The sequence below is a fragment of the Enterococcus sp. DIV0174 genome (assembly GCF_050529065.1).
In the GTDB taxonomy this organism is placed as follows: domain Bacteria; phylum Bacillota; class Bacilli; order Lactobacillales; family Enterococcaceae; genus Enterococcus_B; species Enterococcus_B thailandicus.
Genome location: NZ_CP172881.1, coordinates 864,218 through 921,888, shown reverse-complemented (window position 1 = coordinate 921,888; position 57,671 = coordinate 864,218). Strand labels below are relative to the sequence as shown.

At 36.9% G+C, this 57,671-nt stretch carries 47 protein-coding genes, 15 tRNA genes, 2 rRNA genes and 1 riboswitch (2 of these 65 running past the window's edge); of the genes, 15 read left to right on the top strand and 49 right to left on the bottom strand.

The annotated features are described in order from the left end of the window. Together IGJ93_RS04565 and IGJ93_RS04560 are read left to right on the top strand one after the other, a co-directional pair. A protein-coding gene (locus IGJ93_RS04565; protein WP_067484895.1) for an ImmA/IrrE family metallo-endopeptidase crosses the window boundary here: on the top strand, positions 1-255 show its 3' portion. The gene continues 90 nt to the left of window position 1, outside the view; 255 of the gene's 345 nt are visible here — the last part of the coding sequence; its start codon lies beyond the left edge, outside the window; it ends in the stop codon at positions 253-255. An 86-nt stretch (positions 256-341) separates the two neighbouring features. Continuing rightward, complete coding sequence (locus IGJ93_RS04560) at positions 342-947, top strand: DUF5067 domain-containing protein (protein ID WP_071869063.1); 606 nt, start codon at positions 342-344, stop codon at positions 945-947. A gap of 379 nt (positions 948-1,326) precedes the next feature. Here IGJ93_RS04560 and IGJ93_RS04555 read toward each other — a convergent pair whose 3' ends face one another. The 7 genes from IGJ93_RS04555 to IGJ93_RS04525 form a co-directional block, all read right to left on the bottom strand. Further along, complete coding sequence (locus IGJ93_RS04555) at positions 1,327-1,602, bottom strand: HU family DNA-binding protein (RefSeq protein WP_002290178.1); 276 nt, start codon at positions 1,600-1,602, stop codon at positions 1,327-1,329. Between the two features lie 243 nt (positions 1,603-1,845). Continuing rightward, positions 1,846-3,156 (bottom strand): ribosome biogenesis GTPase Der, encoded by a 1,311-nt coding sequence (gene der / locus IGJ93_RS04550; protein WP_067484889.1) that lies wholly within the window; start codon positions 3,154-3,156, stop codon positions 1,846-1,848. A gap of 188 nt (positions 3,157-3,344) precedes the next feature. Continuing rightward, positions 3,345-4,577, bottom strand: a complete 1,233-nt coding sequence (rpsA, locus tag IGJ93_RS04545; RefSeq protein ID WP_071869062.1) for a 30S ribosomal protein S1 — start codon at positions 4,575-4,577, stop codon at positions 3,345-3,347. A gap of 149 nt (positions 4,578-4,726) precedes the next feature. Further along, complete coding sequence (gene cmk / locus IGJ93_RS04540; RefSeq protein WP_071869061.1) at positions 4,727-5,404, bottom strand: (d)CMP kinase; 678 nt, start codon at positions 5,402-5,404, stop codon at positions 4,727-4,729. A 41-nt stretch (positions 5,405-5,445) separates the two neighbouring features. Then, the gene (locus IGJ93_RS04535; RefSeq protein ID WP_071869060.1) at positions 5,446-6,063 is read right to left on the bottom strand and encodes an SAG1386/EF1546 family surface-associated protein; all 618 of its coding nucleotides are present in this window, start codon (positions 6,061-6,063) and stop codon (positions 5,446-5,448) included. A 66-nt stretch (positions 6,064-6,129) separates the two neighbouring features. Beyond that, on the bottom strand, positions 6,130-7,539 hold the full coding sequence (locus IGJ93_RS04530) for a RecQ family ATP-dependent DNA helicase (protein WP_071869059.1): 1,410 nt from the start codon (positions 7,537-7,539) through the stop codon (positions 6,130-6,132). Next, entirely contained in the window at positions 7,523-8,557 is a 1,035-nt protein-coding gene (locus IGJ93_RS04525) for a helix-turn-helix domain-containing protein (protein ID WP_075491238.1), read from the bottom strand. The genes IGJ93_RS04530 and IGJ93_RS04525 overlap by 17 nt, the downstream gene beginning before the upstream one ends. 31 nt (positions 8,558-8,588) lie before the next feature. On the opposite strand from IGJ93_RS04525, the gene IGJ93_RS04520 reads away from it, so the two are divergent. Then, positions 8,589-8,810 carry a ferredoxin gene (locus IGJ93_RS04520; RefSeq protein ID WP_067484872.1) on the top strand — a complete coding sequence of 74 codons (222 nt, stop codon included), beginning with the start codon at positions 8,589-8,591 and terminating at the stop codon, positions 8,808-8,810. A 192-nt stretch (positions 8,811-9,002) separates the two neighbouring features. On the opposite strand, the gene IGJ93_RS04515 is transcribed toward IGJ93_RS04520, so the two are convergent. The 16 genes from IGJ93_RS04515 to IGJ93_RS04440 form a co-directional block, all read right to left on the bottom strand. Then, positions 9,003-9,743, bottom strand: coding sequence for an alpha/beta hydrolase (locus tag IGJ93_RS04515; RefSeq protein ID WP_075491237.1), 741 nt, complete (start codon positions 9,741-9,743; stop codon positions 9,003-9,005). A gap of 188 nt (positions 9,744-9,931) precedes the next feature. Then, positions 9,932-11,272, bottom strand: coding sequence for a M20 family metallopeptidase (locus IGJ93_RS04510; protein WP_075491236.1), 1,341 nt, complete (start codon positions 11,270-11,272; stop codon positions 9,932-9,934). Positions 11,273-11,402: 130 nt separating this feature from the next. Beyond that, complete coding sequence (locus tag IGJ93_RS04505) at positions 11,403-12,923, bottom strand: YfcC family protein (RefSeq protein WP_071869055.1); 1,521 nt, start codon at positions 12,921-12,923, stop codon at positions 11,403-11,405. A 390-nt stretch (positions 12,924-13,313) separates the two neighbouring features. Next, a complete protein-coding gene (locus IGJ93_RS04500; protein WP_067484859.1) occupies positions 13,314-13,919 on the bottom strand; it encodes an ECF transporter S component in 606 nt (201 codons plus the stop codon). Between the two features lie 123 nt (positions 13,920-14,042). Beyond that, positions 14,043-14,168: riboswitch (FMN riboswitch) on the bottom strand. A gap of 82 nt (positions 14,169-14,250) precedes the next feature. After that, the gene (locus IGJ93_RS04495; protein ID WP_067484857.1) at positions 14,251-14,967 is read right to left on the bottom strand and encodes a pseudouridine synthase; all 717 of its coding nucleotides are present in this window, start codon (positions 14,965-14,967) and stop codon (positions 14,251-14,253) included. Beyond that, positions 14,967-15,542, bottom strand: a complete 576-nt coding sequence (gene scpB / locus IGJ93_RS04490) for an SMC-Scp complex subunit ScpB (RefSeq protein WP_067484853.1) — start codon at positions 15,540-15,542, stop codon at positions 14,967-14,969. The genes IGJ93_RS04495 and scpB overlap by 1 nt, the downstream gene beginning before the upstream one ends. Then, entirely contained in the window at positions 15,526-16,296 is a 771-nt protein-coding gene (locus IGJ93_RS04485) for a segregation/condensation protein A (RefSeq protein WP_284590884.1), read from the bottom strand. Before IGJ93_RS04485 ends, scpB begins: the two co-directional genes overlap by 17 nt. Before the next feature lie 17 nt (positions 16,297-16,313). Continuing rightward, complete coding sequence (locus tag IGJ93_RS04480; protein WP_067484850.1) at positions 16,314-16,664, bottom strand: GNAT family N-acetyltransferase; 351 nt, start codon at positions 16,662-16,664, stop codon at positions 16,314-16,316. Between the two features lie 18 nt (positions 16,665-16,682). Beyond that, positions 16,683-17,570, bottom strand: a complete 888-nt coding sequence (xerD, locus tag IGJ93_RS04475) for a site-specific tyrosine recombinase XerD (RefSeq protein WP_067484847.1) — start codon at positions 17,568-17,570, stop codon at positions 16,683-16,685. Between the two features lie 105 nt (positions 17,571-17,675). Continuing rightward, the gene (locus IGJ93_RS04470; protein WP_067484844.1) at positions 17,676-18,134 is read right to left on the bottom strand and encodes a Fur family transcriptional regulator; all 459 of its coding nucleotides are present in this window, start codon (positions 18,132-18,134) and stop codon (positions 17,676-17,678) included. 108 nt (positions 18,135-18,242) lie between these two features. After that, positions 18,243-19,106, bottom strand: coding sequence for a CvfB family protein (locus IGJ93_RS04465; protein WP_067484841.1), 864 nt, complete (start codon positions 19,104-19,106; stop codon positions 18,243-18,245). 171 nt (positions 19,107-19,277) lie between these two features. Then, complete coding sequence (locus IGJ93_RS04460; RefSeq protein ID WP_376715577.1) at positions 19,278-21,371, bottom strand: cell division site-positioning protein MapZ family protein; 2,094 nt, start codon at positions 21,369-21,371, stop codon at positions 19,278-19,280. A 401-nt stretch (positions 21,372-21,772) separates the two neighbouring features. Further along, a complete protein-coding gene (gene rpoD / locus IGJ93_RS04455) occupies positions 21,773-22,882 on the bottom strand; it encodes an RNA polymerase sigma factor RpoD (RefSeq protein WP_067484835.1) in 1,110 nt (369 codons plus the stop codon). Between the two features lie 23 nt (positions 22,883-22,905). Then, positions 22,906-24,744, bottom strand: coding sequence for a DNA primase (gene dnaG / locus IGJ93_RS04450; protein ID WP_067484832.1), 1,839 nt, complete (start codon positions 24,742-24,744; stop codon positions 22,906-22,908). A gap of 181 nt (positions 24,745-24,925) precedes the next feature. Then, positions 24,926-27,238 (bottom strand): cation-translocating P-type ATPase, encoded by a 2,313-nt coding sequence (locus IGJ93_RS04445; protein ID WP_176694874.1) that lies wholly within the window; start codon positions 27,236-27,238, stop codon positions 24,926-24,928. Between the two features lie 179 nt (positions 27,239-27,417). Then, positions 27,418-28,050 carry a lysozyme family protein gene (locus IGJ93_RS04440; RefSeq protein WP_067484826.1) on the bottom strand — a complete coding sequence of 211 codons (633 nt, stop codon included), beginning with the start codon at positions 28,048-28,050 and terminating at the stop codon, positions 27,418-27,420. Between the two features lie 211 nt (positions 28,051-28,261). Here IGJ93_RS04440 and IGJ93_RS04435 point away from each other — a divergent pair, with 211 nt between their 5' ends. Next, positions 28,262-28,978, top strand: coding sequence for an alpha/beta fold hydrolase (locus IGJ93_RS04435; RefSeq protein WP_067484823.1), 717 nt, complete (start codon positions 28,262-28,264; stop codon positions 28,976-28,978). A 12-nt stretch (positions 28,979-28,990) separates the two neighbouring features. Further along, entirely contained in the window at positions 28,991-31,585 is a 2,595-nt protein-coding gene (gene mprF / locus IGJ93_RS04430; RefSeq protein ID WP_075491240.1) for a bifunctional lysylphosphatidylglycerol flippase/synthetase MprF, read from the top strand. Positions 31,586-31,655: 70 nt separating this feature from the next. Here the strand turns inward: mprF and tuf are convergent, their stop codons facing one another. Further along, positions 31,656-32,843, bottom strand: coding sequence for an elongation factor Tu (gene tuf, locus IGJ93_RS04425; RefSeq protein WP_067484820.1), 1,188 nt, complete (start codon positions 32,841-32,843; stop codon positions 31,656-31,658). 292 nt (positions 32,844-33,135) lie between these two features. On the opposite strand from tuf, the gene IGJ93_RS04420 reads away from it, so the two are divergent. After that, positions 33,136-33,489 (top strand): YxeA family protein, encoded by a 354-nt coding sequence (locus tag IGJ93_RS04420; protein ID WP_067484818.1) that lies wholly within the window; start codon positions 33,136-33,138, stop codon positions 33,487-33,489. A gap of 104 nt (positions 33,490-33,593) precedes the next feature. Here the strand turns inward: IGJ93_RS04420 and IGJ93_RS04415 are convergent, their stop codons facing one another. Then, complete coding sequence (locus IGJ93_RS04415; RefSeq protein WP_067484815.1) at positions 33,594-34,598, bottom strand: nucleoid-associated protein; 1,005 nt, start codon at positions 34,596-34,598, stop codon at positions 33,594-33,596. A gap of 181 nt (positions 34,599-34,779) precedes the next feature. Here IGJ93_RS04415 and IGJ93_RS04410 point away from each other — a divergent pair, with 181 nt between their 5' ends. The 3 genes from IGJ93_RS04410 to IGJ93_RS04400 all read left to right on the top strand — a co-directional run bounded on the left by IGJ93_RS04410 (position 34,780) and on the right by IGJ93_RS04400 (position 36,862). Further along, complete coding sequence (locus tag IGJ93_RS04410) at positions 34,780-35,631, top strand: aldo/keto reductase (RefSeq protein ID WP_218658149.1); 852 nt, start codon at positions 34,780-34,782, stop codon at positions 35,629-35,631. 16 nt (positions 35,632-35,647) lie between these two features. Next, entirely contained in the window at positions 35,648-35,893 is a 246-nt protein-coding gene (locus tag IGJ93_RS04405) for a hypothetical protein (RefSeq protein WP_067484809.1), read from the top strand. A 252-nt stretch (positions 35,894-36,145) separates the two neighbouring features. After that, a complete protein-coding gene (locus tag IGJ93_RS04400; RefSeq protein WP_071869050.1) occupies positions 36,146-36,862 on the top strand; it encodes a hypothetical protein in 717 nt (238 codons plus the stop codon). A gap of 85 nt (positions 36,863-36,947) precedes the next feature. Here the strand turns inward: IGJ93_RS04400 and IGJ93_RS04395 are convergent, their stop codons facing one another. Further along, entirely contained in the window at positions 36,948-38,327 is a 1,380-nt protein-coding gene (locus IGJ93_RS04395; protein WP_285701292.1) for a phosphatidylinositol-specific phospholipase C domain-containing protein, read from the bottom strand. 220 nt (positions 38,328-38,547) lie between these two features. Beyond that, complete coding sequence (locus IGJ93_RS04390) at positions 38,548-40,995, bottom strand: hydroxymethylglutaryl-CoA reductase, degradative (RefSeq protein WP_430597015.1); 2,448 nt, start codon at positions 40,993-40,995, stop codon at positions 38,548-38,550. Between the two features lie 184 nt (positions 40,996-41,179). Between IGJ93_RS04390 and IGJ93_RS04385 the strand changes: the two genes are divergently transcribed. Continuing rightward, positions 41,180-42,340 carry a hydroxymethylglutaryl-CoA synthase gene (locus IGJ93_RS04385; protein ID WP_067484797.1) on the top strand — a complete coding sequence of 387 codons (1,161 nt, stop codon included), beginning with the start codon at positions 41,180-41,182 and terminating at the stop codon, positions 42,338-42,340. 140 nt (positions 42,341-42,480) lie between these two features. Here the strand turns inward: IGJ93_RS04385 and IGJ93_RS04380 are convergent, their stop codons facing one another. Then, positions 42,481-43,212, bottom strand: coding sequence for a class I SAM-dependent methyltransferase (locus IGJ93_RS04380; protein WP_067484794.1), 732 nt, complete (start codon positions 43,210-43,212; stop codon positions 42,481-42,483). Positions 43,213-43,307: 95 nt separating this feature from the next. Continuing rightward, positions 43,308-45,983: a cation-translocating P-type ATPase gene (locus IGJ93_RS04375; protein ID WP_430597014.1), complete on the bottom strand. Its 2,676-nt coding sequence runs from the start codon at positions 45,981-45,983 to the stop codon at positions 43,308-43,310. 349 nt (positions 45,984-46,332) lie between these two features. Between IGJ93_RS04375 and cls the strand changes: the two genes are divergently transcribed. Continuing rightward, positions 46,333-47,784 (top strand): cardiolipin synthase, encoded by a 1,452-nt coding sequence (cls, locus tag IGJ93_RS04370; protein ID WP_086271065.1) that lies wholly within the window; start codon positions 46,333-46,335, stop codon positions 47,782-47,784. Between the two features lie 107 nt (positions 47,785-47,891). Here cls and IGJ93_RS04365 read toward each other — a convergent pair whose 3' ends face one another. The 3 genes from IGJ93_RS04365 to IGJ93_RS04355 form a co-directional block, all read right to left on the bottom strand. Beyond that, positions 47,892-48,332, bottom strand: a complete 441-nt coding sequence (locus tag IGJ93_RS04365) for a universal stress protein (RefSeq protein ID WP_067484785.1) — start codon at positions 48,330-48,332, stop codon at positions 47,892-47,894. Positions 48,333-48,398: 66 nt separating this feature from the next. Continuing rightward, on the bottom strand, positions 48,399-49,805 hold the full coding sequence (locus IGJ93_RS04360; RefSeq protein ID WP_067484782.1) for a C69 family dipeptidase: 1,407 nt from the start codon (positions 49,803-49,805) through the stop codon (positions 48,399-48,401). Between the two features lie 152 nt (positions 49,806-49,957). Then, on the bottom strand, positions 49,958-51,352 hold the full coding sequence (locus tag IGJ93_RS04355) for a glycoside hydrolase family 1 protein (RefSeq protein WP_086271066.1): 1,395 nt from the start codon (positions 51,350-51,352) through the stop codon (positions 49,958-49,960). A 150-nt stretch (positions 51,353-51,502) separates the two neighbouring features. Here IGJ93_RS04355 and celB point away from each other — a divergent pair, with 150 nt between their 5' ends. The 4 genes from celB to IGJ93_RS04335 all read left to right on the top strand — a co-directional run bounded on the left by celB (position 51,503) and on the right by IGJ93_RS04335 (position 55,350). Continuing rightward, positions 51,503-52,771, top strand: coding sequence for a PTS cellobiose transporter subunit IIC (celB, locus tag IGJ93_RS04350; RefSeq protein WP_067484776.1), 1,269 nt, complete (start codon positions 51,503-51,505; stop codon positions 52,769-52,771). Between the two features lie 126 nt (positions 52,772-52,897). Continuing rightward, the gene (locus IGJ93_RS04345) at positions 52,898-53,617 is read left to right on the top strand and encodes a GntR family transcriptional regulator (RefSeq protein ID WP_067484773.1); all 720 of its coding nucleotides are present in this window, start codon (positions 52,898-52,900) and stop codon (positions 53,615-53,617) included. Positions 53,618-53,748: 131 nt separating this feature from the next. Beyond that, positions 53,749-54,720, top strand: coding sequence for a ring-cleaving dioxygenase (locus tag IGJ93_RS04340; RefSeq protein ID WP_095803508.1), 972 nt, complete (start codon positions 53,749-53,751; stop codon positions 54,718-54,720). A gap of 30 nt (positions 54,721-54,750) precedes the next feature. Beyond that, complete coding sequence (locus tag IGJ93_RS04335) at positions 54,751-55,350, top strand: alpha/beta hydrolase (protein WP_067484767.1); 600 nt, start codon at positions 54,751-54,753, stop codon at positions 55,348-55,350. Between the two features lie 208 nt (positions 55,351-55,558). Here IGJ93_RS04335 and IGJ93_RS04330 read toward each other — a convergent pair. The 17 genes from IGJ93_RS04330 to IGJ93_RS04250 all read right to left on the bottom strand — a co-directional run. Then, positions 55,559-55,642: transfer RNA gene (locus IGJ93_RS04330), tRNA-Leu, on the bottom strand. 25 nt (positions 55,643-55,667) lie between these two features. Then, positions 55,668-55,739: transfer RNA gene (locus IGJ93_RS04325), tRNA-Gln, on the bottom strand. Between the two features lie 9 nt (positions 55,740-55,748). Beyond that, positions 55,749-55,821 (bottom strand) — tRNA-His (locus tag IGJ93_RS04320). Positions 55,822-55,880: 59 nt separating this feature from the next. Further along, positions 55,881-55,965, bottom strand: a tRNA-Leu gene (locus IGJ93_RS04315). 19 nt (positions 55,966-55,984) lie between these two features. After that, positions 55,985-56,055 (bottom strand) — tRNA-Cys (locus IGJ93_RS04310). Between the two features lie 34 nt (positions 56,056-56,089). Continuing rightward, positions 56,090-56,161, bottom strand: a tRNA-Gln gene (locus tag IGJ93_RS04305). Positions 56,162-56,170: 9 nt separating this feature from the next. Then, a tRNA-His gene (locus IGJ93_RS04300) sits at positions 56,171-56,243 on the bottom strand. A gap of 2 nt (positions 56,244-56,245) precedes the next feature. Continuing rightward, a tRNA-Trp gene (locus IGJ93_RS04295) sits at positions 56,246-56,319 on the bottom strand. A gap of 10 nt (positions 56,320-56,329) precedes the next feature. Beyond that, positions 56,330-56,410: transfer RNA gene (locus IGJ93_RS04290), tRNA-Tyr, on the bottom strand. Between the two features lies 1 nt (position 56,411). Further along, positions 56,412-56,487 (bottom strand) — tRNA-Phe (locus tag IGJ93_RS04285). Positions 56,488-56,519: 32 nt separating this feature from the next. Further along, positions 56,520-56,592 (bottom strand) — tRNA-Asp (locus IGJ93_RS04280). A 9-nt stretch (positions 56,593-56,601) separates the two neighbouring features. Further along, positions 56,602-56,674 (bottom strand) — tRNA-Val (locus IGJ93_RS04275). A gap of 13 nt (positions 56,675-56,687) precedes the next feature. Continuing rightward, a tRNA-Glu gene (locus IGJ93_RS04270) sits at positions 56,688-56,759 on the bottom strand. A gap of 14 nt (positions 56,760-56,773) precedes the next feature. Then, positions 56,774-56,862: transfer RNA gene (locus IGJ93_RS04265), tRNA-Ser, on the bottom strand. Between the two features lie 40 nt (positions 56,863-56,902). Continuing rightward, positions 56,903-56,976, bottom strand: a tRNA-Asn gene (locus IGJ93_RS04260). 9 nt (positions 56,977-56,985) lie between these two features. Next, a 5S ribosomal RNA gene (rrf, locus tag IGJ93_RS04255) occupies positions 56,986-57,101 on the bottom strand. Between the two features lie 92 nt (positions 57,102-57,193). Then, positions 57,194-57,671: ribosomal RNA gene (locus IGJ93_RS04250) — 23S ribosomal RNA — on the bottom strand; it runs 2,436 nt beyond the window's last position.

Below are 57,671 nucleotides of genomic sequence, written 5' to 3'. Positions count from 1 at the left end.
AAACTGATGGTCGTTAATCAAAATCAATCGGAAGAAAAACAAAAACAAGTGATTCTTCATGAACTCTATCACGCTCTTAATCATTCAGATTTTAACGCGTTATACACTAATCCTGTCTTCCATTCAAAAATGGAAAACGAAGCAAATACTTCGATGATTAATTATTTGATTCAAGAAAATGATGGTCAATTCAACTACACAAGTGTGCTAGAAGAATTTAATTTGGGGTTAGGTTGGGAATGTCACCTGAAATAAAAAAAGTCCGTGCTGTGAACACGGACTTCCACCTCATTTTTGAGATACTTACAACATAATTATATCAAAGAAATGGGGAGTTAAGAATGAGAAAAGTTATTTTGGGGTTATTATTTACATCATTATTTTTAGGAGCATGCGGAAATAAGCCTAACAGTGAGTCTAGTGCATCAAGCAGCACACAACAAGAGATTACAGAAAAGAGTAGTGAAACAAAGGCCACTTCTTCAAAAGTAGAAACTACAAGTGATTTTGTTGCAACTGCGTCAGAAGCAACTTTCGATGGCACTATGTTAAAAGGGAACTCTTATTCTATTAAGATTACCGATTATAAAGTTATCCAACCTGGTGAAGCTGGCAATGACTACGGGGAAAAACCAGTGATTGCTTTTTGGTTTGATACTTTAGTAAATCCTGATTATGATAATTCAGCACCGATTTCGCCCAACACTGCATGGATTCTAAATTTTAAAGCGATACAAGATAACGATCCAAATAAAGTAAATAAACTAACTATTGCAAGTTTGCCTGATGATAAATATTTACAAGATCAATCAGCTGAAATTAAACCCGGTGGCTCCATTTCAAGTGCAGTTGCCTATGAATTGACAGATACAGAAACGCCTGTAACTCTTACTGCTGAAAGTATGATGGGGGATAATTTTGGTAGTGCTGATTTTCCTGTAAAATAGCACAAAAAACACACCTTTCAAAGTAAAGGTATGTCTAAGATAAATAAACCTAGCATTATGCTTATTATAACATCAACAGGAGACGTTAAAAATTGTGTATGAAATTATTGATTGGCGCTTGAACTATTTTTAAGTATGTAGAAAGATATAAAAATCCTTATTCTGAAAAGGAAAAAAAGATTAGACTAAAAAATTTATGTGCAACTTAATGAGAAGAAAAAAGAGAAAATTCTGTTTCATGAAAAAATAAATCAGTAAGCTGTTTAGAAAGAAATGGTCTTTAATTATTTTGTATCTTTTTCGCCTCTTTCTCTTTATAGTATATAAAAAAGATAAAACCCATTAGAGCCCTAAAGCTCCAATGGGTTTTATTGCACAATTATTTAACTGCGTCTTTCAATGCTTTACCTGGTTTGAATGCAGGTACTTTGCTAGCTGGGATTTCGATTTCTTCACCAGTTTGTGGGTTACGACCTTTGCGAGCTGCGCGTTCGCGAACTTCGAAGTTACCAAAACCGATTAATTGAACTTTTTCGCCGTTAGCTAAAGCATCTTGAATAGTTGAAAATACAGCGTCTACAGCTGCAGTTGCGTCTTTTTTAGTTAAATCAGTAGCTGAAGCAACTTTTTCGATTAATTCTGCTTTGTTTGCCATGGATTAGATTCACCTCCTCAACAAGAGATATGATGTAAAACATCAACCAATTAAACAATCTGAGTGGTCCAGAATGTTTAATAGAAATATTGACTTACTTCAATATTCTGTTATCACGATATCATATAAACCGCTTAATGGCAAGGTTTTTACTGATTTTAACGTGCTTTTTTTGGTCATTAAAACGTAATAAAAGAAAGTACCTTTATCCTTTGAAAAAAAAGAATGACTATGGTAAAATGCCTATTTTCTTCTTCTTGGAATGATTCGAATCGAAGTTCCTTCAAAAGTAAATGCCTTACGAATTTGATTTTCTAAAAATCGTTCGTAAGAAAAATGCATTAATTCTTCTTCATTAACAAATACCACAAAGGTTGGCGGCTTAACAGCCACTTGTGTTGCATAAAAAATCTTCAAACGTTTGCCTTTATCTGTTGGTGTTGGATTGATTGCCACAGCATCCATGATGATGTCGTTCAACACCGCAGATGAAACACGTAGATTTTGATTCATGCTGACATCTTCAATCATTTCTGGCAGACGATTCAAACGTTGTTTCGTCACTGCAGAAACAAAAACAATCGGTGCGTAGTCAAGATAACGGAACTCATCGCGGATTTCTTGTTCAAAATCACGCATTGTGTTCGTTTCTTTCTTCACTAAGTCCCATTTATTCACCACAATGATGACTCCGCGACCTGCTTCGTGTGCATATCCCGCAACACGTTTATCTTGTTCACGAATTCCTTCTTCAGCATTTAAGACCATCAAAACGATATCTGAACGATCAATAGCGCGCATAGCACGCATAACACTGTATTTTTCAGTATTTTCATACACTTTCCCGCGTTTTCTCATACCTGCTGTATCAATCATCAAGAATTTTTGACCATTTTCTGATACAAAATGAGTATCGATTGCATCACGAGTTGTTCCTTCAATGTCCGAAACGATTACACGATCTTCGCCTAAAATTGCATTGATTAAAGAAGATTTACCGACGTTTGGACGACCAATTAAACTAAATTTAATTGTATCATCGTCTTCTTCTTCCGTATCAGTGGCAAAATATTTGACTGCTTCATCTAAAATATCACCAATTCCCAGACCATGACTCCCAGAAACAGGGTATGGATCGCCTAATCCTAATGCATAAAATTCATAAATATCATTACGCATTTCAGGATTATCTACTTTGTTAACTGCTAAGATAACAGGTTTATTACTGCGATATAAAATCTTTGCAACCATTTCATCCGCATCAGTGATACCTTCTCGTCCACTGACTACACAAATAATCACATCTGCTTCATCAATCGCGATTTCTGCTTGATGCTTGATTTGTTCCATAAATGGTTCGTCACCTAAATCAATCCCGCCTGTATCGATCACGCTGAATTCACGACCTAACCATTCGCCTTTTGCGTAAATACGATCGCGAGTCACTCCTGGAGTATCTTCGACAATCGAGATACGCTCGCCAGCGATGCGGTTAAAAATCGTAGACTTACCGACGTTCGGACGGCCAACGATTGCAATTGTTGGATTTGCCATATTTTTTCCTCCTCACAAGTTTCCAATCCTACTTAGTTTAACGAATGAACCCCAAACTTTCAAGCTTAGTTATTCAATTCATCCAACTATTTTACATTTTTCTTGATTATCTGTAATCAATAACGAAAAAAATAAGACCAAGACAAAAGCTTTCACTTTCGTCCCAGTCATAAACTGACGTTACTTAATTATTTATCTGATTCGTCGTCTGCTGTTTCTTCAACTTCTTCTTTTAAAGCATCACCTAAAATATCACCCATTGTGAATCCAGTATTTTCTTCTGGTAATTCATATGATTCAATATTTTTTGGTTCTTCTTCAGAAGCTGGTTTTTCTTCCAGTGCTTTGATACTTAAAGCAATACGATGTTCTTCTGGATTAACTTCTAACACTTTCACATCAATTATTTGACCTTCTTGAAGTACTTCATGAGGTGTCGCAATATGTTTATGTGAAATTTGAGAGATATGAACAAGCCCTTCTACCCCAGGAAAAACTTCCACGAAAGCGCCAAAACTTGTTAGTCGTTTAACTGTGCCTTCTAAAACAGCTCCAACTGGTGCTTTGGCTTCAATGTCTGTCCAAGGTCCAGGCAATGTATCTTTGATTGATAGTGATACACGTTCTTGTTCAGGATTGATTGATAAAACTTTTACGTTTACTTCATCCCCAACAGCCAATGCATCACTTGGTTTTGCTACGTGACTGTGTGAAATTTCTGAAACGTGAACAAGTCCGTCGATTCCGCCTAAGTCAACAAAGGCACCAAAGTCAGTCAAGCGTGCAACACGCCCTTCAATGACATCACCTTCATGAATAGCAGTTAACACTTCTTTTTTCTTTTCTTCTTTTTCAGATTCAACTACTGCTTTATGAGAAAGGATCAAGCGATTTTCTGATGGTTCGATTTCAATAATCTTGAAGCTCAACGTTTGACCTTTATAATCTGAAAAATCAGCTACAAAGTGATCTTCAACCATTGATGCAGGTACAAATCCACGTACGCCAACATCAACAACTAAGCCACCTTTAACTACGTTTGTTACTGGTGCTTCGATAATTTTACCAGCTTGGAAGTCTTTTTCGATGTCTTCCCAAACTTTTTTTGCATCTAAACGGCGTTTTGATAATAAATAACTTCCGTTTTCTTTATCTTTACCAATTGTACTAATAACAACTAAGTCTAAAAGATCGCCTACATGAACAAGTTCATCAATGTCATCTACAGGTAATGTCGATAATTCTTTTGCTGGAACGACACCTTCAACGCCAGCACCTTCGATTCCAACAATTACTTGTTTGTCTTCAATAGCTAAAACTTCACCTTTAACTACATCGCCAACACTAACTTCTTGAACGCTCTTCATTGCATCTTCCATTGACTGATTGCTATCTGCTTGATTTTGATCAAATTCTGTCATAACACTTGTCCTCCTAACCAACATTATGCCGTAAATACGGTACTAATTTAAGTTTAATTGATTCTTAAAAAAAAATAAAGCGATTTCGCCCGGTTTATTTGAAAATTATTGACTTTCCGCCAATTTCATCGTTTTTTGTCAATTAATACTTACAGTTGGTAGCCTTTTTCAGAAACAACGTTTTTAATCATTGCTACCACTTCTAAAATAGATTTTCCAGTTGTATCAATTCGGACGGCATCTTCTGCTTGTTTCAACGGAGAAATTTCACGCGTTGAATCATAATGATCACGCTCTTGGATTTCTTTTGTTAGTGTTTCTAAGTCAGTTGGGATTCCTTTTTCTTGGTTTTCTTTATAACGGCGTTGTGCTCGTTCAGAAACACTCGCTACTAAAAAGATTTTGACCTCTGCATGTGGTAGTACGGCTGTCCCAATATCACGTCCGTCCATTACTACGCCACCGTTCTCACCAATTTGTTGTTGAATAGCAACCAGCTCTTCTCGAACTTTTCCATGTGCAGAAACCTCCGAAACAGCTTTCGTTACATCTGGTTGTCGAATTTCAGCTGTTACATCTTGTCCTGAAATAAACACATGTTGACCATCTGCTTGTTGTTGGAAAGAAATCGGATTTTCTTTAATCAAAGTAACTAATCCTGCTTCGTCAGCAAACGAAATTTGATGCTTGATTGCCAAATAAGTCACTGCTCGGTACATGGCTCCTGTATCTGTGTAAATATATTGAAAATCTTTTGCTAAAATTTTTGCTACAGTACTTTTGCCCGAAGAAGCCGGCCCATCAATTGCAATACTAATCTTTGTCATAAAAACGCTCCTCAAAAAAAAGCCGCAAAATGCGGCTCACATTATTTCACTCGTAATTCTTGTCCAGGATATAACATATATTTATTTGGATCCATTCCATTTAATTGGAATAGTTGATCAATGGTGATTCCAGCACGCTCAGCTACTTGTTTTGGTCCTTCACCTGCTTGAACAACTGTCGTTGAACCAGCTGCCACTTCTGTTGATGAAGAAGGCGTTGTTTCTGCTTCTTGTGCTACTGTTTCACTTGAAGCTGGTGGTGTAACTGGTGCAACTGAACTTGAAGTTTCAGGCTCAGTGATACTTGATTCTACTGTTTCAGAGCTTTGAACTGTTTCAGTAGTTGAAGAAACAGTTGTTGACTCTTCTTTTGAACTCATAGTTGAACTTTCAACGATTGATGAAGTTGTCGATGTTGAAGACGAACTTGCTGCATTATTACTTGAACCATTTCTAATCCAGAAGTAAGCACCTGCTGGGATTGCGATACAAAGTACTAATAAAAACAAAAAGAGTGACAAGAAAACAGTGTTTCCTTTCTTTTGCTGTCTTTGAGAGCTTCTTGAAGAATTTTCATCTTCTGTGTCATAAATTGGTTGCTCCCATGGTTCTTGTGTTTCGTTATTTTCTGATGATTGATGTCTATCTTTTCTGCTCACCTTTGCTACCTCCTAATTTCTTTCGTGAGTATTATACCATAGGAAAATGGGCCATGCCTAAAAAAATTACCCCTCTACGTTTTTTTTAAATAAATTTAGTAAAATCTCTTCCCAGTTATTCTCAAAATTACTTGTTCCTACTTTTGTTTCTGCTAAAAGGAGCCATGATGCTTCATCAATGTCACAACAATTTTGTGGTTTTTCTGTCAATTTTTCGCCAAAATAGTTCAAAATAAATTCTCTGCGACAAGTCGTTGCATGAATATAACGTAACATTTGATATAAACGAAACTGCTTCTCTTTTTCTTGAATCTTTAATTTTTCCATCCATTGATCTGGCTGATTTGTTTTTTTGACAATTTCTAGCCATTTTTGCTGAAGTTCGTCAAAGGGTTGTTCGATCTCTTGCTCATGTGCTAAATAAATTTCAAAACCTTGACGCTGCTCTTTCGCTAATTGATTAAAAAAATGATGAATCACTTCATCTCCTGTTTGATACAATAAAATTGCTGTACTTGGCTTCTGATCGCGGCCAGCACGTCCAATTTCTTGTACATAATTTTCCAGACTATCTGGTAAATCATAATGGATAATATAACGAATATCCGCTTTGTCTATCCCCATACCAAATGCGTTTGTTGCAATTAAAAATTGCAATTGATTTTGGGAAAATTGTTGCTGTAACTGGCGTCTTTGGCTTGCATCTAGACCACCGTGATAGTAGCCAATTGAAAAGCGACCACGCAATTCTGCATACAAACGCTCCACTTCTTTTTTAGTTGCACAGTAAATAATGGTTGCGCCATTGATTTCTTTCATAATGGCTTCTAGCTCAGCTGTCTTTTGAGTTGTTTTCCTTACAAATAGAGCGATATTTTCTCTGTTCACAGAATGCTTAACGATTTTGGGTTTGTTAGTAAATAACACAGTTTCAATATCTTGTTGAACTGCGCTTGTTGCTGTAGCTGTAAGTGCCAAAGTCACTGGAATCGCTAATTGTGTTCTTATTTCGCCCAAACGTTGATATTCTGGGCGAAAATCAACCCCCCATTGTGAAACACAATGTGCTTCATCAACCACAAAAAGACCGATTTTTTGTCTTTTTAATTGTGTTAATATTTCTGATTGCACTAACATTTCCGGGCTTAAAAATAAAAATTTGTATTGAGATAAATGCTCCATAACGTATTTCCGTTCTGAAAAAGTCAGCAAACTATTAAATGCTACAACTCTTTTTTCTCCCATTTTTTGCAACTGCATAACCTGATCTTCCATTAGCGATAGCAAGGGTGAAACCACAATGACCAAACCTTCCGATAGATAGCCAGTTAACTGGTAACATAAACTTTTCCCATTTCCAGTTGGCAAGACAGCTAGTACGTCGTCTTTATCCAGCAATGTTTGAATAATTTCTTCTTGGCCTGGACGAAAAGTTGAAAAGCCAAAATAACGTTTTAACTCAGCTGATAAGTTCATCTTTTTGGCCTCCTTTTAATGCTCGTATTTGATAAAAACGAAATTCACCATAATCAAGTGTACCTGTTTCATTTAACTCTTGGTAACGCCAAGTTTGAACAGGAGCTGTTTGACTAGCTAATAATTGGTTCGTCTCTTTTGAAATCAACTGATCAAACGGAAAGTCGTCTAAGAACAAGGCCCATTCAACTAGATGATCCGTGATTGTCCCCTTTTTCAAATGACGACGTGCCATAATTTCAGTAAGTGAATATCCTTCAAGAAAAAGTTGCCGTGTAACCAGCATACTTTGATTGTAATTTTGTGCCACAACAGGTAAAAGCAACTGAGCCAATAAGAAATCCGGAAACTGTTTCAATTGGCTCAAAAAAGCGTGAACAGCTTGCGCCTGTTGTAAATAAATTGTCGTTTCATCCTCGTTCGTCTCAATTAGCTGATAAGGCAGTAAACCGATTTGTTCAAAACCAGAAAACTGATTGGCTAATAAATTGGCCTGCTCTGTCGTTAGTTTGCTTAAACAAGCCGATAGCTCGTGATAAAAAGTATCAGCTAGCTGTTCTTTTGAACAATCGCTATGGGCTAGCCAAGATTTGATTCTAGTTGTATAAAATGGGCTAGTCTCTGCAGGTAAGTAATCTGATTGACTTACAGCTAAATATGAAACAACTTGAATTGCGAATTTTGTCAGTCGCCACACCTCTTCCCAGTTTCTACCGTAGAGGTCAAAATGTAATTCAGGATATAAGACATTCAATTTCTCTTGGCGTTCTCTCCCTCTTGTTGTCAAGAAAACTTCATTTTCTTCAATTTGAATCAAGCCTGATGTTTCTAACTCAGTTAATCGTTGCTGGTAGGTTTCCTGAGTTAGTTCTGGTAAACTACTGTGAGCTGGCAACAATTCATTCAAGAAACCAAAAATCAATACTGAAGTTGTTTTTTTACCTGTCAGTAATTGATAAAAAGAACTGACTCGCAACTTGTTTCTTGTAGGAAATAAAGATAGAATAAATGAAAGCATAGCAATTCTCCTTAAGTTAGGATGGTTAAAAATGTCACTATTATGTAAACTTGTACCCGAACGTTGTATTGCTTGCGGTCTTTGTCAAATTGAGGCCCCTGATATTTTTGATTACGATGAAGAAGGAATCGTGCTTTTTGCACAAGAACCAGAAGCACATCAACAATTTGTCACTGAAGCAGAAACTGAGTATGTAAAGAAAGCCTATCAGAAGTGTCCCGTTCGAGCAATACTATTGGAGGAACAAAACTAATTTGTCATTACTTCGGCAATTCAATTATGAGTTTCATAAGAAGAGTTGTCTATAAAATAGGATGAGCAACGCTTCTGCTCAAAAAAAAAACGTGAGTCCAATCAGAAACCGTCTGAAAAATTAGCTCAATCGCTACTTTTTCAAGCTGTTTCGCTAGACTCACGTTTTTTTACTTACTAGTGGTGAAAGGGATTACCAACCATTTTGCTTCAACCAATTTTCAATCGTATTTACAAGAGCGATTTGCTGATCTTCGTTCGTAATTTCTGCTTCTCCATCTTTTTTCTGTTCACCATATGCACCAAATCCACTGTGGTTTCCACCATTAATCACCACATACTTTGTTTGTGCAGGTAAGTATTGTTTGGCCTCTTCATATGCTTCGTGATTTAATACTTGATCTTTTGATGCCGTAATTGAAAGTACCGGAATTTTCGACTGAGATAGTTCTCCTTTTTTGTCAGGATAACTTGCTAAGAAAAAAATGCCTTTATTCTTATCTGTTACATTTTGAGAAACATACCGACTACTCATTACCCCGCCAAGTGAATGTCCGCCAAAAACAAAGGTGCGATCAGGAAAATCCTCAATCACTTTTTCTGCACGATTTTTATCTAGTATCGCTAGATTGAGTGGCATTTTAACAATTGCCACATCGTAGCCAGTTTCAGAAAGTTTATTTGCCCAAACACTGTAACTTTCTGGCTCAACTAAAGCACCTGGATAAAAAATAATGATTGGATGTTGTTGTGCCAGTTTCTTTTTTGGACTTTTAAAAAAAAGATACTCCTTATTATCAATCGCTTTTTTACTGGTTGTTAATGCGGTTTGGCTTGGTTCATAAGTATTTTCTTTTAAATAATAATAGCTTCCAACACTAATTAAACCTAAAATAACCAATAAGCCTAAAAATATTTTTCCTAATTTTTTCAAGCAACCACCCTCCTTCAATCATCTTTTAATTTATTATACGTGTATTTCAAAAAAATGACGAAAGAAATTTCTTAATTGCTTCAAAAAAAGAGATGTGACAGCATCGTCACACCTCTTTGATTAAACATTGTACAAAAAATTTTCTCTCATAGAATTAAGATGTTTCTATAAGATTACTCACAAGCTACTTATTTTGCACACAAGCGATAAACAGCTTCAGCATAAATTTCCATTGCTTTATACATGCTGCTTAATTCCCAACGTTCGTTGGCTTGGTGCATGAAATCTGGTGTATCAGGGAACATTGCTCCAAATGCCACACATTGATTCATTGTACGAGCAAAAGTTGCGCCACCTGAAACAAATGGTTCAGTCATGTCGCCAGTGATATCACGATAAGTTTGCAAAAGATTTTTTACTAGTTCACTATCTAGTGGCACGTATAATGAATCTAAGAAATCAAAATCTTCATAAGTTAGTTCATATTTTTTAGCTGTTTCTGTTAGTTTTGCTACTAAATCATCTTTTTTAAATGTTACTGGAATACGCATGTCTACACCAATTTTTGTTTGTTCTGGTGTAATTTCTAAACTAGCAAAATTCATTGTTAATTCGCCAGATTGTTCATCTTTCGTCTTTCCAACAACATTTTCACCCGTTGCGTTTTCTTTCACTAATTTACCTAAGAAATCAATTGGTGCAAAATCAAAGACTTCAGCTAAAGCCATAGACAAACGTGAAATAGCATTTACGCCTTCTGGTGCATCCTTCGCATGAATGCTTTTTCCAAGAACAATAATTGAGTCACCATGATCTTCAAAATCAAAACCAAGTTTGTTCAATGCTTCTTTCACTTCTTCTAATTTTTCACCAGCGTATGGTGCAGCATCAGGAACGACGTTTAATGCGCCACCTGCTTTCACAGAAAAATCAGATGTACCAGGACCTGTCAAATAGGCTTGTAGTAATCCTTTTTCAGCATAAATCAATGGGAATTCAGCATCCGGTGCAAAACCTTGTGTGATTCCTTCTTCTTTTTCATTGTATTTATCTAAGCAGCGCCATAAGTTTTCTTCATCTGTCCCAAAAATAAAGCGAATCCGTGTATTAAATTCAATTCCAGCATCCATCAATGATTTAACAGCATACATTGCCGCAATTGATGGTCCTTTATCATCTTGTGATCCACGTCCAATCAACCAGCCATCTTTTACAGTTGGATCAAACGGCTTTGTATCCCAATTTTTTTCATCCCCAGCAGGAACAACGTCCATGTGACACAAAATACCAAATAATTTATCACCAGAACCAACTTCTGAATAACCATAATAGCCTTCTGGGTCTTTAAATGTGCGGAAGCCTAATTCTTCACTGATTGCTAAAACCTTATCTAATGCTTCAACAACTTTTGTTCCGAAAGGATGGCCTTTCCCAGTATCCTCTTCGTCTAATACAGAAGGGATTCTGATTAGTTCATTAAGTGATTGTAACGCTTGTTCATGATGTTCTTTTGTAACAAATTGTTTCATTCCACTTACCTCCTAATAAGATAAAAGACCCGATAGTTTGCCTACCGAGTCTTCTTAAAGCCAACTCAGTTAGCTTTGTTTACTTTATTATTTAATGATAGATGTTTCTAACTGTTTTGTCTAGGCAAAACTAAATCATTGCCGCAACACCGAGAATCACACAGATAGCTACAAATAAAATAGCAATCAGTTTACCTGTGAATTTCCACCAAACAGAGATGTCAAAACGAGCAATCGCAACAGCCCCCATAACAATAGCAGAAGTTGGTGTAATCAAGTTAACCAATCCAGAAGCAGATTGATAAGCAGTGATAACTAAGTCTTTACCTACACCAGCAAATTCACCCATTGGTCCCATAATTCCCATTGTAGCCGCAGCTAAACCTGATGTTGATGGAATCAAGAATGACATTGGGATATAGAAGATGAACGTAATGATGATGAACACGCTTGAAGATAATGTGCTCAATCCTTGTTCTCCCCAGTGTAAAATAGTATCAGTAATCAAACCATTGTTCATAACAACTTGGATACCACGAGCAACAGCAACAACGATTGCTACGCCGATCAAGTCTGATGCACCAGCTAGGAATTCTGAAATAAATTCAGATTCTTTCATGCCGTATGTGAATGCAACAACGATTGCCATAACTAAGAATAACATAGTGATTTCTGGGAAGTACCAGTCACCAAGTGGTAACATGTCAATCCCTAATACTGTACCAATTACAGGAAGTCCTGTTAACCAGTTTGTTAATGATTCAAAAATAGTAAAGTTTTCATTCAATGTTGTCCAAGGAATCAAACTGATGATCATGATACCAAACGTAATAAAGAATAAAATATTAACAGATTTTTGTTTGCTTGTAATTGTTTCTTGACGACCAATCGATTCGATATCGAAATGTTTCATGTCTTCTTGTCGTTGGCTATAAACCAAAGACTTGGTTGGATCTTTTTCGATTTTTGAAGCATAACGATAAACATAAACGATTGAAATACCTAATAAAATCACAAACATCAAGAAACGTAAGCCAATTCCTTCACCCATTGAGATACCAACAGCTTGAGAAGCTACCCCTGTGGCAAACGGATTAACAGTTGATGCCAAACAGCCTACTTGCGAACCAACTAAAACGATTGCAACAGCTACTACAGTATCAAAACCAACCGCCATCATAACTGGAATTAGTAATGCATAAAAAGGAATTGTTTCTTCGGCCATTCCGTAAGTTGAACCACCTAAAGCGAATAAAATCATTAACACAGGAATCAACATTTTTTCTTTGCCTTTAAATTTCTTAACGACAGAAGCGATTCCGGCATCTAATGCACCCGTTTTATTGATAATTCCTAAAAATCCACCCACAATCAAGATAAAGAACGAAATCGGAATAGCAGCTGGTGTCGCACTTGTTAGCTCACCTGCTTCAACCCCCAACATCCCATTGATTGGTGCCATGAAAATATCCCAAAGACCTTGTGGATTTTGTTTTACTCGTTGATAAGATCCAGCAATGATGTTGCCTGCATCATCTACACTATAGTGACCAGCCGGAATAAACCAAGTAAGGACAGCGATAATTGCAATGATAATGAATAAGACCGTATACGCTGACGGCATCTGAAATTTTTTCTTTTTTTGTTCCATTTTCTTCTTCCTTTCCCTTTTTCATTTTTTAGAATCAAGTAACATTGGTTCTATCGTTATTTTATCAAAAAGAGCGGCAGAACAAAAATAATATCTCAAATAAATGATACTTTTTGTTCATAAAACCATTTATAATGACGAATCATTGCCTCCTTTCAGCTAAGATACTTCTTTCAAAGTAATTGTAGCCTGTCTTTTTGTTTTTCAAACAAACCTATTCGTCATTTAAAAAGAGAAGAATTTCACATTCGTTCATTACAAATTCATGTTTATGCATAAAAAAATAAAATACTCAATAACAACTAATAAAACGTTTACATTTGCGGTTTTATTGCATTTTTTTTCAAAAAAAAAGGACCAAAAAATTACTGGTCCTTTTGAATATACATTTTAAATCGTATGTCTTTGTTCTAAGGCATGCTGTTTACGACTTAACCAAGGTAATAACTTAGCGTGTAAAACTAGGAAAGCAGCACTAACGATAAATCCTTTGATTAAGTTAAACGGAACAATTCCAATCAATACATAATTAACCAACGGCATACCTAGCATTTGATTAGCATTCAATCCAAAAAACATAAGATATAATGGTGTAATAACAAAATAGTTTGCGATACTCATGAAAATTGTCATTGCTAAAGTTCCTGTGACAACACCTAAAATTTTGTTTCTATTCGCATGTTTTTTATTTTGTTTGAAGAAGTAGAAAATTGGTAACGTAAAAATTGTCGTTGCCAAAAAACTTGCAACATCACCAACTAAATTGTCTGGTGAAAATCCTGTTGTCACCAAATGTAAAAGTGAGCGTAAGAAAGCTGTTGCGACACCAGCTACCGGCCCGAATAAAAACATACTGATCAAGACAGGTATATCACTAAAATCAATTTTTAAAAAACTAAATGCCGGCATAATTGGAAAAGCAATAAATTGTAAAACCAATCCGATTGCAGCAAACATCGCTACCATGACCATTTTTTGTACCCGTGTGTTCTTCATTTGAAATCCTCCTGTTAGGACTCCTCTTCAGCGAACTATCCAACTAATTTTTCAAACAAAAAAACTCTACTTTCACAGGGAAAATAGAGTTAGAGTTATCTGATAAATGATTAGTCAAATAAGCTCTATCTTCTTTATCCAGACTTTACTGTCGGTATCGGAATTTCACCGATTCAGCTATTTCTTAGAGAAATAGGTCGTGGACTGTAACCACCGGTCGGGAATTGCACCCTGCCCCTGAAGACGAACCTTTTATATTATTTTGTTTACACTTACATTATACATAGCCTTGAAAAAAAAGCAACATTTAGTTCTTACAAAAAGTAAGCTGTCATTTTGAATGATTTAATAATGTACTGATTTCTTTTTTGTTTAACTCACGATACTCTCCTGGACGTAGCCCTTGAAGAGTCAGATCACCATATTTTTCTCGTTTCAGTTTTTGTACGGGTAAGCCAACTGCCTGTAGCATGTTTTTCACTTGGTGATTACGTCCTTCATGAATTGTTAACTCAACAATACTGTGATTCGTTTTAGGATCAACTGACAAGATTTGAACTTTAGCAGGTGCCGTTCTTCGTCCTTCTAGTTTAATTCCTTTCGTTAAAGGAGATAGCACCGATTTTGTAGCGATTCCTTTTACTTTTGCAACATAGACTTTATCTACCTCATGCTTTGGATGCGTCAAACGTTGCGCAAATTCACCATCATTTGTTAATAGTAAAATACCAGATGTATCATAATCAAGGCGTCCTACAGGATAAATTCGTTCTTTTACCATCGGCAACAAGTCAGTAACCACTTTTCGGTTTTTATCATCTGATACTGCAGAAATGACCCCTTTTGGCTTATAAAGTAAATAGTAACCATATTCTTCTTGATAAATTGGCACTTCGTCTACTTCAACAACATCGTGTTTTCCAACTTTTACACCTAATTCTCGCACAACTGTGCCGTTGACTTTTACCCGACCAGCTAAAATAAATTCTTCTGCTTTTCTTCGAGAAGTAATTCCCGCATGCGCGATTACTTTTTGCAATCTTTCCATTACATTTTTTCTCCTTCGCTCACTCCATCAAAAAATAAATCCAATGATTCATCATCTTTTAACGCGTTTTCTAATTCTTGTGTATCTGGCAACTCAGTTAAATCTTTTAATCCAAAATAATCAAGGAAATAGCCAGTTGTTCCATACAAAATGGGACGACCAGGACCTTCCACCCGCCCTTTTTCTTCAATTAGCTTATGAGCAACCAATCGCTGAACGGGACCAGAAGCTTGGACACCTCTGATTTGTTCGATTTCTGTACGTGTAATTGGTTGTTTGTAAGCAATGATTGCTAACGTTTCAACTGCTGCTTGTGATAACGTATTTGATGATCCTTGCGCATATTTTTTTAAGAGTGGCGCTAATTCTTTCTTAGTTGTTAAGACGAAATGGTCTTCTGTTTCAAAAATGTGTAACGCTGAATCAAGAGTTGCTTGGTATTTTTTTTCTAAGGCTAAAATCAATTCAGCTAATTCTTGTTTATCAACATTCAATAAATAGCTTAGTTCTTCACTACCGATTCCTGCTTCGCCGGCCACAAAAAGGATAGCTTCTAGTTCACTTAATTTTGTCATTCGTTGTATCTCCTATTACTGGATAAAGCATGATTGAATCATAATTTTCAGCCTGCTCAGCAAAAATCTGTCCATTTTTCATCAGTTCAAGTAACGCTATGAAGGTCGTCACGACTTCTGCTTTTGTTGGTGCTTCAAAAAATGATTCAAATGTACAGCCCGCTTGACTGTTCACTAGCTTTTCCTTAATAAAACTCATACGATCTTCGATTGTCGTGTCGTCTGGGGCAATCGTCTTTTCCACTTTTTGTGAAAATTGTTTGCGCTCCAAAATGGCTTGCATCGCCCGAAATAAATCGACTTTTTTTACTTGTCCACGTTTGAGAGGCAATTCTTTTTCTGCTAAGTCTTCTACCATCGTTGGCTCTTTTGAGTAATATAAACTACGTTCCTCAGCTTTTTCAACTAGTTTTTCTGCTGCATACTTGTACTTTCGATATTCTAAAAGTTGCGTAACCAATTCGTCTCGTGGATCTTCTTCCCACGTTAAATCATCTTCAATGGCGAGTTCCTGAACAGGCAATAATGTTTTACTTTTGATTGCCATCAATGTAGCTGCCATCACCAGGTATTCTCCCGCTAGCGCTAGCTCCATTGTTTTCATCGTATGAATATAGTTCATGTATTGCTCAGTAATTGTCGCAATTGGAATGTCATAAATATCAATTTCCATTTGCTGAATCAAATGAAGCAATAAATCCAGTGGTCCTTCAAAAATATCTAGTTTAATATTGATTTCAGTCAAATGATTCACTCTTTCTTCATTATGCTTCATTGCCATTTAGACAAGTAAGGTTTCGTAACCTCAGTTGCTAAAAAAGTCACTTCTGGATATTTTTCTTGAAGCTCATTTAGCATCAAGAATCCCATGTTTTCTCCTCGATAAGAAGGGTTCAACGAAATATCATGAATGACTAATTGATTCTTGTCGATCCATTCAATACCGATAATTCCTTGAATATTTGTCGAGTCTTCTGGTGTGAAGAAAAACAGTTCATAATCATTTTCTGCCTCATAAACATCGATTTCTTTTAACAAATCGGTTTGATCCGTCAATTTTTTATGAAAGCTTAATAAGCCCATTGCAATTTTTCGGTTCTCTTTTCGGTAATGTGTTAACATTGTTTCACCTTCCTCTGATTAAGCCCTTGGAAAATGCTGCTTGTAAACATCTGTCATTCTTTTCTTAGTGATATGTGTATAGATTTGTGTTGTTGAGATGTCTGCATGTCCCAATAGTTCTTGCACCGTCCGTAAGTCTGCTCCGTTTTCCAATAAATGTGTAGCGAAACTGTGACGTAAAGTATGTGGCGTAACGTCTTTACGAATACCTGCTTGTTGTACTAATTGTTTTAAATTTTTCCAGATTCCTTGTCGAGAGAGTCCTTTTCCATGATTGTTTACAAATACATGTAGTTCGGAAGTATCCTTTACTAACAGAGGGCGCGCTTCATCCAAATAACGTTCTAACCATTGAATTGCATAGTCTCCTAAAGGAATGATTCGTTCTTTATCTCCCTTACCAATTGTTTGTAATAAGCCGAGAGAAAGATGAAGATCACCTAATTTTAGACTGATTAATTCACTGACCCGCATGCCCGTTGCATACATGACTTCCAAAATTGCTCGGTCGCGAATCCCTAATGTTTTGGATGTATCTGGTGTTTCAATCAATGTTTCGACTTCTTTAAGTGTCAACGTACTTGGTAATTTTTGTGCCTTCTTTGGTGTATCAATATGCTGCATAGGATCATGGTCTGTATAGCGTTCTTGTCGCAAAAACTGATGAAATCTTCTCAAGCTAGAAATCATTCGGGTAATTGTCGCAGTCGCCTTTTGTTCTTCATGTAGTTTTTCTAAATACTGAATAACTAGATAACGATCGACCATTTGCCAAGAAGTAATCTTCTTTTCTTCCATAAAATGCAAATATTGTTCCAAATCACGTTCATAACTTTTACGCGTATTGGCCGAGAGTCCACGTTCAATATTCAAATAATGAAGGTACTCACTTAGTTCTTCTTTCATACTATAACCCACCTCATGCTTTCTCTATCATATCAGATACACCCTTATTTCGATAGTCCATTTACGTTATCTGCACAAAGAAAAAGCCGTCTTTTAACAGACGGGCTACTTTTTCTTTTCGTTTTCTTGACAGTCGTGACAAATTCCATGAAAGGTCAAACGATGATCTTTCACTAAAAAATGATATCTTTTTTCAACAACTTGTTCGACTTCTCCTAAAAGATCTTCTTCAACTTCTTCGATAGCACCACAATTAAGACATAACAAGTGATGATGAAAATGTTTCGCACCCTCTTTTCGTAAATCGTAGCGTGCTAATCCGTCATTGAAGCTCACTTTATCGACAATTTTTAAATCAGTTAGAATTTCTAATGTTCGGTAAACCGTTGCAAGACCAATTTCTGGACTTTTTTTCTTAACTAAAAAGAAAATCTCTTCAGCAGACAGATGCTCTTTTTCATTTTCTAAAAGTACGAGCAGTGTCGCCTCTCGCTGCGGAGTTAACTTAAAACCCGATTCATGTAATTGTTGTTTCGTTTTTTTCATTGCCAATATAGCATTCATCCATTAATTCAACTCCAACAATTTATAATAATTACAAATAAACAAATGATAATACTCAGTTAAATTATAATAATTATAAGCTAGTTAAGAAAAACATGCAAGATATTCTCAATTAGATTTTTCAATTAATTTTGTGACGCCATCTTCTTGTTTGATTAATCCTTGCTTCATCAGATTACCCATTGCACGTTTGAAGGCGCCTTTGCTGATTCCAAAAGTTTTCATGATATCTTCCGGATCTGATTTGTCGGTAAATGGTAATTGTTTTTCTGCTGAGCGTTCTAAAATTGTCAAAATCATTTGTGCATCATCACTGATGGCTTCATGCGCACGTGGTTTCAACGAAATATTCAAAACACCGTCTGGGCGAACGCCTACAACTCGGCCGCTCACGTGTTCGCCTAATCGTGGCTCTTGATAACGTTCGGAAGGATGAATAAACGCCACATAAAAATCATCGGTTAAGACATATGTTCCTGCTAATTTCAAACGGTACGTTGTTCCAGAAATATCTTTATTTTTTAACTCTTCATTCCCATGTTTACTCAATGACTTAAAGATTTTTTCATCTGCGAGTTCACCCCAAATGCGATCTTTTGCATCCACCTTCAAAGCAATCATCAATCGATCCCCTTTTTTAGGCCACAATTCTGTCATCGTGGGTAACTCGTCTAAAGAAACAACAAAGTCTTTATCTGGTAAGCCAATATCAACAAAAGCACCTAGATCTCTTCTAGTTGCTGTTACGGTTCCAAAGGCATAATGACCAATGCGACTTTTAGGAATCAATGTTGTTAAACGATTTTCGTGTTTTTGATTTTGATAACCAAATCCTTCGACCGCTTCACCAATTTGATGCTCTCCTTCTGATTTGCTTAATCCAAAAGTTTGCCCGTTTTTTTGGACAAAATAATTTTTTTCATTTTCATCAATAATAATTCCTGTAAATATGTTTGCTAATAAATTATTCATTTCGATCTCCTTTTAATTGAAAGGCTTTGATTTCCCGTCACTTTTCTCTGCTATCATAACATACAGCTTTCACCAAGAACAATGTTCGAAGCAGTACTCCATAAAAAAAACTTAGGCGAATCATTCATCCTGATTCGCCTAAGCCAGTCATCTGTTAGATTAGTAAGTTTTTTAATTACTTCCATTCCCGCCAAACCAACCTGTTTTACAGTTGATTGTTACGATATAAAATGGTAAGGCACTTTCCCCAATACCACTCATTAGAGATGATTTGGTTGAAGTCGCATAAAGATTATAATAGCCCTCACCATTTTTAATTTGCGCTTTTTCTAACTTATAGCCGCCTTCGACAATATAGCCTCGTTGAATACACGTAGCAATGACACTTTCTCTCACTCCAGATGCCCAGTTCCACGCTGTATTAGAACTATCTGCTACATCACTTGCATTCGTTCCCATGATTGGTTGATTTGCTGTTGAACCTGAACCTACAGTAGTCGTACCAGAAGCTGTACTTGCTTTCGCGGCTTCTTGAGCTGCTTTTTCTGCTTGGGCGGCTGCTTGAGCCGCAGCGGCTTGCTCTTCTTTTGCCTTTTGTTCTGCTTCTTGTTTTGCTTTTTCTTCCGCAGCTTTTTTCTCAGCCGCTTGTTTTTCTTTCTCAACTAATTGCTGATCTACTTTTGTTAATTGTTGTTTGAACGGCTCGGCAAGTTCTTTGTTTACGATTTTATCAACCGCTTCTTTCGCTACTTTGTATTGATCCCGTGTAGCTGAATCAACAACTTTTTCATTTTGATACACAACTTTTATTTTTTCTTTAGCTGTTTCAATTTGCTCAAGTTGTTTTTTTGCCTCTTGTTGTGCTTTTTTAATAAGCGCTCCAAAAGCTGAATCATCTGTTTCAATTGCCTCGATTTTATCAGTATTTTTTAGTACTGGCTGTTCAACTAAATGATCATCTTCAATCACAGGTTCAGTAAACAAATCATTTACTTTTTTAATACTGATTATCTTTTCTTGAATGTCGTTGTATGTTTCATTTAATTTTTGATAATCTTTTGTAGAGTCAACTTCTTTTAACTCTTGCTTGATTTTTGGCAGGTCTTGATTCAAGTGGTCTGTACGAATGAACTCATTTGTATCATCAACATAAAAACTAGCTAGTTCTTGTTTCATTTCAGAAACTTGCTTTTCTTGTCTGGCTACCTCAGCAATTCGCTCGGCTTCGACTTTTTGCTGATTGTCATAGTATGCCCAACCACCAACACCTAATAAAATAACTGCAGCTAATAAAAGATAAGGTCCTTTTTTAGCTTTTTTTGGTTGTTCAGTTGGTTGTTTTGTTTCTGACATTGTCGGTTCTGATTCTTTTTGAAAAGCTGCTTTATCTGTAGCGGATGTTACAGTTGGTTTTTCAAGCTTTTCAGGCTTCACAGTTGTTTGCTCAACCGTTTCTTTCGTTGATTGTTTCACTGCATCGGCTTTTTTTTGAGAACTCATTTTCTCTTTTTTTACTTGAACTGGCACAGCTTTGTTTGCATTTTTTTTAGCAACTTTTAAGGATTCATCCTTTATGGATTGTTTCTTAGAAACAACTGTTGGTTCTTCAGCTGCTTTTTCTACTGTTTTTTTCGCTTCGTCAACTTTAGATTTCGGGTCTTCGACAACTTGCTCAACAGTTTTTTCTTTTGTTGCCAACTCTTCTGAATGTTCTATGTTTTTTTCTTTTTTGTCGTCACTCTTAGCAGAATCAGACACGATAGCTTCTGTGTCAGTACGGTTTTCTTCTTTGATATCTGCTACATCTTCTGCAATCTCAGGTGCCTGTTCAGCAGCAATCTTTTCGTGAATCATTTGCATTAATTCTTTTGATTGTTCTTCATCCACGTCTTCACGATGAGCCTGAATGTACGCTGCAAGAATTGACTGGTTATCTTCTTTTTCAACATTTTCTTTTAGCTGTGCAATGCGTTCTTGTTTTTCTTTTTCAACCGTTTCATCAATCGAAAGTTTTTGTTTCACTTTGGTTTCTTTTTGATTTTCTGGTTGGTTATCTTGATTTTTTTTCATAGGTTTGACAGCTTTCTCTTTCTTTTCTTCCAATTGTTCACCTGCAGTTTCTTTTACTGCTGTTTCTTCTGGGGTTTCAGACGTATCAAACAATTCCATAACTGATTCAAGTGGCAAATCTTTTAGCTCTGACCATTCGATTGGGTCATTTAACTCTGTATCTGGAAAATCTGGTTGATTATTTTCTTCAGGAATTTGTTCAAGAGATTGGTCTGTTGTTTCGACAACATCTCGTTCATTTTGAATGTGCTGATCATTTTCTTCAAGGCTAAAGCCGCAATCTGGACAAACTTTTTGGCCTTTAATCTTTTTTGATCCACATTTTGGACATTTTTTTTTCACTTAGTGATCGGCTCCTTTAACTAAGTTTAACGCTAACATTTAATCTATCACATTCTAGCCTATCAGCCAATAGTTTATCTTTACGATTTTCTAACAAATCAGTAAATCGAACGTTAAAAATAAGAGTTAAAAAAATTTTTTCACACAAAAACAAGTTTTAGAAAGCAAAGATTATGTGAAAAAAATTATCCATTTGAACAACTAAAAAAAGCTGACACAAAACGAATTAACGTTTTGTGCCAGCTTTTTAGTTTTTATTCCAAGAAATCTTTTAATTGTTTTGAACGTGATGGATGGCGTAATTTTCTTAGTGCTTTTGCTTCGATCTGACGAATACGTTCACGCGTTACACCGAAAACTTTCCCAACTTCTTCTAAAGTTCTTGTTCGACCGTCATCTAAACCGAAGCGTAAACGCAACACGTTTTCTTCACGGTCAGTCAATGTATCCAATACATCTTCCAATTGTTCTTTTAATAATTCATAAGCCGCATGTTCAGCAGGGCTTGTAGCTTCTTGATCTTCAATGAAATCACCAAGATGTGAATCATCTTCTTCACCAATTGGTGTTTCTAATGAAACAGGCTCTTGCGCAATTTTTAAGATTTCGCGTACTTTTTCTGTAGGTAGGTCCATTTCTGCCCCAATTTCTTCAGGTGTTGGTTCTCTACCTAAGTCTTGAAGTAGTTGACGTTGGATACGAATCAATTTATTAATTGTTTCAACCATATGAACTGGAATACGAATTGTACGTGCTTGGTCAGCAATCGCACGTGTGATTGCTTGACGAATCCACCAAGTCGCATAAGTTGAGAATTTGAATCCTTTACGGTAATCAAATTTTTCAACGGCTTTCATTAAGCCCATATTTCCTTCTTGGATCAAATCTAAGAACTGCATACCACGACCCACATAACGTTTTGCAATACTTACAACTAAACGCAAGTTTGCTTCAGCTAAACGTTGTTTTGCTTCTTGGTCGCCTTCTTCGATTTTCAAGGCAAGTGCTACTTCTTCTTCAGCTGTTAAAAGGGAAACTCGGCCGATTTCTTTTAAATACATACGAACTGGATCGTTGATTTTTACACCAGTTGGTGCAGATAAATCTTCTGTTTTTGCTTTTTCAGCTTTTTTCTCACCACTTTTTAAACTGTGAATTGATGGATCACCATTTTCATCGACAACACTGATTCCAGCATCCTCAACTTTTTGAATTAGTTTGTCCATTTCTTCAGCACTCAATGTAAATGGTGTAGCAAGTTGGTTTGATAGATCATCATAGACAACTTGTCTTTTAGGTTTGTGTTCTTTGATGAAAGCTGTCACTGCTGCTTCATACTTTTTCTTATCTGTTACATTTGCCATAAAAGAAGGCCCCCTTCAAGTAGCTATTTGGCTTGTTTTAACTGTCTCGTTAAATTAATGATCTCGATTGTCAATTCTAATTCTAACTGTTTATTACCTGTACGTCTGGCTTCTTGCTGCAATTGTTTTTTTTCGATTATTTTATCAGCTAAGCCAGATTTACTGATAACAGCCAGTAAATCTTGAATTTCTCGCGTAGAGCTTTCTTCAGCGACTCGCAAATAGGCAATCTCCACCACTAAACGCCTAATTTTTTCATCTTGCAAAAAGTTTAAAAAATCTGCAAGGTTAAACTCTTCATATTGTGATAGATACGCATCAAACAAAAAATAGATTTCTGCGTACTCATCGTGGATAAATTGAAACTCTTGTTCTTTCAGCAAATTCCGAACAGAAATTTCTTTAAACACCCGATACAACAACATTTGCTCCGCTTTTTCGACTTGCGTCAGAGGTTGCTTTTGTTGCGGTAACTCCTGCTTGACCATTGGTATATTCGGCTCAGCAGTCCGTTGCTGTTCTTGGCGGTTTGCTCGTTTCAATTCACGCAATTGTTTTTGAATCGTTTCACGACTAACTTGAAATTCACTTGTCAGTTGTGAAAGATACATATCTTGCTCAATTGGCGAGACAACTTTACTTAATTCAATCAACACTTCTTGAAGATAATCTAACTTATCTTTTTCATTATCCAAATTCTTATTTTGCTTTAGATAGCGTGTTTTGAATGTAAAGACTGTTTCACGACCATGTTGAATCAATTCCTGAAAGGATGCTTCACCATATTTTCGCAAATATTCGTCTGGATCTAGCTTTTCTGGTACAACTACAATTGATAACTGTAATCGACTATTTTCACGTAGAAGTTCGATTCCACGATTGGTAGCCTCAAATCCTGCTTGGTCACCATCATAACAAAGCACCAGGTCTTTCGTTAAGCGCTCCATTTGCTGGATTTGTTGAGCAGTTAAACTGGTTCCCATTGAAGCTAAACCATTTTTGATTCCGGCTTGCCAAGCTGCAATTACATCCATAAATCCTTCAAATAGTAATATTTCACCAGTTTTTCGGATCTCGCTTCTTGCTTTATCCAAGTTAAATAAAACTTGACGCTTATTAAATAGTTCTGTCTCTGGACTATTTAAATACTTGGGTTGATCTTTTTCTTGACCTTTTTCTGGTGCTAACCACCGACCAGAAAAGCCAATCGTTCGACCTTGCGGATTGTTGATTGGAAACATGATGCGCTGATAAAAGCGATCAGAAAAATGACCATCATCATGCTTGATAAACAATCCAGAATGTTCAAAAACATCACTTGATAATGATTCATTATTGAACACTTGAACTAAAAATGAACGTTCATTTGGTGTAAAACCAATCTTAAACGCTTCAATTAATTCCATTGTTAACCCACGATTCAGTAAATAATCAAGTGCAGGCTGTCCAGCTTTCGTGTGTAGTAACATGTGGTGATAGACCTCTACAGCTTTTTCATGTGCTGTAAGTAACTCGCCCGTAGCTGAATTTGTTTCATCAGTAGCATATGTTTGTTGTTTCCATTGATCTGCTAAGGGAATTTGTTCAAATTCTGCAACTTTTACCACTGATTCTGGAAAAGTTAATCCTTCAAGTTCTTGAAGAAAAGTAAAGACATTTCCACCTTTCCCGCAACCAAAACAATGAAAAATCTGTTTGTCTTCAGCTACAGAAAACGAAGGTGTCTTCTCTTCGTGAAAGGGACAAAGTCCTAAATAATTTTTTCCAGATTTCTTTAATTGAACGTATTGTCCAATCACCTCAACGATATTCGTTTGACTCCGAATATTTTCAATCACTTCCTGAGGAATTCGCTGAACCATTGTTTCCACCCCCTCATTTGTATACTCCATAAAAATCGAGTAAATCTATCAGGAGAATAACCGGTAAAAAATCGCACCAACCGAAATCAGCGCGATTTTAAAGGACACAATTATACATGTTTGATTGTATCATATTCCTGTTCTTTTTCAAGTATAACGTTTTAAGAAGTTAATGAATTGTTTAAGCAAACTTATTCAACAGTTTTTCTTGAATATTGGCACGCCAATAAGCTAGACGAAGAACAATATTTATTGCCATGAGCCCAACGAATAAGCCAAGTTGATTTCCCACACCTAAATTCACTTCTAAAATGCCATGGAAAAGCATCGCTGCCACATAAATTCCAACAACCGTCGTAACAGCTAAGAAAATTCGTAATGGGTTGAAAGGATAACAAGCTTTGATTACAGCTAAACAACTAATTCCAATCAATAAATAATACATTAATGTTGTCGTTTCACCATTCGACCAATCCAATCGTTGTCCCAATAGATAAACTGTCACAACATTTAAGACAACTAAAAGTGCATTTGGTAATGCATTGATAAGCGCTGTTGGCAAGTAGCGATAATTGACTTTTCGTTTATCTTGCTCAAAAGATAAGAAGAAAGATGGGTACCCTTCAATTGCTAAGTCAATCAATGTGATTTGAATGGGAATGAATGGGAACCCAATCGCAGTAATCGCACATAAGATAGACAAGATGAAAGAATAAATTGTTTTGATAAAGAAAATTCCTGAAACCTTCGTCACATTGTTAACCACTCGACGACCTTCAAACAAAACTTCTGGCAACGTCGTGAAGTCCGAATCCAGTAAAACTAAGTTGGCGATTTGACGAGTTGCGCCATCACCTTCTGCCATTGCAATACTACAATCAGCTTCACGAAGTGCTAACACATCATTTACACCATCACCTGTCATCGCAACTGTTTTACCACTTTCCTTTAGCTCATTGACTAAGATTTTCTTTTGTTGAGGGCTTACTCGACCAAAAACTGTATAGTCATGCGCAGCTTGTCGTACATCTTCTTCATTAATTAAATCAGAAAGATCAATATAGGCATCGTAATTCGGTAAACCTGCACGTCGCGCAATATTCGAAACGGTAAAAGGGTTGTCCCCAGAAATAACTTTTAGATCCACACCTTCTTCATGCAAGTAAGCTAATGTTTCTGGTGCATTTTTTCGAATAGGATCGTCAATTTCAAATAAAGCAATCGGATCAATACCGGTTGGTTTATCCTCTGATAATTTTTGATTAGGTGCAACACCTAGCATCAAGACACGATAGCCATTTGCTTGTGCGGACATTAGTCGATCTGGCAACTGATTTTCTGGAACTAATCGTTCTGGTGCCCCAACGTACACTACACCTAGTTCAGGAAATTCCATTGCGCCCCATTTTCGGTCAGAAGAGAACGCTAAGACTTCTTCTACTTGGTAACGATTGGAAACTGCAAAATAATTACGTAAAGCTTGCATCGTCACATTATTATCATTGCTTTCTGCTAAATAAGTACCAATAATTTCTGGAATTGCCTTTTCATAACGTACATCCAACGCCTCTACATGTTGGATACTCATTTTTCCTTCCGTAATGGTTCCCGTTTTATCTAAGCAAAGTGTATCGACATGGGCTAAGGTTTCAATTGCATACATGTCTTGAACAAGGATTCGTTTTTTTGCTAGCTTCGTAACTCCAGTTGTCAAAGCAATACTAATTAATAATACCAATCCCTTAGGTAACATTCCTAGTAACGCAGCGGCTGAAGCAACAACGGATAGTTTGATTGATGCATCTCTGATGAACAAGGCTTGTAGAAATAAAATAATCCCTAATGGAATAATGACAAAACTGGTAAATTTTGATACTTTTCTGATTGAGTCAACTAATTCAGACTGAATTTTCTTGTGCTTCTTAGCTTCGCTCGTCAAACGAACTGCATAGTTGTCTGCGCCAACGCGAATCACTTTTGCAAAGACTGAACCACTTGTTAAGAAACTTCCAGAAAGCAATTCTGCTCCAGCTTCCTTAATAATTAAATCTGATTCGCCCGTCAACAAAGCTTCATTTGCTTCTGCTCGACCACTCAACACTTCCAGGTCTGCAGGAATTTGCTCTCCCGCACCAATTTTTACTAAATCATCTAGTACAAGTTCTTTCGTCGAAATCGCTCGCTCTTTTCCATCTCGCACAACTGTTACTTCAGATTGAGAAACAATCGACAATTTGCGGACAAGATTTCTTGCATGAATTTCTTGGTAGATTCCGATAACGATATTCATGATAATGATTGCGATATAAGCCATGTTGGAATACGCACCAACTAATAGCAGGCAGACCCCAATTCCAAAGTTCAGGAAATTGAATAATGTCAGAATATTATCGCTGAAAATTTGTCTAGTTGTTTTTGAAGCATCTTCTTGATAGTCATTTTGCTGACCTAACGCCAGCTTTTGCCTAACTTCTTCCTGTGTTAGACCAATCATTTTTTTATTTTCCATTTTTCGCCAACTTTCAAAAATAATCACGTCTTTAAGTCTAGCGGTTTCCAGACTTAAAAACAACTTGTTTTTTAGGGTTCAAACAGATTCTCAACTAAAAAATTAAAGTCTGTCCCTCGAATCTGTCTAAATAAAATTCAGACAGATCGTGCGTTTATTTTTGCTTACTTAAACATTTCTTCATACGCTTGAATAATTTTTTCATTCATCGCAACAATATCCGCATAAAACATATTTCCACCATTATGGTAAAGGTACCCACCATTATATAAAACGGATTGGACTCGCCAATAACGATATTGTGTTTGCTCTTCATTTCCTAACAGTGGACTCAAAATTGTTTTAGAATATTTTTCAGCTAACTTAACTGTGTTTTCACCACCGTTTTCTTTTACATACGCAATATAATCCTTTCCAAAATTATACGCTTGAATCGCAGTCGCTAAATCACAACCTTGTTTTTTAGCTTCCGTTATCATTTCTGCCAGATAGCTTACACCTTGATTGATACTTTCTTGTGGGTTATCGATTACGTTAGCTTCCCCATGCGCACTTTCAGAACTCTGCATCAAATCTTTACCAGAACCTTTTGATTCCGTTAAAATGATTGCTTTGACTAAAGCTTCATAATTTTCCATTTGATATTTTTGCGTAGCTTCTGTTATTTCTGTTTGATAAGCTTCTACTTTTTTTACAGCTTGGTACGTCCGATTAGCAAAAAAGATTGCGCCTCCGACCAGCGCGAGCACTACTGTAAAAAAGAAAGCTTTCAGTATTGAAAATCTTTTTTTCTTCATCACACATCACCTAGTTATTTAGACATCTTTTTTTATCTTACTATTTCTTTTCAAGATTCGCCATTTCTTCCTTGTTTTCTGTAAATTACTTAATAAAAAATGAAATTTTCCAATAAAATTTGTCAACTTACAAAATTGATCGGTAAGTTTCAAGGAAAACAATTGTCTAAAAACAGAAAAAATCGTTATAATTTAAACAGTAGGTGATTATGTGGAAAAAGAAAAGAAATATGCAAAAATGACAGATGGCAGTCAAATCTATTATGAAAAAAGTGGTAGTGGATTCCCTCTTTTTTTGCTTCACGGTAATGGTGGTAATGGAAACTTTTTTTCACAACAAGTACCGCTTTTTGAACAACACTTCACAGTTTATTTAATTGATAGTCGTGGGCAAGGACACTCAACAAACGAATCAGCCAATTTGAGCTTCAACTTAATGGCGGAAGATCTAGCAACCATTTTAGCTTTGGAAAATATCCAACAAGTAGACATTTTAGGATTTAGTGATGGGGCAAATTTAGCTTTAGTTTTTGCAAGTTCCTATCCCAAAAATGTTCATCGCTTGATTTTAAACTCTGGAAACACCTTGGTTCAAGGTGTTCGTCTACTTCCATTGATTGGTAGCTATCTTCACTATGGCATTATTTGGATTACTTCCTTATTTTGGCCAAAGTTGCGAAAAAAATTAGCAGTGATTTCTTTACTGTTACATAATGTTGGTTTGACTGAAACACAATTAAGTAATATTACGTGTCCAACACTGATTTTAGTTGGGAAAAAAGATGTGATTAAGCTCCAACACTCCCTTTTCTTGGCGAAAACTTTACCTAACGCCTCCTTTGTATTAGTAAAAGGAAGTGGCCATCAATTAGCGCGTCAGGATCCACAACGATTCAATCAGGAAGTACTCAAATTTTTAGAAGAATAGTAGGTGATTTATGTGTTAAAAACAGCCCTTCAATGGTTTAAAAATCATTTAGGACTATTTAAAACAATTTTTTTGATTTCTGTTGTTGTTATTATTTTTGGAGAACTCTTATCAATTGGTAAAACTTTATCTGTCGATCAGCTTGCTCAAACTTTCTCCGACATCCCAATTTGGAAAACATTTTTGATGTTCATCATCGGGCTACTTTGTGTCGCACCAATGATTGGTTACGATATAATTTTAAATCGTTTATTGGGTCAAAAATTATCTTGGAGTTATTTACTCGAAACTAGTTGGTTAATCAATTCGATTAACAATGTCGCTGGTTTTGGTGGTTTTGTAAGTATCGGTCTTCGTTCAGAACTTTACGGACAAAAAAAGGATGGAAAAAAAGTCATGCAGGCCCTCTCAAAAATTTTCTTATTTTTGATGGCAGGACTTTCTATCTATAGTTTGTTGTCATTTTTGCTGGTACTTTTTACGCCTGTCACTCCCTTTATCAAACAATATTGGATTTGGTTAATTGGCGGCGGATTATATTTCCCGGTTGTCTTGTTAGTCACTACCTTAAAGAAAGAAGGCTACTTAGGTGGGTTGACTTGGAAGCTACGTGGGCAACTACTTCTTGTTTCTATTTTGGAATGGACAGGTGTATTGCTAAGTTTTCTTTCGGTCGGTTTTTTGATGGAGATTCCGATTGATTTATGGCAAACAATTCCTTTATTTATTGCAGCTTCTGTCATTGGGATTGTGTCAATGATTCCCGGTGAGATTGGAAGTTTCGATGTAATGATGATTCTTGGGTTATCAGCAATTGGAGTTCCTCGTGAAATTGTAGTAGTCTGGATCTTGCTCTTTCGGATTTTCTATTACTTTATTCCATTTTTATTAGGCATCGTCTTTTTCTTCAAAAATATTGGTGCCTCTTTCAATCAAAGATATTCTGGCATTCCTAGACAACTGGCAACAGAAATCGCGCACAAAATTGTTGTCGTTTTACTTTATTTTTCTGGAATCATGCTCGTATTATCTGCTACAATTCCACAAGCTTTTTCGGAGTTTCATTGGTTACATACTTTGAACCCGCTAAAATTCCATTTTATCATTCAATTTCCAAGCATTATTTTAGGTTTCTTACTATTGATTATGGGACGAGGAATCGCCGCGCGGGTCACTCGTGCCTATTTACCAACCATTATCATTGTAGGACTTGCTTTACTTTACGTTATTCTTGGTGATTTTACCTTAACTGGATCAATTTTCTTGACATTATTATTAGTAATCATCATCGCTTCAAAAAATGAACTTTTCCGAGAACAATTAGTTTATTCTTGGGAATGGTTAACTGTCGATGGCTTGTTGATTGGCACATTAACTATTTTATATCTGGTGATTGGCGTCTATAATCTGCCAACCTTTCCACATCGGAAGCATCATTTTATTTCATTCTTTTTATTCCCATCTGAAAAAATTTGGCTTTCTGGTTTCTTAGCCATTGTTACCGTTAGCTTGATCATGATTCTCTTTGTTCACTTTTTACAAGGGAAAAAGAAATTAGTCGGTGAAGCTTTTGATGAAGAAAAAGCAAAAGCTGTACTTGTTAATTATGGAGGGAATTCTGATAGCCAACTGATTTTCTTGAAAGATAAACGAATGTTTACTTACGAAGCAAATGGTGAACCAACTGTATTATTACAGTTTGCTTCTTATAATAATAAATGTGTTGTTATGGGTGATCCTTCTGGGAAAAAGGAAGACTTTCCAAAAGCAATTGAAGCATTTATTACAGAAGCAGATTGTCTTGGCTACTTACCTGTTTTTTATGAGTCAAGTGAAGAACTTGTAATGATTCTCCATGATGTGGGCTATGATTTTATCAAAATGGGAGAAGAAGCGTATGTTGAGTTACCTGAATTCACAACTTCAGGTAAAAAGATGAAGGGCACGCGAGCAGTAATTAATCGAATTGAACGTGAAGGCTTCACATTCGAAGTCCTTTCTCCACCGTTTTCAGTAGAACAAATGCAAACATTTAAACAAATCTCAGATAACTGGCTTGGCAGCCGTAAAGAAAAAGGATTCTCTCTAGGTTTTTTTGCTGAAGATTATCTCCAACGCGGCCCCATCGCCGTTGTCCGAAATTCCGAACAAGAAATAGTTGCCTTTGCTAACATTATGCCAACTTATACTGATAATAAAGTTGGAACAATTGATTTGATGCGCTATGATCCAAAAAAAGCGCCTTCTGGTAGTATGGATTTCTTATTCATCCACCTATTCAATCATATGAAAGAACAAGATATTCAATGGTTCAACTTAGGAATGGCTCCCCTTTCAAATGTAGGAACGTCGAGAAAAAGTTTTCTTCAAGAACGAATTGCTTACTTGGTTTATGAATTTGGCTCCCACTTTTATTCTTTCCACGGATTACGTGAATACAAAGAAAAATATGCAACACATTGGACACCTCGATATACGCTTTATTCCCGAGATAGCTGGATTGCGTATGTCATGATTGCATTACTGATTATCGATAATGCTCCTGTCGAAAAAAATGGAAAAATGAATCCTTTACAAAAAGGATTTAAAAAATGGTTTAAAAAATAGCAAAAAAAGGATTCCAGAAATCATTTCTGGAATCCTTTTTAATTGTAGCAAATTGTTTTTCTCAAAGTTTTTATGCTTCAATTTCAGTAACGATACCTGAACCAACAGTACGTCCACCTTCACGAATTGAGAATGTTGTACCATTTTCAATTGCGACTGGGTGAATCAATTCTACGTCGATTGTTACGTTATCGCCTGGCATAACCATTTCTGTACCTTCTGGCAATACGATTGTACCTGTTACGTCCGTTGTACGGAAGTAGAATTGTGGGCGGTAGTTATTAAAGAATGGTGTGTGGCGTCCGCCTTCTTCTTTTGTCAACACGTAAACTTCTGCTTTGAATTTTGTATGTGGTGTGATTGAACCTGGTTTAGCAATTACTTGTCCACGTTCGATATCTTCACGTTGAATCCCACGAAGTAACACACCTACGTTATCTCCTGCTTCACCGTAATCAAGTGTTTTACGGAACATTTCAACACCCGTAACAACTGCCTTTTGCGTTTCTGGTTTGATACCAACGATTTCAATTTCATCACCAACACGAACGGCACCGCGGTCAATACGACCTGATGCAACAGTACCACGACCAGTAATAGAGAAAACATCTTCCACTGGTAATAATAATGGTTTTTCAGTGTCGCGCTCTGGCGTTGGAATATATTCGTCAACTGTATCCATTAATTCCATGATTGCAGCTTCAGCATCTGGATCACCTTGCAAAGCTTTCAAAGCTGAGCCTTTGATCACAGGTGTATCATCACCTGGGAAACCATATTCACTTAATAGTTCACGAACTTCCATTTCAACTAAGTCGATTAATTCTTCATCATCAACTAAATCTGTTTTGTTTAAGAAAACGATTAGATATTTAACACCTACTTGGCGTGATAACAAAATGTGTTCACGAGTTTGAGGCATTGGGCCATCAGTAGCAGATACTACTAAGATTGCACCATCCATTTGAGCCGCACCGGTAATCATATTTTTTACGTAATCCGCATGTCCTGGTGCATCAATATGTGCATAGTGACGTTTTTCTGTTTCATACTCTACGTGCGCTGTATTGATTGTAATTCCACGTTCACGTTCTTCAGGAGCCGCATCGATACTTGCATAGTCTTGAGGATTTGCTAGGCCTTTTTTCCCTAATACTGTTGTGATTGCAGCAGTTAAAGTGGTTTTACCATGATCGACGTGTCCAATGGTACCAATGTTAACGTGTGGTTTACTTCTGTCATAATGTTCTTTTGCCATAATTTACAAACCTCCTAAATAATATAGATCACTGAATTTTTCAGCTCTCACGCTTTTATTATAGTCCTTTTTTTATAAAATAAAAACGAATATGTCCTCCTTACTTTTTGTAAGGTTGGAACTATGATTATTATACGTCAAAATTGGTCAAAGTCAACTAAGAACACTTTCGCTGAACTTCTCTCTTCTACGCTTACCTTTTGTATCCTTTTTATAAATAAAAATTAGTTTGAGCGGATTCAATAGACGAATCACAACTTTTCAGGAATAATAGAGAACAGAGGTGAAATAGATGAAAAAATTAATTGGACTAATTGCCCTACTAGCCGTCTTTCTCGGTGGGAGTCTGTTTGCTTATGATTATTTTTATGGTGGCGAAACTTACTACACTGAAATTACTACAAATGGGGAAAAGCATACTGAACTCTCTGATAACGGAGAATCTTATACCGCGTATACGTACAAACAAAACGCCTACAATAAAAATGGCGAAAAGAAACGAGTTACTTTGAACGAAATGCGGGAACGTCCTTTGAAATTAAATGCCTATTTAAAACTTAAGGTCAATCCACGTAAAGGCGTCATGAGCTGGGAAGAAGTCAAAGAAACTGATGTTCCAAAAGAGGCTTTAGAAAAAATGGAATAATCCTCTTATATTCTCCAAACAAAAAGCAGTTCAGAAAAATTTATCTGAACTGCTTTTTTGTTTACCTTTTATCTATTGTTTCTCGTTGATTGATCAAATTTTTATTACAATCGATTCAAGACTTCATCAACGTTTTTAATCATTACAGAAATTGTTCCATCTGGATTGTTCACGAATTCAATCAAATCTGGATTGCGATAAACATCTACTGGAACGATCAATTCAATTCCGTTAGATAATTTGAACTTTTGCTTGCCAAATTTTTTCTCTGAGATTTCTTGTACTTCTTTCACAGGAATTGCTTCTGGAACAAAGCCATGTTCCTGTACTTCCTCCTTAAAAGCCATCTTGGCAGAGATATTTTCCTTGAATACTTTTTCGGCAATCATTTCATGATCCAGACGACCTTTTTCCTCAATGGTATCGTAAACAGCTTCTTTCAGATCAGCAACCATATCAAATTCATCAGTCTCAAATTTCTTGCCTATTTGTTTCGCCACTTTTTGAATTACTTTGACGTTTTGCTCTAACGAAGGTGCTGGTACACTTTCAATCACTTTTTCTGAGAAATACCACTCTTTTTTTCCAGAAAACTCATATTTTTTCTCTAAGAGTTCATACGATAGCTCTTTCAGATTCACCGCAATTGCCTCATCTGCCTTTTGAGATTTAGAACCTAAGATTGCGCGGTTCAAGATTAATTTATTTTCAATCCCAGTTTCATCTGCGTCAACGAAATGGGTATACGATTCACGATAATTCACCTTTAATAGTGCCACATAAAGTTCTGTGTCTAGTTCATACAACACAACAAATACATCGGCACTTGGCGCCTCTTCACTTTCTTGATAGATTTCATACCAACGCGCCACGATTTCTTCACTGGCTACAATGAAATCTTCAGAAAAATGCTGGACGCTTTTGGCAAATTGGCTTTCTTCTGCTAAGTGACCTGTTTTGGTTTGTGCAGAAGAAATTTTTTGAATTTTTTTTTGTAAAAAATCACGAATGAAGTCCTTCGTTAAGTCTAATTCTTTTTGTGAAAAAACAGGTGAACCTGTTTCGCGATCAATAATATGCAAGATTGCCTTCTTTAAATAAATATCCATGAGCTCATTCCCTTCTTGTCTAGTTTACCGAAAAAACGAAAAAAAGCTAGCTTGGTCAAAAACATTTTTGTTCAAGTTTTCTTTTTCCTTTTTCTCGTGATAAAAATCAAAGCATGATGCCTTACTTTTTGTAAAAAGTGCGCTAAACTAGATAAAGGAAAAAAGAAATGGAGATGTGAACATGGAAAACTTAACAAGCACGTATCGTTTAGCAAATGGTTATGAAATCCCAGTTGTTGGTTTTGGTACTTGGCAAACACCTGATGGCGATGTAGCAGTTGCCTCTGTAAAAGAAGCATTAGCGGCAGGTTACCGTCATATTGATACAGCACAAGGCTATAAAAATGAAGAAAGTGTTGGTCAAGCAATCAAAGAAAGTGGTATTCCTAGAAAAGAAATTTTCTTAACAACAAAATTGTGGAATACCAATCATAGCTATGATTTAGTAATGTCTTCTTTTGAAGAGTCTTTAGAAAAACTACAAACAGACTATCTTGATCTTTTTCTTATCCACTGGCCAAATCCAATTACTTTCCGTGAAAATTGGGAAGAAGCAAATGCTGAAACTTGGCGTGCTTTTGAAGAATTATATGAAGCAGGAAAAATCAAAGCAATTGGTGTAAGTAATTTCTTGCCTCATCATTTAGATACTTTAGCGAAAACAGCGAAAATCATGCCAATGGTGAATCAAATTTTCTTAGCACCAGGTGAACTACAACCTGAAGTAGTTGACTATGCTCGACAACATGACATGATTCTTGAAGCTTACAGTCCTTTAGGAACAGGAAAAATCTTTGATGTTCCTGAAATGCAAGCAATTGCTGAAGCACATGGAAAAACAATTGCACAAATCTCATTACGCTGGTCTTTACAACACGGCTTTTTACCTTTACCTAAATCGGTCACACCAAGTAGAATCAAAGAGAACACAGAGTTATTTGACTTCGAATTGACTGAAACAGAAATGGCACAAATCGATTCATTAGATGGTGTCGTAGGTAAAGCCAAAAATCCTGATACAGCTGAATTTTAATTTAGTAGGTGATTGTATGAATCCCATTCAAAGGTTAGAAGCGTTACCTGAAGAAATTCTTCGGACCTTTCATCCAGATTTTATCTTTTTGATTGAACCCGATAAAATCCAACACTTTCCAGCCAGAAATATGTCACATAATCAAAAAATCCACGAAGTCAAAAAGCGCTTGGATCATTCGTTGATGGTGACTCACTGGAACGAGCATGAAATTATCTACTCGCCGGAACTAACCGTTTTTGCGTTACTACCAAAAGAGTAAAAACAGCTTGGACAATCTCTTTGTCCAAGCTGTTTTTTTGTAGCCATTTATCTTCTTCATCATTCTTCTGAGCAGAACTTTTTTATTCGTTTTCCCCGCTTAATATTAAAAAAAACAAAAATTTTCGATAAAAATCAACAATTATTGGGTCATTATGCGTACTTACGCAAGTTTTTTCCTTTAAATCCTTTTCAATTGGCAAAATTTTTCTTATAATCGATAAGGTATGAGTGAAGGAGAGAAATCAAAAATATGAAGAAAAAACAAAAACAAAAATTATTAAATCAATTTCGTCCCTCTTTAGATGGAATTAGAAGTCAACTATTCAATTCATTAGAAGAAGAAAGTTTACGTCGTTACGGCTTACCTTTACAAGTAATGCTTGATCCAAAGAATCGTCAAATTTTAACAATTGGTTTGGCTGGAAATTCAAACGAATCAACTCGTATTAACGTACCAATTGATGAGAACTTTACGAGTGTGTTAAAACGCATTCGTTCTGGTGAACAAGATATCTTTGAACGTTTTCGTGATAACTTGTTGATTGAAATTGTTTCTTATTGGAACGATCAACGAATGAAAAACGATGAACCAACTGCAGAAGTTGTTTCAACTCCAGTCGCCCCTGTTGCTGAAGTGAAAGAAGAAAAAACAGAAAAATCAGTTGCAACTGAAGAAGTCAACGCAGAACCTGTCACTGAGGAAGCACCAGCAACAACTTCTAACTTAACCTTTGATCAGTTTGCAGCCGCTGTTGCAGAATATCCAAAATTCTATGTTGAAAAAACAGCAGATGCTGCAATCGTTTTTGAAAAAACAGCAGATGAGCCACGCCAATTAGCTGAAATCTCAATGACTTCTGAAAACGAGTTTACAGTTGAAAAAGCACTTGAAAGAAAGTATAAAGTGAAATTAACGCTTGTACCATTAATTGAGCAATTTGCGGCAATGCCAATTGTTAATCGCTAATAATAAAAAAGATGACATCCATGCGTATGGCCCTTCCGTTAGACAAAAAATCTAACGGAAGGACAGACATGGGTGTCATCTTTTCTTATCTGATTACATTTATCACAAATTTTTGATTTGTTTTTCCTGTATACGGGTAAGTAATCAACTCACCGGATTGATTATGAACACTGTTTTTTACATCTAGGTAAAGATTACTTGCACAATTTTTCAAGTAGTATACCTTGTTCTTGCCATGTTCTCCTGCTGGAATAAGTTGCCATAATCCCCTGTTACTGTCGTCCGCACCTTCAATCACAACATTATATCGTGATGTATTATAAGGGGTAGTTGCTTGTCTTAGTGCAAGGTGACCATAGTCATATGTATGTATGCGATAGGCTTTTGTATTTGAATCGTACCACATTTGCCATTTTTGGTTACTTCCGTTTTTATTTGGATAAATAATACCCAAATCGTTGGCTTGGTTCCAGTCGACAATTTTATTTGTATCCAGTAAAGTTTGGATTGTTACAATCGAGCTATCGTATACTCCATAGTTCTCTGGATTTTTTAAAAGCCGTTGATTTAAATCAATAACACTATTCACTAACTCACTGCTCGGATAATCAGCTATTACGATCCCTGCATGTTTCACTTGGTTATTACGAATATAATCTACAACGAATGGATTCATTTTTCCTGCAAAGCCTTTAATTTGATAAAAGAAATTTGATGCACTTAAATAATTAATATATTTAATATTATCTGTTCCTCCACTCTTTGTGGATTTTACCAATTGTTGCTCAATTGCCCAGCGTTTATCTTCGGGATTCACTGGCTCCCAATAATCTTGAATATCAAATTGACTTGGATAGGAGATTCCAACACTATTTCCCAAAAAATTGCGTAAAATGACGATTTTCCCTCTCGTTTCGCCCAAAGTTGGATTACTATTTCCGTAATAAAAAAAATCTTTCCAACAACTATTTTTTAGGTATTTTTCATTTAAAACTTGATTGAATATCTGATCGTTTACTGAACTATTTTCTTGCTTCAGACGCATATAAACAACTTCACTTGGATTTTTTGTAAGAAAACTCGTTACTTGATTCAAAACATCGCCAAACATTTGATTCAAATAAAAACTACCATGATGCATCGCAAAAGAACCATTTGTTTCACACACACGCGCATCTAAAAAGCGGATTCCATTATTCAATTGTCTCGTGATATCAATACTTTGTGTCTTCACATACCCCAGTCCCACAGTGTCTTTGATAGCATGTGTTGCTGAATCGTGTGTTCCTGGAATTGACAGCTCTGAAAGGCGTGTATTATCTTTAAGTTCATTCATCCAGTATCTATTTTTTGCTCGACCTTCCCAATAAAAATCACTCATCTCAGCATTTACCGTTATTGCTGGTACTATACATCCCAAAAAAATTATTCCTACGAACAACATCTGCCATACTTTCTTTCTCATAGATTCTCTCCTTCATATTTATTTTTGTTACTTTTTTATTTTATCATCTATACATTTAATTAAAAAAACGATAACTTAAGTAATGACAGTGTTTCAAAGAAAATAATATAATGTTATAAAAAATACAATCTATCTTAAGATATTAAAAAGCAAAAAAACTGAGACCATAAATTTGCCCCAGTTTTTGCCTATCTATCAAAAATAGTTTATTCAATTGATTTTATGTTGCTTGCTGAACATCAAGTAATATTTCTTTCGCAATTTCTTGGTTCATTTTTGCTTTACTTCTTAGTGCTTGCGCAACTTGCTCGATTTCGGCTCCTTTTGCACCAACAGTCATCGCTAATGTTCTTGCTTGAAGTGCCATGTGTCCTTTTTGGATACCGTCAGTTACTAACGCACGTAACGCAGCCAGATTTTGAGCCAAACCAACGGCTGCAATTAGTTGTGCAAGTTCTTTTGCAGAATCGACGTTTAGTAGCTCAAAAGACGCTGCAGCTTTTGGTAATACCTTTGATGCACCACCAACACTTGCCACAGCTAACGGCAATGTGATTTCTCCAACCAAACCATCCTCAGTTACACGCCATTGTGTCAAGCCTTCGTAGTGGCCATTTTTAGCAGCATAGGCATGGATAGCTGCGCCCGTTGCGCGAGTATCGTTACCTGTTGCTAAAATAACTGCATCGATTCCGTTCATGATTCCTTTGTTATGCGTTGCTGCACGGTAAGGATCTAATTTAGCATATTCTGCAGCTTGTTGGATTTTTTTAGCAATTTGTTCACCCATTTGACGATCAGCAGCTAACCGCTCAAATGGAATAATACAATGAGCGGTTGCCAAAGACTCAGTGGCTAAATTACTTAAAATACTAAACAAAATTTCTCTTTCTGGAAACCATTCACGAAGTTTTGTCGCCACACCTTCTAGAATAGCATTAACAATATTGGCACCCATCGCATCTTTCACATCAATCAAAAAATCAATTGATAAGTAAGCTTGGTCTTCTCCCTGAAATTCGCGACTTGCGATTTCACGAACTCCTCCACCACGTTTAACAATGGATGGATAGCTGTCATTTGCGCACAGAATCAATTCTTCTCTGCGTTCTTCAAGTGCTTGAATGATGTCCTGATACGCTTGTTGACCAGCTAAAACAATTTGCCCACGCATCAATCGTTGTGGTGTTTCTGCCTTGATATCTCCACATAATTTTGCACCATTACTGGCTGCTGCAATCACTGAGGGTTCTTCTGTAGCCATTGGAATCCATTTTTTAATCCCATTAATTTTAAAATGCTGTGCAACTCCTAAGGGAATTTCAACTTCACTGATTTGATTTTCAATCAAGTGATTCGCTATTTCTTCGGGTAATGTTTGTTGAGCAAGCAGGTCAGCAGTGTTTTCTGTTAGCTCACCTTCTTCAACTAATTGATTTCGACGTTGTGCTGGCGTCAACTGATAGAACTTTTTTTTTTGTAAAAATTGTTCTTCATTCCATTCTAGATTTGCTTCAAGTAACATCGCTAATCCTAGACCACCACCAATGCATAATGAAGCGACACCATAGCGTTCTTCTTCTCTTAATAGCCCATAGCCTAAAGTTGTCAAGATTCGAGCACCACTTGCACCGATTGGATGGCCTAAAGCAATGCTACCGCCATAAATATTGACTTTGTCACTTTCCAACTGAAGTTCCTGATTCACAACAAATGAAGAAGCTGCAAAGGCCTCGTTGATTTCAAATAAACCAATTTCTTCTAAAGGAATATCCGTTTTAGCCATCAAATGATTAATGGCAGTAATTGGCGCAATGCCCATCATTGATGGGTCGATACCGACTTCCGCTACTGCTTTGATTGTCGCCAAATAAGGAAGATCATTTGCGATAGCATATTCTTTTGAAGCCAAAATTAATACAGAGGCTCCATCATTTAATGGCGAGGCATTTCCTGCCGTTACTGTTCCATCCTCAGCAAATACGGTACGCAATGTTCCTAATTTTTCTACCGTACTGTTTCCGCGAACAGATTCATCTGTTGCTAACCAGTGCATTTCTTCAACTTCAATTGGAATAATTTCTTCCTTAAAAACGCCTGCTTCTGTTGCTTTAGCTGCTTTAAGTTGTGAAGCAAGTGCATATTCATCTTGTTCTTTTCTAGTAATGTGATAGTGTTGGGCAACATTTTCAGCTGTTAATCCCATATGCGTATTTGAAAAAGCATCGGTTAATCCATCATTGACCATGCTTGAAATTGGTTCACCATAACTATTTGTTTCAGATTCATAAGGTTGAAGCAAAGGTGCTCTGGACATACTTTCCGTCCCACCAGCGATAACGACTTGTGCTTCACCTAATTGAATCAATTGGCGTGCTAAAATAACTGCTTTCATTCCTGAACCACATACTTCATTGACTGTCATCGCGGGGACACTTGTAGGAATCCCACTGTTGATTGAAATTTGTCTAGCAACATTTTGGCCATTACCGGCTTGCAAAACATTTCCAAAAATGACTTGGTCAATTTGTTCTTTGTTGATACCAGTTTTTTTCAATAATTCTTTCGTAGTCAAAGTTCCTAATTCGACAGCAGAAAAACGGCTCAAGCTCCCACGGTATTTACCTATAGGGGTTCTTGCAGCATCTATAATTACGACTTCTTTCAAGTAAGCCACCTCCTACAAAAATATAACATTCTTTCAAGTAAAAACAAATAGCTCACTACTATCGACAGTTTTTTCCGCTTGAAAATTTTAACAATCCTTAAATATTATCTTTTTTATATTTCTTTTAAACATTTTGTGATACTTTATTAAAGTAAGTTTTAATTATGAGTGAAGAGGTGTTGAAATGAAAATCGGGATTGATCGTCTTTCCTTTTTTATTCCAAATTTATATTTAGACATGACAGAGCTAGCTGAGAGTCGTGGAGATGATCCTGCCAAATATCATATTGGTATTGGACAAGATCAAATGGCGGTTAACCGCGCAACAGAAGACATCATCACTTTAGGAGCGAATGCTGCTAGTAAATTAGTTACAGCTGAAGACCGTGAACAAATCGACATGGTCATCGTTGGAACAGAATCTGGTGTTGACCATTCAAAAGCCAGTGCCGTCATTATTCATCATTTATTAAAAATCCAACCATTTGCTCGTTCATTTGAAGTAAAGGAAGCTTGTTATGGAGGGACCGCTGCTTTACATATGGCAAAGGAATATGTCCGCAATCATCCTGAACGAAAAGTTTTAGTGATCGCTAGTGACATTGCTCGCTATGGTTTAGCAACTGGCGGAGAAGTTACTCAAGGGGTCGGAGCTGTAGCGATGATGGTCACTGCCAATCCAAGAATTCTTTCAATTGAAAATGACAGTGTCTTTTTAACAGAAGATATCTATGATTTTTGGCGCCCAGATTATAGTGAATTTCCTGTTGTTGATGGTCCATTATCAAATGCGACATACATCGAAGCTTTCCAAAAAGTTTGGCAACAACATAAAAAACAAACTGGTTTGACCTTAGAAGACTATCCAGCATTATGCTTCCACATCCCTTATACAAAAATGGGGAAAAAAGCGTTGCAAAGTGTTCTAGATGAAACAGATGAAGCAAATCAATCACGTTTGCTGACTCGTTATGATGAAAGTATCCAATACAGTCGTCGTGTTGGCAATTTATATACTGGTTCTCTTTACCTTGGCTTGATTTCCTTACTTGAAAATTCATCTGCTTTGCAAGCTGGTGATCGCGTTGGACTATTTAGTTATGGTTCTGGAGCAGTAAGTGAATTCTTCACGGGAATTTTAGAAGAAAATTACCAAGATTTTCTAGATAAAGAAGACCATCAAGCTTTATTTGATAACCGCCAACAAGTTTCTGTAGTAGAATATGAACAAATATTTAGTGAAACTCTGCCAGAACATGGCCAACATGCAGCATATAACAGTGACGTACCATTCTCAATTTATAAAGTAGAAAATGATATCCGTTACTATAAAGAAGCAGAATAAAAAGCAACTGCCCCGTACCAATCAACAAAAAATTGGTACGGGGCAGTTTTGTATTCAATCATGCGGATACGCTAAAATAATCAATTATCTTTTATTCTGATTACAAAAAGTACTATTCATTCTCACTAATTTTTTGAGGACTAATCCCGTATCTGCCACAGAAGCACGCGATACGTTACTGTCGTTGTACTGATTTGTTCAGCTTTTTGGCTAAATAACTGTGAAATTTTTTCTTTCAGCTCAGCTGTCATCTCTGCTTCATAATATTCAGTTAACAGCTCTCGTGAAATCGTCTCTTTGATCTGATAAGTAAAATCTTGTTTCTTAACTGGAATTTCTTTACTCTGTAAAAATTTTTCTATTTGGTTACTAATGAAGGGTGTGGTGTTTGGATCTCTCACTGCTATACCTAATTCGTCATCTATAACTGTGAAAAGATCATCTTCTGATTGGATTACTCGTACCATGACACACCATTTTTTCGCTTTCTTCATCAGTTTTTCAACTTGTGTTGTTTGAGTAAAAGCTGGATTTGCCGCTGAAAAAATCACCTCGTACTGCTCTTTAGAATCCAAAAACTTAGCAAAAGTTTGTTTCTTGAACACCACATTTTCTGCTCCAGAACGTTTTGCTTTTTGTTGCGCGTATCGTAACATTGACGCTGAAAAATCAATTAACTCATACTTAGCAACCTGTTCAGCAAGTAATGGTAGATAACGACCTGATCCACCGGCAACATCTGCTAGTGATTCTGCGGGCAGTACAGATTCCTTGTATAAAAAGTCTACGATGTCCGCAACGATTGGCACTTGTGACTCTTCTTGAACTGCGTAGTATTCTTCTGCAAATTCGTCCCATGCTTCTTCATTCATTTCTTTCACCCTTAATTTCAAAAAAGAAGTATGCCAATCACTTAGCACACTTCTTTTTGTTTTTCTAGCTAACTACTCTATGACTAATCACTTGTTTATTCTTTTTCTTTTCCATTTTGAACATGAACAATAATTAGTTTTGTGATTTCCATTAAAAGAATGGTTACAAAAGCAATCCCTAAACAAATCAAGATTTCTGATATGCCAAAAGCTGTTGGAATAGAAAAGACTTCTTTTAGTCCCGGGATCATTGTTAAGCTAAACAAAGCACTACATACAACTACTGCAATCAAGACAACTTTATTGGCAAAGAAGCCTGCTTGAATTGCTGTTTGCGTATTTGAACGTGCAGGGAATGTTTGTAACGTACGACACCAAATCAATGTTGTAAATGACATTGCTACACCAAATTCAGGTGAATGCTGCATCCCTAACCATTGTGCAAAGATAACCGCAATCCCAATCAAGATCCCACGATAAGTCACTGAAACCAATGTTCTACCTGTAAAGATCCCTGTATTTGGATCTCTCGGTGGGCGACTCATTGTTGCAGGTTCTGCTTTTTCTGTTCCTAAAGCAATTGCAGGTAAAGAGTCATTTACTAAGTTGATGAAGAGCAGCTGCAATGCTGTGAATGGATTTGACCAATCAGCAACCAATGCAAAGATGATTGCAATGATGGCACCTAAGTTTCCAGCAAATAGATAAGCAACAGCTTTTTTGATATTGTCAAACACATTACGTCCAACTTCTACTGCACTAACAATTGAAGCAAAGTTATCATCTGTTAAGACCATTGCCGCTGCATCTTTGGCAACATCCGTACCAGTTCCCATAGCAATCCCAATGTCTGCTTGTTTCAATGCAGGAGCATCGTTGACACCATCACCAGTCATTGCAGAAATATGCCCCTTCGCTTGCCAAGCGCGAACAATTCGAATTTTATTTTCAGGAGAAACACGTGCGTAAACGGTCACGTTTTCTAAGATATTCATCAACTCATCTTCTGATAAAGCATCTAGTTCTGTACCAGTTAATGCTTGGTTTCCTTCTTCAAAAATACCGATTTCTTTTGCAATTGCAACAGCTGTTGTTTTATGGTCCCCAGTAATCATCACTGTTTTGATTCCCGCGCTACGAGCTTCTTCAACAGCTTGTGTTACTTCTTCTCTTGGAGGATCAATCATTGCTAAGATTCCGACTAAAATCAGATCATTTTCATCATCAAAAGTTAAGTCTAAGTTATCGATTGGACGATAAGCGAAAGCCAACACACGTAAAGCACGATTAGAAAAGGCTTCGTTTTGATTTTGGAAATTGGTCATCAATTCATCTGTCATTGGTACAACTTCACCATTCAACAAGACTTTTTTACTACGGTTAAAGACGATGTCTGGTCCACCTTTAACCAACAAATATTTTTCATTGTCAAATGTATGTGCAGTTGACATCAATTTACGATCTGAATCAAATGGCAGTTCTGCTTCACGAGGAAAGTTTGAACGGATTTCTTGATAAGGTTGATTTAATTTTTCACTAAAATCAATAAAGGCAACCTCAGTTGGATCACCTAGTTTTGTTCCGTCTTCACTGATTGACGCATCGTTTGCTAACACAGAGATTTCAATCAAGCGACGTTCATCATCAGACCATTTTTCTGGATTGTCTGTAAAGTCTCCGGAATTGCCATTTGCTAAGTAATAATCAACAACCGTCATTTTATTTTGAGTCAAAGTACCTGTTTTATCGGTACAGATAATACTTGTCGAACCTAATGTTTCTACTGCCGGTAACTTACGAATAATCGCATGACGTTTGGCCATCTTATTTGTTCCTAAAGATAACACGATTGTAACGATTGACTGCAACGCTTCTGGAATCGCAGCAACAGCAACGGCAACAGCAAACATCACCGCATTAACAATATCAGCAGTTAAGTCACCTGTACCTTCACCAAGGAAAATACGTAATAACTGGATGCCTAAAATCAGCAATGACAAAGCAAGAATTGCTAAACTTAACTTCTTACTAAATTTATCTAATCCACGTTGTAATGGCGTTGCTTGCTCTGTTGTACTTTCCAACAAACCAGCAACTTGACCAATCTCAGTGTTATTTGCAGTTGAAGTAACTAAGAATTTACCACGACCATATGTCACAATGGTTCCACTAAAAACCATATTTACACGATCACCAACTGGAACAGTATTTGTAATTTCAACAACTTCTTTTTCAGCTGCAGTCGATTCACCTGTCAACATACCTTCATCTACTTGTAATGAGCCAGCTTCTAATAAACGACCGTCAGCTGGAACGTAATCTCCTGCTTCCAGTAATACTAAATCGCCAACTACTAATTCTTTTGCTGGCACTGTTTTCTCTTTGCCATCACGAATGACGCGAGCGTCGGGTGCTGAAAGATTTTTTAATGCTTCTAATGAACCTTCTGCTTTTTTCGCTTGGACCACACTGATAACCGAGTTAAGCATCAATACCGCAAAAATAACGAAGAACTCAACATATTCGCCCATGATCATTTGAATAAGCGCAACAATCAGTAACACAATTACCATCGCATCTTTGAATGTTTCTAAGAACAACTTCCAAGTCGGCTTTTTCGGTGCTTCTTTCAATTGATTTAGTCCGTCTTTTTCCAGTTTTTCTTTTGCAAGCGTCGTGCTCAAACCATTATTTGAGCTGTTTGTTTGCTGCATCAACGAATCAATTGGTTCTTGATAAATCACTCGTTGTGCTTGTTCTTTGTTTTCCAAATTTCATCCCCCATTTAATCTTTTTGCTCCTAGTATTATTTGACTGAAAAAAAAGAGACCCAAGACAAATCAACATTTGTCTTAGGTCTCACCATTTCATACAATACCAGAAAACCAATTGGTTAACTTACTGTTGATATTATCGCAACGATTTGTTGCCGGTTACTCCCCTAAGGAGATATTCAACTGTACTAATATCCTATCGTATTAAATGACAAAAAGCAACTATTTTATTCAGTTTATTCAACTAATTCACTAGGTTTTCGTTGATTGAAGGCAGTTCTCCCACATAGGTTTATTTTTCGACTCATGTTATACTAACACTATTGAAATAAAGGAGGATAATTATTTGGTAGGATTTATTGTTTCAGCAATTTATTTAATTAATGCCGTTTTTGCATTGATAACTATTTTAATCAAGCCACGTGATGTCGCAGCAATTTGGGCTTGGCTACTTGTTCTGTTTGCATTACCTATTGTTGGATTTGTTCTATATTTATTTTTTGGACGCGGTTTAACAGACAAGAAAAAATTCTATTTACGACAAAGCGACTTAAAGGAACTAGAGAATTTTCAAAATTTTCGTGATGATACCATCGAGCACTATGATTCTCAAACAAATGAAATCGAAAAACAAACCTATGTTGACTTTTTCTCATCCTTGAATCAGATGCCTTTAACTCGAAAAAACGGACTTACATTACTCACTGATGGACAAGAAAAGCTAACCTCTTTACTAAAAGATATTGAAGAAGCCCAACATTCTATCCATATTGAGTATTATGCATTTGTAACTGATGAGATTGGCAATCAGATTTTGCGTTTATTAGAAAAAAAAGCAACGCAAGGAGTTCAAGTTCGCCTACTTTATGATGCGTTTGGCTCACACGGTACAAAAGCAAAAGATTTTAACCAACTAATCGCTAATGGTGGAGAAGCTCAAACCTTTCTAACTTCTCAAGAAGCCCTGCTTCGTTTTCGTTTAAATTACCATGACCATCGAAAAATCGTCGTAATCGATGGAAAAATTGGGTATACTGGTGGCTTCAACATTGCCGATCAGTATGTCTACACAACCAAGAAATTTGGTTATTGGCGCGATACTCATATTCGAATTTTCGGTGCTGCTGCTTCACTGCTTCAACTTCGCTTTTTAATGGACTGGAACGTTTCCGTTTCAGAAGAAAAAAAAGTTGGCTATCATTTGGATTATTTCTTTAAGAAAGTTGACGAAAATAATGAACAACATGGTAACGCTGACATTCAATTAGTTTCAAGTGGCCCAAATAATGAACGCGAACAAATCAAGTTAGCTTTTATCAAACTGATTACTTCAGCCAAAAAGCGAATTTGGATTCAAACACCTTATCTCGTTCTTGATGAGAGTGTGATTGCTGCATTAAAAATTGCTGCTGCTTCAGGTGTCCATGTTAAAATCATGATTCCAAATAAACCCGATCATCCATTCATTTACCGTGCTACACAATATTATGCACGACAATTGATTAAGGAAAACATTGAAATTCTAGTTTATGAAGCTGGTTTTTTACACGCAAAAACATTGATTATGGACGATGAAATCTGCATGGTTGGTTCCGCCAACCAAGACATCCGTAGCTATCGTTTAAACTTTGAAACCAGTGCAGTCATTTATGATCATAAATTTTTAGAGCAACTTTCGAACAAGTTTCTTGAAGATGAAGAAAACTGTTCTGCTATGACAACAGAGACAGTCAAAGAAATGTCGACTTGGCTGTTATTCAAACAACAAATTTCCCGACTACTATCACCAATTTTATAAAAACGACGAAATAAAAAAGCAATCCAGCAAATTGACGTATCTTATTGTGAAGCCACTGATTGGCTCACCTTCGTCACTTGTTGTTGATTGCTTTTTTTACTCTTTATTTATTTTACTACTAACACATTGCATGACGCATGGTTCACCACGTATGCAGTAGTCGAGCCTACCAAAACACGTTCCACTGCATTTAATCCCGTTGACCCCATAATAATCAAGTCGATTGGTTCCTTTGACTCATTGAAGTTAGCAATAAGTGTCTTAGGATAGCCGTAAAGGATATACGTTTCAATATCTGTCCACCCTTTTTCAATTGCTAAATTTCGATGAGCTTTCATTTGATTTTCTGCTACTTCATCGAGCTCTGCTTGTAAATTAGTTGTTACAAACGCAAAATCACCAAAATAATTCCCTGTTACTTCATTAACATATAAGATGTGCAAAGTTGCTTGGTTTCGTTTTGCAATCGCAATGGCTTCAAGAAATGCCTTTTCTGCTTTTTCTGAGCCATCAATTGCAACTAAAATATTTTGATATGTGTCCGTCATTGTAAACGCCTCCTTTTTCTTTAGTTTATCACTGTTTTTTTCTAGGGACAACCAATGTGGTCCTATTTAATCACCTAAATCAAAACGCAAAGTCATTTGTGTTGCTCCCTTTTCAACCATTTGACCTAGCAACGCAACCGTTCGATTGTAGCATTCTTCCGCAAGTTGTTGGTTGATTTCTTCTAAATAGTCGGTGCTAAAATCCTTTGTTGCTTGTGCATCAGCTAGCAACTGTTTATTTCTAAAAGAAGCCATACTTTCTTGTTCATAGTCAGCATAAATATCCGTAAAGCGGTCATAGTCATAATCCCCAATCAATGCTGCCATGCAGAATAACCAATACGGATGATTAAAATCAAAACTAGTCGACGTGTCAGAATAACGTGCAGGTGTTTGTTCAACATTGGTATAAAAAGGAACCAACACATTAAATGTATTAGGCCCAAATGCTAGCCATTGAATACCGGAGATTGATTTAGGAACATCATTTCGCAATTGTAAAATATGACATTGAATATTGCGATTGATGCCAATTGGACGGAAGCTTTTCTTTTGCTGATCTGTTCCCACGCCGTACGCATCAAATACAGTATCTTGATAATGTGAACTCAAAACAAATTTAATCTCTTCAACTGATATTTTTCGATTTGCATAGCAAATGAACGGCAAATCATCATCCATTGGATCTTGCACGATTTCTGGAGTGAAATATTTTTGGCCATACCAAGCACGTGGATTATTATAATGATGATCTTTGATTGTGGCACTCCCAAAAATGTGGCGCAAATTAAGTGCTTCCTCTGGATTAGGATTCAAGTGATTGTTTTCGATTAATTCAACTAAATCTTCAGAGCACATTGTATTTTCTGAATCCACCTCAAAAGTATCAATATTCATTCGGTTTGGTGCAATGACATACGCTTCATCAGGAATCTTGATTGCTGCCCAATGATGCCCGCCGATTGTTTCAAAGTACCAGATTTCGTCATTATCTGAAAACGCAAGGGCATTAGGCTCGTAAGTTCCATATTCTTCTAATAACTGACCTAGTCGTGTAACTCCTTCGCGGGCACTGGAGATATAAGGTAAGACAATCGTTAATAGATCTTCTTCACCAATTCCATTTTCTACATATGGATCAACACCTAAAATTCGTGAATTCGAAGTAATTGTTTCCGTTGCTGTCATCGCTACATTTGCTTGATTGATTCCTGCTTCACCCCAAATTCCGATTGAATCATCTGCATTTGGTGTGGCTGTGTATCGCAAAGGATTTTCAGGTAAGGGAATTGATACATGACTAATCTTAGACTCATAAATTTTAGGTTGAGATTCCGGTTGAACAACGATAAAACGTTTAGGTTCGATTGCTTTCTCACTGTCTTCATTTCGAGCAATCATTGTTGAACCATCGATGCTCGCCTTTTTACCAACTAAAATTGTTGTACATGAACTTTTTACTTTATTTCGCATGTTCTCCACTTCTTTCTCATTCGTTCTACTATTAGTCTACTGCGAATATTCCCAGAAGTGAAATGATACCCTACCAAAAAATTAAACTGGAGAAAAATTTTGACATTTCCTCCAGCCTTTCACATTCATAATTTACTTCATTGCTTGGTTAATCAATCAAATCCATGATCATCAGCTACTTGTTTAAACCAATGACCAGATTTCTTGATGGTACGCGCCCCTTCTTTATCTAAATCAACAGAAATGAAGCCGTAACGATTCTTATATGCATTTGTCCATGACCAATTATCCATGCACGTCCACATATGATAGCCGACACAATTTGCTCCTTCTTCAATTGCTTGATGAACATATTTCAAATGATCTTTAACAAATTTGATACGATAATCATCTTCAATTATACCAAACTCATTAACAAATCGTTCTTCTCCTTCGACGCCCATACCGTTTTCTGAAATGAAACATTTGATATTACCATAGTTTTCTCGCGTATTCGTTAAAATATCATAGATTCCCTTTTCGTAAATTTCCCAACCACGATAGGGATTCATTTTTCTACCTGGCATTTCATAATTATCAAAGAAGTCTTCTGGCATTGGTGATACTACATTGACCAACGGTGTTTCTTTTGCTTTGATCCGTCGTGGTTGATAATAATTGATTCCTAACAAATCAACAGTATTGTCTTTTATCAATGTTAGATCCCCTGGAACAATTTCGGGAAGCAAGTTTAATTCTTTAATAATTGTAACTAGATCTTCTGGAAATTCTCCTTTGACAGCCGGATCCAAAAAGGAACGATTAAAAAACGCATCCGCAATTTTTGCTGCTTTGACATCTTCTGGATTGCCATTATCCTTTGGATAGCTTGGTGTCAAGTTTAAAATAATCCCGATTTCTCCTGATTGATTCAGTTGATGATAAGCTTGAATTGCCTTAGCACTCGCAATATTTTCATGATAACCAACTTGAATTGCTTCCTTCAAATTAATATGGTTTGGAAAATGAAACTGATACAAATACCCTCCCTCAACAGGTACGATTGGTTCATTATGCGTAAACCAGATTTTAACAATATCTCCAAATAGCTCAAAACAGGTTTTAGCATAGTTCGCATATGCATCCACTGTTTCTCGATTGAGCCAACCACCTTTTTCTTGCAAAGCTAAGGGCATATCAAAATGATATAAGTTTACAAATGGTTCAATACCATTTTCTCGTAATCCCTGAAAATATTCTCGATAAAAAGTGACCGCAGTTTGATTAATCTCTCCTGTTCCCTTTGGAATTAATCGACTCCATTGAATAGATGTTCTAAATGAATTATGGCCTGTTTCTTTCATCAATTGGATGTCTTCTTTGTATTTTGTATAAACCTGTGATGTTTTATCTGGGCCAACCTCATTAAAAAATTTTTCTGGTTCATTTGTATACCAATAATCCCAAATGTTTTCACCTTTGCCGTCTCCAGCAATGCGTCCTTCTGTTTGTGGGCCGCTTGCAGCAGATCCCCACCAAAAGTTATTTGGAAAGTTATATTTTTTCATTTTAAAGGTCCTCGCTTTTTAGTTGATAACGCTATCTTATCTGAGGAATAAATAAAAATCAACACTTTTTATACAAATGACTAGACATTTACATAAATCGATGCTATATTTTGTTTGTAATCGATTGCAAAAAACTCAGAGGTGAAAAATATGAATGGATTTATGGACAAACTTTCCGAAAAAATCATGCCCTTAGCCAATCTCTTAGGGCAAAATCGTTACTTGACCGTTTTACGTGATGCTTTCATGCTTTCTTTTCCATTAACAATGTTTGGTTCAATTGTTGTAGTTATCAATAATCTTCCATTTTTCAATGATGCGACCAAAGGAACTTTATCTACTCTCTTTGGAAATGGACAAAATGCAACAATGAGTATCATGTCAGTATTTGTTACTTTTGGTATTGGCTATTATTTATCTAAATCTTATGACGTTGAAGGTATTTTTGGTGGAGCTGTTTCTTTTGCTAGCTTTTTGATTCTTACTCCGTTTGTTATGACTACAGCTGGTGGCGAGGAAGTTTCCGGTGTACTTACACTTGATCGACTTGGCGCCAAAGGAATGTTTATTGGCATGATTGCTGCCTTCTTAGCAGCGGAAATCTATTGTCGTATTACAAAACGTGGCTGGCAAATCAAAATGCCTGATGGTGTGCCACCTGCAGTTACGAAATCTTTTGCTGCTTTGATTCCTGCTGTTGTAACATTAACAGTCTTTTTATTTATCAACGCACTTGTGACTGGTATGTTCAATACTAACTTACACGATGTTGTTTACGAAGTAATCCAAAAACCTTTAACAGGACTTGGTAGTAGCTTGCCAGCAACTTTACTCGCTTTATTTTTTGTTCAATTTTTATGGTTCTTCGGGCTTCATGGACAAATCATCGTCAACTCAGTAATGGATCCAATTTGGAATACTTTAATGTTAGATAACTTAGAAGCTTATCAAGCTGGTAAAGACCTTCCGCACATTATTACAAAACCTTTTATGGAAACATTTACTGTTGGACTTGGTGGATCTGGAATGACTTTGGCCGTAGTTTTGATTATGGCTTTCTTCTTAAAGAAAAAACAGTACCGTGACGTTGGCCGACTTGCCCTTGCACCTGGTATTTTTAATGTCAATGAACCAGCAATTTTTGGCTTACCAATTGTTTTGAATGCAACAATTTTAATACCTTGGGTGATTGCACCACTTGTTGTGACCACATTGAACTATTTAGTAATGGCAGCTGGAATCGTTCCTCCTCCAACCGGTGTTTCTGTGCCATGGACTGTCCCAATCGTCGCTAGTGGTATTCTTGCAACTAATTCATGGTTGGGTGGTCTTTTACAAGTGATTGATTTCATTATTGTTGGACTAATTTGGTATCCGTTCCTGAAAGTTTTAGATAAACAACCCGTGACTGATATTTAAAACAACAAAATTAAGACCAAAGCATTGGATAGTGTCTAATGGATTTGGTCTTTTTCTTTTCACTTCTTTCTTCTAGTAGTTGTTCGTTGTTCCAACTTTCGCTATACTCAAAGAGAGGTGAATGTCGTGCCAAAATATGAAGATATAGCGAACACATTAAGAGATCGTATTCGCTCAAAAAAATACCCACCAGATAGTTTTTTACCAAATCAAACTGACCTAGTCAAAGAATTTGATGCTAGTCGTATGACAATCAAAAAAGCAATCAATATTCTCGCAATGGAAGGTCTCGTCTATTCCCAGAGAGGTTCTGGAACAAAAGTTTTGAACCATCCTTTTTTCAAAAAAGATACTTCTCCAGCCAATGAATACGAGGGGCTTAGTCATCAGATGGCGCGACGTCAGCAGTCATTAGCTAGTCAAGTTATCCAGTTCGACGTTGAATTTCCAAATGAACAAATACAAGAACATTTAATGATTCAGCCTGAACAACCTGTCTACAATATTCAACGATTACGAATTTTAGAAAATGAACCATATATATTAGAGCATACCTATATGCCTATCCATCTGGTTCCTGGTTTAAAACAAGAGCATTTGCTATCTTCTATCTATGATTATTTACATCAGTCGTTAAATATTTTCTTTGCTGGTGCCTACCGAACAATTTCTGCAGATAAAAGCACAGAATTTGATCAAGAATACTTGAATTGTTCTGCAACTGACCCTATTTTAGAAGTTCAACAAATTGTTTACTTAAAAGATGGTCAACCAATTGAATATTCAACAAGTCGGAATCGTTTTGATGTACGTAGCTATTCGATCTTAGATGTTCAATCAAACTAAAAACGGACCCAAGCTGGGTACCGTTTTTTTTCTTTTGCTAAAAGGACAGAATAATTGCATTATCTGCAGATTCTTACTATACTAGTGAAAATCAAACTTACTTTTTGTAAGCGTTTCTTGGAGGAACAATTATGGACACACAAATTAGAGGCTTACATCATGTTACAGCTATGACTTCCAGCGCAACCAAAATTTATCGTTTTTTTACTGATGTTTTGGGCTTGCGTTTGGCAAAGAAAACAGTTAATCAAGATGATATCGAGACGTATCATTTATATTTTACCGATGAAAATGGCGCACCTGGAACAGACATGACTTTTTTTGATTTTCCTTATCAATCTAAAGGTTCTAAAGGAACAAATAGTATTTCTCGCGTTTCTTTCCGTGTTCCTGACGACTCTGCCTTAAATTTTTGGCATGAACGTTTATCAGAGTATCAAGTTGCTCATTCAGATATTAAGGAACGTTTTGGTAAAAAATATTTAGAATTCGAAGACTTTGATAATCAATCCTATCAATTGATTTCAGATCAACAAAATCATGGAGTTGCTGCTGGTGTGCCTTGGACAAAAAGCAATGTCCCTACTCAATTTGCACTTATCGGACTTGGACCAGTTTTTGTTCGAGTCAGCCGACTAGAAAATATTGAACAAATTCTCAAAACATTACTTGGATTTCATGAAACTGCTAAAGAAGGAAATTTCCATCAATTTGAAGTTGGCGAAGGAGGTAACGGCGCAACCATTATTGTTGAAGTTCGTAATGATTTACCTGATGCAATCGAAGGTTTTGGAAATATTCATCACCTTGCACTCCGAGTTGCTGATAAGCAAGCTTTGCGCTACTGGATTCAACAAATTCAGCAAGTAGAATTGCCTGATTCTGGTTTTATTGATCGTTTTTATTTTCAATCTGAATATTTTTTAGCCTCTTCACATGTGCTTTTTGAATTGGCAACAGACGGTCCTGGTTTCTTTGAAGATGAAGAGAAAAACCATGCAGGGGAAAAGCTTTCTTTACCACCTGCTTTTGAAGAAAAACGTTTGGCCATCGAAGAGATCGTTAGACCTTTTGATACTAGCGATGCGAACATGCAACGTTAACAAAAATAAGAACAACTCGAGGTGAGCAATATGAACTACATTTTTGAACAAGGAACAAAAAATGCAGCAAAATTTATTTTACTGCATGGTACAGGCGGAGATGAACATTCTTTACTCGAACTTGCGAGATTTATTGATCCAGATAGCTCAGTTTTATCGTTTCGCGGAAATATCCAAGAAAATGGAATGAACCGTTTCTTTAAGCGACATGGACTCAACCAATTCGATCTCAAAAATTTAGAAGAAGAAACAGATAACTTATTAAAGCAAATTAAAGAAATTAGTGTAGAAAAAAATATTCCGTTAGAAGACTGGATACTACTTGGTTACTCTAACGGAGCAAACATTGCTACGCACCTATTACTAGAAAGAGAACACGGACTATCTAAGGGAATCTTTTTTCATCCTATGTCACTGGGTGTAAAGAATCACTCGATTGACGGTAAAGATAAAACAGTCTGGCTTTCTTATGGCAATGGGGATCCAATCGTTTCAAAAGAATCTTTTGATGAACTAGCTAATGCTTTTGAAAGTAACGGTAGCCTCACTTATGTCTATTCTTCAAATCAAGGTCATGAGTTAACAATGGCAGAACTAGAATCAGCTAAAGCATGGGTAAATAACTTATAATGCAAAAAAGAGACTGGCAACACTAAAGATACAGTTGTTCTTAACGAATCCTTCAATTAAAAAAAACTAAAATCCGCGTTTTCAAAAACGAATTTTAGGCTTTTTTTAGGATAATTTTGTCCTAGATGTCTTTATTTCATTAAATATAATAAATAAATATTTTCTATAAAAAAACACCAACATATTTTTTATGTTGGTGTTTCATTGATACCGGCGGCCGGGGTCGAACCGGCACGACCTCGCGGTCACTGGATTTTGAGTCCAGCGCGTCTGCCAATTCCGCCACGCCGGCATATTAAAACTTATTTTAAAATGAACTGGGGTAGCTGGATTCGAACCAACGCATGAGGGAGTCAAAGTCCCTTGCCTTACCGCTTGGCTATACCCCAATAAAAAAGGGCGAATGATGGGAATCGAACCCACGAGTGCCGGAGCCACAATCCGGTGCGTTAACCACTTCGCCACATCCGCCATCATACATATGTTATTTAATTCCCCAGTAAAAAACTAAGATGAAAACATCTTAGTAATACCGGCGGCCGGGGTCGAACCGGCACGCCCTCAACGGGCACTGGATTTTGAGTCCAGCGCGTCTGCCAATTCCGCCACGCCGGCATTTCGATAAATTGTACTAAGGCGGTAACCGGATTTGAACCGGTGATGAAGGTTTTGCAGACCTCTGCCTTACCACTTGGCTATACCGCCATTATACGATTATCAATCTATAAAATTTATAGAACTGGGGTAGCTGGATTCGAACCAACGCATGAGGGAGTCAAAGTCCCTTGCCTTACCGCTTGGCTATACCCCAATAAAAAAGGGCGAATGATGGGAATCGAACCCACGAGTGCCGGAGCCACAATCCGGTGCGTTAACCACTTCGCCACATCCGCCATGGCAGGGGTAGCAGGAATTGAACCCACACTAACGGTTTTGGAGACCGCTGTTCTACCTTTAAACTATACCCCTATTAATAAAATGGAGGAGAGTGGATTCGAACCACTGAACCCTAAGGAACGGATTTACAGTCCGTCGCGTTTAGCCACTTCGCTACTCCTCCATGGTGGCGCGGGACAGAATCGAACTGCCGACACACGGAGCTTCAATCCGTTGCTCTACCAACTGAGCTACCGCGCCATATGAAATTACATCAATTGAATAAATAATGACGGTCCCGACGGGAATCGAACCCGCGATCTCCTGCGTGACAGGCAGGCATGTTAACCCCTACACCACGGAACCAGTTCATTATGGAGGTTAACGGGATCGAACCGCTGACCCTCTGCTTGTAAGGCAGATGCTCTCCCAGCTGAGCTAAACCTCCAAATTCAATTGTATGACCCGTACGGGATTCGAACCCGTGTTACCGCCGTGAAAGGGCGGTGTCTTAACCGCTTGACCAACGGGCCAGATATATTACTAACGGAGAGTAAGGGATTCGAACCCTTGAGACAGCGTTCACCATCTACATGATTTCCAATCATGCTCCTTCGGCCTCTCGGACAACTCTCCAGAGTGAAAGAAGCTCATTACTCTTTTCTCAAATTGAGAACTCCGGCAGTAGGACTCGAACCTACGACATCATGATTAACAGTCATGCGCTACTACCAACTGAGCTATGCCGGAATAACACCAGCGTGGCGACGTCCTACTCTCACAAGGGGCAACCCCTCACTACAATCGGCGCTAAGAAGCTTAACTTCTGTGTTCGGCATGGTTACAGGTGTATCCTTCTCGCTATCGCCACCACACTGTGGTGTTATCTTATTGAGTTTGCTTTTGCTCACTCAAAACTGGATTTGAAGTAATCTCAACTCTACCGAGTTTTTTTCTTTTACCATTCTTGGTTAAGTCCTCGATCGATTAGTATCAGTCCGCTCCATACATCACTGTACTTCCACTTCTGACCTATCTACCTGATCATCTCTCAGGGATCTTACTTTCTTAAAGAAATGGGAAATCTCATCTTGAGGTGGGCTTCACACTTAGATGCTTTCAGCGTTTATCCCTTCCCTACATAGCTACCCAGCAATGCCCTTGGCAGAACAACTGGTACACCAGCGGTAAGTCCATCCCGGTCCTCTCGTACTAAGGACAGCTCCTCTCAAATTTCCAACGCCCGCGACGGATAGGGACCGAACTGTCTCACGACGTTCTGAACCCAGCTCGCGTGCCGCTTTAATGGGCGAACAGCCCAACCCTTGGGACCGACTACAGCCCCAGGATGCGACGAGCCGACATCGAGGTGCCAAACCTCCCCGTCGATGTGGACTCTTGGGGGAGATAAGCCTGTTATCCCCAGGGTAGCTTTTATCCGTTGA

Bases quoted from the DNA above. Each gene is read 5' to 3' on its own strand.
- IGJ93_RS04560 (WP_071869063.1), top strand. From the start codon at position 342: ATGAGAAAAGTTATTTTGGGGTTATTATTTACATCATTATTTTTAGGA.
- IGJ93_RS04555 (WP_002290178.1), bottom strand. From the start codon at position 1,602: ATGGCAAACAAAGCAGAATTAATCGAAAAAGTTGCTTCAGCTACTGAT.
- der (WP_067484889.1), bottom strand. From the start codon at position 3,156: ATGGCAAATCCAACAATTGCAATCGTTGGCCGTCCGAACGTCGGTAAG.
- rpsA (WP_071869062.1), bottom strand. From the start codon at position 4,577: ATGACAGAATTTGATCAAAATCAAGCAGATAGCAATCAGTCAATGGAA.
- cmk (WP_071869061.1), bottom strand. From the start codon at position 5,404: ATGACAAAGATTAGTATTGCAATTGATGGGCCGGCTTCTTCGGGCAAA.
- IGJ93_RS04530 (WP_071869059.1), bottom strand. From the start codon at position 7,539: ATGAACTTATCAGCTGAGTTAAAACGTTATTTTGGCTTTTCAACTTTT.
- IGJ93_RS04525 (WP_075491238.1), bottom strand. From the start codon at position 8,557: ATGCTTTCATTTATTCTATCTTTATTTCCTACAAGAAACAAGTTGCGA.
- IGJ93_RS04520 (WP_067484872.1), top strand. From the start codon at position 8,589: ATGTCACTATTATGTAAACTTGTACCCGAACGTTGTATTGCTTGCGGT.
- IGJ93_RS04510 (WP_075491236.1), bottom strand. From the start codon at position 11,272: ATGAAACAATTTGTTACAAAAGAACATCATGAACAAGCGTTACAATCA.
- IGJ93_RS04505 (WP_071869055.1), bottom strand. From the start codon at position 12,923: ATGGAACAAAAAAAGAAAAAATTTCAGATGCCGTCAGCGTATACGGTC.
- IGJ93_RS04500 (WP_067484859.1), bottom strand. From the start codon at position 13,919: ATGAAGAACACACGGGTACAAAAAATGGTCATGGTAGCGATGTTTGCT.
- IGJ93_RS04495 (WP_067484857.1), bottom strand. From the start codon at position 14,967: ATGGAAAGATTGCAAAAAGTAATCGCGCATGCGGGAATTACTTCTCGA.
- scpB (WP_067484853.1), bottom strand. From the start codon at position 15,542: ATGACAAAATTAAGTGAACTAGAAGCTATCCTTTTTGTGGCCGGCGAA.
- IGJ93_RS04480 (WP_067484850.1), bottom strand. From the start codon at position 16,664: ATGTTAACACATTACCGAAAAGAGAACCGAAAAATTGCAATGGGCTTA.
- xerD (WP_067484847.1), bottom strand. From the start codon at position 17,570: ATGAAAGAAGAACTAAGTGAGTACCTTCATTATTTGAATATTGAACGT.
- IGJ93_RS04470 (WP_067484844.1), bottom strand. From the start codon at position 18,134: ATGAATGCTATATTGGCAATGAAAAAAACGAAACAACAATTACATGAA.
- IGJ93_RS04465 (WP_067484841.1), bottom strand. From the start codon at position 19,106: ATGAATAATTTATTAGCAAACATATTTACAGGAATTATTATTGATGAA.
- rpoD (WP_067484835.1), bottom strand. From the start codon at position 22,882: ATGGCAAATGTAACAGATAAGAAAAAGTATGAAGCAGCAGTGACAGCT.
- dnaG (WP_067484832.1), bottom strand. From the start codon at position 24,744: ATGGTTCAGCGAATTCCTCAGGAAGTGATTGAAAATATTCGGAGTCAA.
- IGJ93_RS04445 (WP_176694874.1), bottom strand. From the start codon at position 27,238: ATGATTGGTCTAACACAGGAAGAAGTTAGGCAAAAGCTGGCGTTAGGT.
- IGJ93_RS04440 (WP_067484826.1), bottom strand. From the start codon at position 28,050: ATGAAGAAAAAAAGATTTTCAATACTGAAAGCTTTCTTTTTTACAGTA.
- tuf (WP_067484820.1), bottom strand. From the start codon at position 32,843: ATGGCAAAAGAACATTATGACAGAAGTAAACCACACGTTAACATTGGT.
- IGJ93_RS04420 (WP_067484818.1), top strand. From the start codon at position 33,136: ATGAAAAAATTAATTGGACTAATTGCCCTACTAGCCGTCTTTCTCGGT.
- IGJ93_RS04415 (WP_067484815.1), bottom strand. From the start codon at position 34,598: ATGGATATTTATTTAAAGAAGGCAATCTTGCATATTATTGATCGCGAA.
- IGJ93_RS04410 (WP_218658149.1), top strand. From the start codon at position 34,780: ATGGAAAACTTAACAAGCACGTATCGTTTAGCAAATGGTTATGAAATC.
- IGJ93_RS04405 (WP_067484809.1), top strand. From the start codon at position 35,648: ATGAATCCCATTCAAAGGTTAGAAGCGTTACCTGAAGAAATTCTTCGG.
- IGJ93_RS04400 (WP_071869050.1), top strand. From the start codon at position 36,146: ATGAAGAAAAAACAAAAACAAAAATTATTAAATCAATTTCGTCCCTCT.
- IGJ93_RS04395 (WP_285701292.1), bottom strand. From the start codon at position 38,327: ATGAGAAAGAAAGTATGGCAGATGTTGTTCGTAGGAATAATTTTTTTG.
- IGJ93_RS04385 (WP_067484797.1), top strand. From the start codon at position 41,180: ATGAAAATCGGGATTGATCGTCTTTCCTTTTTTATTCCAAATTTATAT.
- IGJ93_RS04380 (WP_067484794.1), bottom strand. From the start codon at position 43,212: ATGAATGAAGAAGCATGGGACGAATTTGCAGAAGAATACTACGCAGTT.
- IGJ93_RS04365 (WP_067484785.1), bottom strand. From the start codon at position 48,332: ATGACGGACACATATCAAAATATTTTAGTTGCAATTGATGGCTCAGAA.
- IGJ93_RS04360 (WP_067484782.1), bottom strand. From the start codon at position 49,805: ATGCGAAATAAAGTAAAAAGTTCATGTACAACAATTTTAGTTGGTAAA.
- IGJ93_RS04355 (WP_086271066.1), bottom strand. From the start codon at position 51,352: ATGAAAAAATATAACTTTCCAAATAACTTTTGGTGGGGATCTGCTGCA.
- celB (WP_067484776.1), top strand. From the start codon at position 51,503: ATGAATGGATTTATGGACAAACTTTCCGAAAAAATCATGCCCTTAGCC.
- IGJ93_RS04340 (WP_095803508.1), top strand. From the start codon at position 53,749: ATGGACACACAAATTAGAGGCTTACATCATGTTACAGCTATGACTTCC.
- IGJ93_RS04335 (WP_067484767.1), top strand. From the start codon at position 54,751: ATGAACTACATTTTTGAACAAGGAACAAAAAATGCAGCAAAATTTATT.